Here is a 57,671-nt window from a genome sequence, read left to right as displayed (position 1 = left end):
AGCTGGGCGGCGGCGAATGAACCATTCGCTGAAGTCCAAGCTGCTGATCGCGGTGATGACGCCGCTGGCGCTGGGCTGGGCGTGCTGGCTGACCGGCCAGCACCTGCAGATGACGCGCCAGCAGAAGGGCCACGAGGACCTGTTCCTGCAGGAAGTCAGCGAACAGATCCTGGTGTCGATGCCGGCCAACCTGGACGGGCTGGACACCGGTGCGCGGCTGACCCTGCCGCAAGGCCCGACACCGAGCCGCAAACTCGACGACCTCAGCTACCAGGTCTGGGTACTGGGCCAGCGCAGCCCCATCGTGCGTTCGGCCGCGGCGCCCGAACAGCCCCTGCGCCCCGATTTCCAGGCCGGCTTCGCCCTCACCCAGGTGGCGGGCGAACCGTGGCGCGTCTACGCCGTGACCGACGCGACCGGGCGCATCCAGGTGCAGGCCGGCAGGGCGCGATCGGCGATGCGGGCGGAACTGGCGTACTGGATCAAGGTCAGCCTGAAGACCGGGGTCGGCATCCTGCTGGCCCTCGGCCTGACGATGGGCATCGCGATCCATTGGAGCCTGCGGCCGATGAACCGCCTGCGCCAGACCATCGCGGAACGCGATGCCCTGGACCTGGCGCCGCTGCCCACCGCCGGCATCCCGCGCGAAATCAAACCGCTGCTGGAATCCTTCAACGGCCTGCTCGGACGGCTGGCGCAGGCCATGCAGGGCGAACGCCAGTTCCTGGCCGACGCCGCCCACGAACTGCGCACGCCCCTGGCGGCGCTGCTGACCCAGACCCGGGTCGCACTGCGCGCCGGCACGCAGGCCGATGCGCGGCTGGCGCTGGACCAGTTGGCGCACGGCATCGAGCGTACTTCGCGGCTGGCGCAGCAGTTGCTGGACTCCGCCCGCATCGACGCCTCGCCGCTGCGTGGCGACCACCGCACCGTGGAACTGGCCGAAGTCGCCACGATGGTGGTGCGCGAGTTCGAGTCCATGGCCGCGCGCCAGCGCCAGACCATCGCCATCCGGGCCGAATCCGCCAGCGTCCACGGCGACCTGGACGACCTGGGCATCCTGGTCCGCAACCTGGTGGACAACGCCCTGCGCTACAGCGACCCGGGCGGTCGCGTCGAGATCCGCTGCCGCCAGGGCGATCGGCCGGGCACGGTGGAACTGACGGTCAGCGACGATGGTCCCGGCGTGCTGCCGGAGGAGCACGAGCGCATCTTCGAGCGCTTCTTCCGTGGCAGCAACGGCAATGGCGCGCGCGGCAGCGGGATCGGGCTGTCGCTGGTCGCGCGCATCGCGCAGGCGCATGGCGCCACGCTGCGCACGGGCGAAGGCATCGGCGGCCGCGGCTTCGGTTGCACGGTGGCATTCCCGGCGGCCGACTGAGCACGTGATCCGTAGGAGCGCCCTGGGACGCGATGCTTTTACATCTTGATCCGAACACAAAAGTATCGCGCCCAAGGGCGCTCCTACGGAATTTTCTTTATTCGTCGCGCACGGGGTTTCCTTATTCGCGCATACGCCACCAGCGCTGCACCGGCATCGGCTGGTCCAGTCGCACGGGTTGCCCGATCAGCGGCGTGGCCATGTTCACCTGCGATCGTTCGGCCAGGGCCGTGAGCGTCTCCATCGGCGCATGCCATTCGTGGAAGGCCAGGTCGAAGGTGCTGTTGTGGATCGGCAGCATCCATTCGCCGCGCAGGTCGAGGTGCGCCTGCAGCGTTTGCGCCGGCAGCATGTGCACGTCCTGCCAGCGCCGGTCGTACGCGCCGCATTCGAGCAGGGTGAGGTCGAAGGGGCCATAGCGCTCGCCGATCTCGCGGAAACCGTCGAAATAGCCGGTGTCGCCGCTGAAGAACAGCCGCAGCCCGCCGCCCTCGATCACCCACGACGACCACAGCGTGGCGTTGCGGTCGAAGGGCGTGCGCCCGGAGAAGTGCTGCGACGGCGTGGCGACGAAACGCACGCCCGCCACCGCCGTTTCGTCCCACCAGTCCAGTTGCCGGACCTTGGCCGCCGGAACGCCCCATCGGACCAAACGGTCGCCCACGCCCAGCGGCACCAGGAAAACATCGGTCTTCTCCACCAGCGCGCGGATCGCCGCCTTGTCCAGGTGATCGTAATGGTCGTGCGACAGCACCACCGCGCTCAGCCGTGGCAGGTCGGCGATGGCGATGGGCGCGGGATGGAATCGCTGCGGCCCGGCCCACTGCACCGGCGATGCGCGTTCCGAGAACACCGGATCGGTCAGCCAGTAACGGCCCTCCAGCTTGAGCAGCACCGTGGAATGGCCCAGCCGGTAGACCGTGCCATCGGCGGCCTGTTCGAGCTGCGCCGGCGTCACTTCCAGCACCGGGATGGAAGCGGCGGGCACGGTGCCCGCCGGCTTGCGGCCCAGCAGGAAATCGCGCCAGAGCTTCGCGGATTCGCGGAATCCCATCTCACGCGGCGGACGCGGATTCTGGAAGCCGCTCTCGCCGTATTGCGGCGATTCCGGATACGACAGCGTGCTGCAGCCGGACATGCCGGCATAGGCCGCGACCGCGCCGGAGACGCATGCCACCGAAGCGAGGCGGCGCAGGCCCCTGCGACCGGAGGCCTTTTCCGATGGCGGCATGCCGGCATCACCGCGCATGGGCATCGCGCTCCAGCGCCGGGAACACGTACTGCACCATCGCCACCGCGCCGGTGTCGCCTTGGCCGGGCAAGGCGATCCGCTCGGCCCGATGCCACAGCGGCACCTGCCAGCGCAACTCCACGCAGCCCATCTCGTCGGCCATGCGCCGCGCCTGCGTCAGCAGGGCCGAGGCGATGCCGGAGGGGCGCCGGGAGACGGGAACGAACAACGCTTCCAGGTTGAGGTAGTACGCGCGTTCCAGCATCGAGAAGCCGGCCGTCGCGAAGGCGTACCCCGCCGGTTCGCCGTCGTATTCGGCCAGCCATGCCCAGGCCCGCATCGGCGGCTCGAACAGCGCTTCCATCAGTTCGAGCACGGTACGACGCGAGGGCGTGGGCGGACCGCGCTCGGCGGCGTGCTGGTCGCACATCGCCATCAGGACGCTGGCATGCGCGCGCGTCACGCGGACCACGCGGATGTTGGATGCGACGGGAAGGCTGACCATTTCCATGGGATCGTCGTCGGCCCGATCCAGGATCGGCGATGCCGAGGCAACGCCGCGCAGGTTCAATGGCATGGGGATTCTCCGTGCAGGCAAGAAAGGCATGGGGCGTGGCGACATATCAGAAACCGCGCGAGATTCCGATGAACAACGAACCGCTGCCATTGGCGCCTTCCTCCACCAGCGGGCTGTCCTTGAGTTCGTCCGGCAGCGCGCGGTACTCCAGGTTGGCGATGAACGCCCAGCGCTTGGCGAAAGGACGGATCACCGCCACGCCGGCGCGCGGCACGGTGACCGCCCCGGGCCGGTACGCCACCACGCCGCGCGCGATTTCCCTGTCCAGCGTGCCGTAGTAATAGTTGGCCATGTCGTCGGAAAGCCGCACCGCGCCCACCGAGGGGACCACGGACGTGCTGCCGAACCTGATCGGATAGCTGTAGTCCAGCGACACCGCATAGCCGTCGCTGGTGCCGGTGACATCGGCGCGGACGTCGAGCTCCAGCTTGCCGGCCGCGCCCTTCCAACTGGCGGCGACGCCCGCGTCGGCACTGTCGTCGCGGTCCTCCAGCAGGTCGCGGTCGATGCCGCGCCGCGCCAGCTCGGCCCGGCCGAAATCGTCGGCGTCGATGCCGTCCAGACGCCCGGCCACGAACGCGCGCAATTCGAAGCGGTCGTCGGTGTAGGCGCGGTATCCGAACGCCGCGCCGCGCAGGTAGAAGCGTTCGCCGTCGTAGGCGACGTTGGGAAGCAGGCGCGTGCGCCCGCCCTCGCCCGCATACTCGCTGTCGCGATACACCACCGCCAGGCCGGCGCTCCAGCGGGACGGCAACTGGTCCATCGCGGTGCTGTCGGTACGCTCCACGACCTGGGCATGGGCGGCGACGGGAAGCAGCAACAAAAGGGGAATGCAAGCGCGTGACGCTCTCATGAAGACCTCGGCGGGGGATGGGGGAACCGGTAGTACGGCCCCTGCATGCTCCCGCGGCGTCTTTAAGAACTCCTTAAAACGGTCAGATCTCGATGAAACCGCGCTTAAGCGCGATGGTGACCGCATGGGTGCGGTCGTTGGCGTCCAGCTTGGCCAGGATGTTCTTCATGTGCGCCTTGACCGTCTCCTCCGAGATGGACAGCTGCACGGCGATGCGCTTGTTGCCGTTGCCCGCGGCCACCTGGCGCAGCACTTCCACCTCGCGCAGGGTCAGGGCGTCGTCGGACGCGTGCTCGGCGATCTCGGCGGCGATCTCCGGCGGGATGCGCCGGCGGCCCCCGTGCACGCTGCGGATGGTATCCACCAGTTCCTTGCGCAGCATGCTCTTGAGCAGGTACCCCGAGGCGCCCGCCTTGAATGCGCGCAACGCCTGCACGTCGCCCTGGTAGGTGGTCAGCACGACGATGCGCGCGCCGGGGAATTCCCGCTGGATCGCGCCGATCGCCTCGATGCCGCCCATTTCCGGCATCTGCAGGTCCATCAGGGTCACGTCGGGGCGGCAGTCGCGGAAGGCGTCCACGGCCTCGCGGCCGTTGGTGGCCTCGCCCGCCAGCACCATGTCGGGCTGGCCTTCGATGACCGCGGCGATGCCCTCCCGCAGCAACGGGTGGTCGTCGACGGTCAGGATGCGGATGGGCATGGAAAAACGCCAGCGTTCAACGGCCGCCGCCGGCAAGGCGACGCAACCGGTGCCACCACGATACGTTCGCCATGTCCCGGTACGCAACCTTCGCCGGCACGCGCAGGTCGATTTCGGTACCGGCGCCCTGGCGGCAGCGGATCTGCAGCAGCGCACCGATGCGCTCGGCGCGCTCGCGCATGCCCGACAGGCCCCAATGGCCCTGGCGGCCGCCCGCCTGCTGGACCTCGCGGGACATGCCGCCGCCATCGTCGCTCACGCGCAGGTGCAGTTCGTCGCAACGGTAGACCAGTTCCACTTGCACCTGTCCGGCATGGGCATGCTGGAAGGCGTTGACGATCGCCTCGCGGCCGATCCGGTAGGCTTCGTCGCGCACCAGCGGATCGAGCGGTCGCGGCCTGCCTTCCACCACGACGCGGAAATCGGTCGGGTAGTCGGGCACCAGGTCCTCGCCCACCTTCGACAGCGCGCCGGACAGTTCGCCGGCCATCCGCGCGTGGCGCAGGTCGTGCACGCGGTCGCGGCCCTCCACCAGCACGTCGTCGGCGCGGTCCAGCGCGCGGTCCAGCGCGGTGCGGACCGGTTCGTTGGCGGGTATCCGTTCGGCCACCGCCTGGAAGCGCAGGATCAGCCCCTGGATGCTCTGCAACAGCGTGTCGTGCAACTCGCGCGCGATGCGTTCGCGCTCGTGGTGGCGTTCCTCCAGCAGCAGGCGCGTGCGCCGGGCCACGGCCCGCATCCGCAGCAGGTACAGCGCGGACACCAGCAGGAACGCCGCCAGCGCGCACAGCAGCAGGAACCCGGGCGTCTGGAAGAACGTGGGCCGGATGCGGAAATCCAGGCTGGCGCCGTGCGGGCTCCACACGCCGTCCTCGTTGGCGGCGATCACCTGGAAGCGATAGTCGCCCGGGCCGAGGTTGGTGTAGAACGCCTGCCGCCGGTCGCCGCCGTCCTGCCAGTCCTCGTCCGCTCCGGCCAGCCGGTAGCGGAAGCGCACGCGTTCGGGAATCGACAGGCTGGCGGCGGTGTAGTCGATGCGCAGGCTGCGCGTGCGTTCGGGCAATGCCAGCGATGCCGACGGCGCGTACTGGCGCTCCTCGGCGACCAGCGCGCGGATCGCGACCGTCGGCGGCAACGGGTTGCTGCGCAGCGCGGCCGGATCGATCCACACGATGCCGCGGCTGGTGCCGAACCACAGCCGCCCGTCGCTGCCTTCCACCGCGCTGGGCACCTGGCCGGACTGCAGGGCGATGCCCGGCAGGCCGTCGCGGAAATCGAACAGGCGGTAGTGGATGGCGACGCCGGGGTGCGCGAACGCCCGCTCCAGTTCCGCGAAGGGCACGCGCACGATGCCCTTGCCGCCGTTGAGCCAGACCATGCCATCGGCGGTCTGCAGGATGCCCGACACGCCGCCCAGCACACCATACTGCCGGGCCGACAGGCTCTGGAAGCGTCCGTCCGCAAGACGGTGCGCGATGCCCTGCTCGCCCGATACCAACATGCGCCCGCCGCGCTGGCTGAAGCTGGTCACGTGCCCCACGCGCAGGCCATCGCCGGGTCCGAAGTGCTGCGCGCGTCCGTTCTCCCAGCGGGAGGCGCGGCTGTCGACGAAGCCCAGCCACAGGGCGTTGCCGGCGCGCATCAAGGCATTGGCCGCCGAGTCGCCGGTGGATGCGACCTCGGGTTGGCGGTGCCATCGACCGTCGCGGTAATGGTGGAAGCCCAGTTGCGCGAACGCGACGTACAGGCCCTGCGCCGCATCGGCCGCCATCGCGCGGATATCGCCGCCGGTGGCGCCGGGCGGAAGCGGAACCGGCGCGAGGCGATCGCCTTCCAGCTTCCACAGGCCGGCGTGCCCCCGCAGCCACAACGGCCCCCGCGGCCCGCGCGTGGCGCTGGTCAGCAACGGGATGGAAGCGACGACCGCGGTGATGTCGTCTTTCCCGAGGCGGTAAAGCGTGCTGCGGTCGGCGACCCACAGGCTGCCGTCGGGATCGTCCGCCAGTACCGACCCCGTGCTCGGCCATGGCATCAACTGTTCCAGCGTGCCCAGTTGCGGTGGCCGGAAACGGTTGAGCCCCAGGTTGGTGCCCACCCACAGGTTGCCTTCGCGGTCCTCCAGGATCGGTACCGCGAAGTCCGAGGTCAGGCCGTGCCTGGCGTCGAATGACTGCACCGACACGCCCGGACGCAGGTTGGCCGGGAACCGGACGTCCTCCGGCGCCATCACCCGGAAGACGCCGCCGCGGCTGCCGTCCGTGCCCCACAGGCGACCCTCGCGATCGAACAGCAGCGCCTTGGCGTAGGCGAAATCGGTGGCCGGCGTGCCGCGGGCGCGCTCCCCGTCCGCCGCGGCGCCGCGGCCCGGGTAGTCGGGCAACGGGCGCGTGCCGTGGACGCCATCGGACAACCACATGCGCCCCTGCCGGTCCTCGGCCAGGATGCCGTAAGGGCCCGTGGGTTCGCCGGTGGGCTCGAAGCGCCGTGCGCCCGGACGCAGGAACATCACCGTGCTTCCCGTCGCCACCCACAGGTTGCCGCGGCGGTCGAGATGCAAGCCGTCGGCGCGCCGGAACGGATATCCCCAGTCCTCGCCCACCACCTGCCAGCGTTCGCCGTCGAAACGGCCCAGTCCATCGTGGGTCGATGCCCACAACACGCCATCGGCATCGTGCGCGAAACGCAGCACCATGCCGCCGGGCATGCCGTCCGCCTCGGTGTAGTCGGTCAGGCGGCCTTCCTTCAACCGTGTCACGCCCCCCAGGTAGAAACCCACCCAGATCTCGCCCGAAGGCAGCGAAGTCATCGCGGTGATGTTGTCCGAACGCAGGTCGCGCCCGTCGGACGAGTCGAAGCGCTCGAAGCTCACTCCGTCGAACCGGTACAGGCCGTGGCCGGTGCCCAGCCACAGGAATCCATCCGGCGTCTGCGACAACGCCCAGATGTTGGCGGGCGCGCCGTCCTTGATGGTCCAGGCCGTGTGGTGCCACTGTCCCAGGCCGGGTTGCGCCTGTTGCGCGGCCAGCAGCGGCACGGTCTGCAGGCACAGCCACGCGCACGCCAGCCAGCGGACCAGCGCGCGCGTCGCCTCCCTTCGCCATGCCTGCCGTGACGCTTCCGGTTCCGGCCGGAACGACCGCATGCCCCATCCGCAAGACATGTCCCATGTCGCCCGCGGGAACCCGGTACCGGCATGACCCGGATGGGGGAGTCGCCACTCCCTCTGCTCGGGATGTCGGATGGTCCGGGACATGCGTCACCTCGCTGGGGTGCAGCGACTCTACGCCATGTTTTCGCGGGGAACCGCATGGGCCGGTGCCGTCGCGTGGCGATCCTGCCCAGTGCGGAGCGGTCGCCGGCACGCCACCCCCAATCGAGTGAGCGCGGGAATGCACCAATGGGGATTACCCGTCCGCACCGTCGCCGCGAACATCGTCCCTGCCTGCCGCGGCGACCGCACACCCTCCCTCCCCCATGGTCGTGGCAGGCCCCACTCCGTCGGACCCACACGAGGACACCGCCGTGGATGCTTCCCCGTTTCCAGTCTCCCACCTTCCCTCCACCGACCACGCGTCCCCTGCCCTGGCCGCCTGTCCTGGCCAGGATTGGAACACCGCACATGCGGCGCCGCCTTCCTTCGCGCGGCCCGCGCACGGGTTGAGTCCGCGCGCCCTGGCGCGCGCGCTCGACCATATCGAGCGCCACATCGGCGAGAACCTGAGCCTGGCCGAGATCGCCGGCGCCGCCTGCATCAGCCGCTTCCATTTCGCCCGCCTGTTCCGCATCAGCACCGGACAGAGCCCGATGGAATACGTGCTGCGCAAGCGCATCGCGCTGGCGAAGGAACAACTGGCGCGCGGGCCGCAGAAGATCTCCGCCACGGCCGCAGCGCTGGGCTTCTTCGACCAGAGCCACTTCACCCGCACCTTCCGGCGCATGACCGGCTATTCGCCGCGCGAATTCAGCCTCCTGCACGCGCCGGTAACCCGGCGCGCGTGAACCTTGCGGGGACATGGCACCCGCCATGTCCCCATCACTCCACCGACAGAGGAATCGCGCCATGGCCAAGGTCCTGATCCTGTACTACTCCGCCTACGGGCATATCGAAACCATGGCGCAGGCCGTGGCCGAGGGCGCACGCGCCGGCGGCGCCAGCGTCGACATCAAGCGCGTGCCCGAACTGGTGCCCGAGGACGTGGCGAAGGCATCGCACTACAAGCTGGACCAGGCCGCGCCCGTCGCCACCATCGCCGAACTGGCCGACTACGACGCGATCGTCGTCGGCACCGGCACCCGCTTCGGCCGCATATCCTCGCAGATGGCCAGCTTCCTGGACCAGGCCGGCGGCCTGTGGGCGAAAGGCGCGCTGCACGGCAAGGTCGGCGCGGCGTTCACTTCCACCGCTACCCAGCACGGCGGCCAGGAGACCACGCTGTTCTCCATCATCACCAACCTGCTGCATTTCGGCATGGTGATCGTGGGACTGGACTATGGCTTCGCCGGGCAGATGAGACTCGATGAAGTCTCCGGCGGCTCGCCCTACGGCGCCACCACCATCGCCGGCGGCGACGGCTCGCGCCAGCCCTCGCAGAACGAACTGGATGCCGCGCGCTACCAGGGGCGGCGCGTCGCCGAAACCGCGGTCAAGTTGCACGGTTGATTACGCCGGTGTGACGCGCACGCGCATGCAAGCCAGCGCGTGCTTGGCGGGCGAAAGTGCGGCCTCCTCCCTTCACGCCATCCATGGAGAACGCCATGCCCACCGCAAGCCCCGTCCCCGGCAAGACCCTGCTCACGCCCGGCGACCACACGCTGATCCTGATCGACCACCAGTCGCAGATGGCGTTCGCCACGCATTCCATCGACGTGGCGACGCTGCGCAACAACGTCGCGCTGATCGCGAAGGGCGCGGCGGGTTTCGGCGTGTCGACCATCCTGACGACAGTGGCGGAGAAGTCCTTTTCCGGCCCGCTGTTTCCCGAACTGCCGGAAGCCTTCCCCGGCGCCACGGTCTACGACCGCACCAGCATGAACGCCTGGGAAGACAAGCAGGTCACCGACCAGGTCAACGCCTTCGGCAAGGGCCGGTTGGTGATCGCCGGCCTGTGGACCAGCGTCTGCATCGTCGGCCCCACCCTGTCGGCGCTGGACCAGGGCTTCGAGGTCTACGTGATCGCCGACGCCTGCGGCGACGTCACCGCCGAGGCGCACGAGCGCGCGATGCAGCGCATGATCCAGGCCGGCGTGCGGCCGATGACCAGCGTGCAGTACCTGCTGGAACTGCAACGCGACTGGGCGCGCGGCGAGACCTACGGCCTGACCACCGGCATCGCCAGAGTCCACGCTGGCGGCTACGGCCTGGGCATCCAGTACGCGAAGACGATGTTCGGCGCATCCGAAGGCGGCCATTGAAGCGCATGGCGATGACGACCGGCGCCTCCCCCGCATCCACCTCCGCCGGCCTGCTGGTGCTGCGCATCGCGGCCGGTGGGTTCCTGCTTCCGCATGGGCTGGGCAAGCTGTTCGGCTGGTTCGGCGGCCCGGGCATCGCCGGTTTCGCGGACGAGTTGCAGCACTTCGGCCTGCCGGCCTTCGTGCCGCTGCCGCTGCTGCTGGCCATCGCGCAGACGGTCGTGGGACTGCTGGTGCTGCTGGGCGCCTGGACGCGCGTCGCGGCGCTGGCCGCCGCGCTGTTCCTGGGCACGACGGTGGTGCTGAACCTGGGCGGCGGATGGTTCTGGATGCACGGCGGCATCGAATACCCGTTGCTCTGGGCCCTGGCCTGCGTGTCGCTGTCGCTGACCGGCGCGGGCGCGCTGTCCGTCGACCATGGCCTCTCGCAGCGCGTCCGCACGGCAGGGAACCTCCGCCATGCCTCCGATCGATGACCAGCGCCGCACCCTGCTGAAAGGCGCCGCCGCGGCGGCGGCATTGGCGGCCATGGGCACGGGCCGCGCGTATCCGGGAAACGACACCATGGCCGACCTGATCCTCCGCAACGCCAAGATCGCCACGCTGGACCCGGCCAACCCGTCGGCATCGGCACTGGCCATCGCCGACGGCCGCGTGCTGGCCGTGGGCGACGAGGCCACCGTGATGGCGAAGGCGGACGCGTCCACGCGCATCGTCGATGCCGGCGGGCGCCGCTTGATTCCGGGCCTCAACGACAGCCACACCCACCTGATCCGCGGCGGGCTGAACTACAACCTGGAACTGCGCTGGGACGGCGTGCGTTCGCTGGCCGATGCGATGGCGATGCTGAAGGCGCAGGTGGACCGCACGCCCGCGCCGCAATGGGTGCGCGTGGTGGGCGGTTTCAGCGAACACCAGTTCGCCGAGAAGCGATTGCCGACGCTGGACGAACTCAACGCGCTGGCGCCGGACACGCCGGTGTTCCTGCTGCACCTGTACGACCGCGCCCTGCTCAACCGCGCCGCGCTGCGCGCCGTGGGCTACACCCGGGACACGCCCGATCCGCCCGGCGGCCAGATCCAGCGCGACGGCTCCGGCAATCCGACCGGCCTGCTGCTGGCCAAGCCCAACGCGCTGATCCTGTATGCCACGCTGGCGATGGGGCCGAAGCTGCCGCCCGAATACCAGCTCAACTCGACGCGCCACTTCATGCGCGAACTCAACCGGCTGGGCATCACCTCGGTGATCGACGCCGGCGGCGGTTTCCAGAACTACCCGGAAGATTACGAGATCATCCAGAAGCTGCACGCGGATAACCAGCTGACCGTGCGCATCGCCTACAACCTGTTCACCCAGAACAAGGGCAGCGAACTGGCCGACTTCCAGCGCTGGTCGCGGATGCTGGAACCGCGCCAGGGCGACGACCTGCTGCGCCACAACGGCGCCGGCGAGATGCTGGTGTTCTCTGCCGCCGACTTCGAGGACTTCCGCGAACCGCGCCCCGAACTTCCGGCCGGCCTGGAAGGCGAACTGGACGCCGTGGTGCGCCTGCTGGCGGAGAAGCGCTGGCCGTTCCGCATCCACGCCACCTACGACGAAAGCATCACCCGCATGCTGGACGTGTACGAACGGGTGAACCGCGAGGTGCCGTTCGATGGCCTGCACTGGATCGTCGACCACGCCGAGACCATTTCCGAACGCAACATCGAGCGCGTGAGCGCGCTGGGCGGCGGCATCGCCATCCAGCACCGGATGGCCTTCCAGGGCGAATTCTTCGCCGAGCGCTATGGCGCCGACGCGCTGAAGCACACGCCACCGGTGCGCCGCATGCTGCAGGCCGGCGTGCCGGTCGGCGCCGGCACCGACGCCACCCGCGTGGCCAGCTACAACCCGTGGGTGGCGCTGTACTGGCTGGTCAGCGGCCGCACCCTCGGCGGCCTGCGCATGTACGGCGACGACAATCGGCTGGAGCGCGAGGAAGCGCTGTCGCTGTGGACGCGGGGCAGCGCGTGGTTCTCCACCGAACAGGACCGCAAGGGACGGCTTGCCGTGGGACAACTGGCCGATGCCTCGCTGCTGTCGGCCGACTTCTTCGCCGTGCCCGAGTCGGACATCCCGGACATCACCAGCGTGTTGACCGTGGTCGGCGGCCGCATCGTGCATGGCGACGGCCCCTACGCCTCGTTGGCGCCGACACTGCCCGCGCCGATGCCCGACTGGTCGCCGGTCAACCTTTTCGGCGGCTACCAGGGCGCCACGCTGGCGCAGGCCGGCGCCGCGCTGGCACACGCGCATGGCGCGCACTGCCACGTGCACGAACACGGCCACGCCGCCCGCCACGACACGCCCACGCGCGACCTGCAGGCGTTCTGGGGCGCGCTGGGCTGCTCGTGTTTCGCCTTCTGATGGCCAGTGCGGCAGGCCTGGCGTTGATCGGCGCGGCGGCGGCCGCCCCGCCGATGGACAGTTGCGGCGACGATGCGTCGTGCCGGCAGGAAACGGACCGCGGCACGCTGGCGTTCGCCGGAGAAATCCGCGTGCGGCATCAGGACTACCGGCCGTTCCGCTTCGGCGTGGGCGCGGACGACGATGCGTTCCGGCTGGCCCGCGCGCTCGCCTCGGTGGATTGGCGCATCGGACGCTGGCAGGCATTCGCGCAATTGGGCGCCCATGCCGAACATGGCCGCGATGGCGGCCCCGGCCGCACCGACCAGAGCGCCGCCGACGTGCAGCAGGCGTATCTCGCATTGCGGGAAGGCCACTGGACCGCCTGGGCGGGACGGCAGGAAATCGGTTACGGCAGTTCGCGGCTGATCTCGCGCCGCGACGGCCCCAACATCCGGCTGGCGTTCGACGGCCTGCGGCTTTCGCGGGCGACGCCGGGGTACCGCATCGACCTGCTCGCGCTGCGGCCGGTGGACAACCGGCCCGGCGCGTTCGACGACGGCAGCGACACCGGCCAGGCGCTGTGGGGCCTGTACGCCACCGTGCCTACGGGCGCGGCGGCGCGCGGCAAGCTGGATGTCTACTGGCTGGGCTACCAGCGCGACGACGCCCGCTTCGGCGGCATGACCGGCGAGGAAACGCGGCAGTCGTTCGGCCTGCGCGCGTTCGGCCAGCAAGGCGGATGGGACTGGAACGTGGAAGCGGTCCATCAGCAGGGCCGATTCCAGCCGGCGATGGCGCCTTCCCTCGACGTCCGCGCATGGACGCTGGCCAGCGATACCGGCTTCACCTTCGACACGGCGCCGTGGACGCCGCGCGCGAGCATCAAGGTGGATGTGGCCAGCGGCGATGCCGATCCCGCCGACGGACGATTGCGGACCTTCAACGCGCTGTATCCGCGCGCCTCGTACTTCAGCGAATCCAGCCTGATCGCGCCGGCCAACCTGATCGACGTGCAACCCGCGGTCACCTGGCGGCCCAGCGAACGCATCGAGTTCACCGCGGGCTGGGATTTCGTCTGGAAGCACCGGCGCGCGGATGCGGTCTACACCACGCCCACGCCGTTGACGGCGGTGGCGGGAACCGCGGGAACGTCGCGGCGGATCGGCGACCAGATCAAATTGGAAGGCAGCTACCGCCCGCACCCGGACTGGGAGATCCAGTTGCACCTGGCGCGTTTCCGCGCCGGCCCCGGCTTGCGCGAGGCCGGCGGACGCGATGTCGATTTCGTTTCCACCACCGTGGGCTGGCAATGGTGAACACGCCACCGACCACCACCGCCGGCCCTTGGTCGCCGCTGAAACAGCCCACGTTCCGCGCACTGTGGCTGGCGATCCTGGTCGGCAACATCGGCACCTGGATCCACGACGTGGCGGCGGCGTGGGTGATGGCCGAGACCACCGGCTCGCCGTTCATGGTGGCGGCCGTGCAATCCGCGACGACGCTGCCGGTCGTGCTGCTCGCCATCGTGGCCGGCACGCTGGCCGACATCGTGGACCGGCGGCGCTACCTGATCGTCGCGCAATTGTGGATGCTGCTGGTGGCCAGCACGCTGGCGGTGCTGGCGCACCTGGACATGCTGGGGCCATGGACGCTGGTGGCCTTGACCTTCGCGCTGGGCATCGGCGCCGCGATGGCGATGCCCGCGCAGCAGGCGACCACGCCGGAACTGGTGCCGCGCCCGATGCTGGGGCCGGCGGTGGCGCTGGGTTCGCTGAGCATGAACATCGCGCGCTCCATCGGCCCGGCGCTGGGTGGCCTGATCGTGGCGCAGGCCGGCATCGCGTGGGCGTTCGCGGTCAACGCGGTGAGTTTCTTCGGCGTGGTGGTGGTGCTGTGGCGCTGGCGGCGCACGCCGACCTCTTCGGTGCTGCCGCCGGAAACCTTCGGCGTGGCGCTGCGCGCCGGCCTGCGCTACGCCACCCAGGCGACCGTGTTGCAGGCGGTATTGGTGAAGGCGGCATGCTTCTTCGTGTTCGCCAGTGCGTTGACCGCATTGCTGCCGATCGTGGTGAAGCAGGAACTGGGCGCCAGCGCCGGCACCTACGGCCTGCTGCTGGGCTGCATCGGCATCGGCGCGATCAGCGGAGCGATGCTGCTGCCGAAACTGCGCGACCGCTTCGATCCGGATGCGATGGTGCTGGCCGCCACCGTGGTCTATGCGGCCTGCATGCTGGCGCTGGCGCTGCTGCGGAACATCCCGACGCTCTACGCGGTGTCGCTGTTGAACGGCTTCGCCTGGATCACCGTGCTGTCGTCGCTGCAGATCGCCGCGCAGACCTCGGTGCCGGCCTGGGTGCGCGCGCGAGCGTTGTCGCTGTACATCGTGGTGTTCTCCGCCGGCATGGCGGTGGGCAGCCTGGGCTGGGGCGCGCTGGCGCAACAGTACGGCACGCCTACCGCGTTGCTGGCCGCCGCGGCGGGCACGGTGCTGGCGGCGCTGGCCAGCCTGCGCTTCCGGCTGGGCGAAGCGGCGCGCGTCAACGTCACGCCATCGGGCCACTGGCCGCAACCGGTGGCCACCGAAGACATCGGCGGCGACCGCGGCCCGGTGCTGGTGACGGTGGAATACCGCATGGCGATGGCGCAGCGGGAGGAATTCCTGCGACGCATGCAGCCGCTGGGCCATGCGCGCAGGCGCAACGGCGCGGTGCAGTGGGGCGTGGCCGAGGACAGCACGCGACCGGGCACCTACCTGGAGTACTTCGTCGACAGTTCCTGGCACCAGCACCTGCGCCAGCACGAACGCGTCACCGAGGACGAGCGCGCGTTGCAGGACGCCATCAAGGCATTGCTGGCCGATCCAAAAGACGAACCGCTCGTGCGGCATTTCATCGGCGGCGCGCCGGGCAAGGCCGTCGCCGCGCCCGCTAACGCGCCCGGAGGCATGGCATGAACTGGAAATTTCTGGCCGGCGTATTGTTGGGATTCGCGATCGGGTTCGGCTGCCGCTGGCTGGGCATCCCGGTGCCAGCGCCGCCGGTGCTGGTCGGCGCCCTGCTGGTGGTGGCGATGACGCTGGGTTATGTCATCGCCGACCGTTTCCCGGCCACGCGCAGTGCGCAACACGCCGGCGATTGCGGCGGCCCCACCGGACAGACGAAGGGAGGCGCGAAACCATGATGCTGGCCCTGCTCGGCCTGGTGCTGGCGCTGACGATCGGCATCGGCTGCCGCCTGCTGGACATTCCCCTGCCGGCGCCGCCCAAGCTGCAGGGCGCGCTGCTGGTGGTGGCGATGACGGTCGGCTTCCTGGTGGCCGAGCGCGTATTCACATAGGGTGCGCCCCGGCGCACCATCGGGCAACACGCATGCGAGGTATTCCATGCGTCCCGCGATGTCGGATCAATTCACGCCCAGCGCGATCCACATAAGACGAAGCGGTGCGCCGGGGCGCACCCTACGGTTCCGCTGGTCGCGCGCGACGCTGGAGGTGCGCAGGAGCGCACCCGGATATCACTGCAACTTCGGCAGATCGAACACCAGCACTTCCGCGCCGATGCCCTTGCCCACGCTGACCAGCGGCTCGCCTTCATACAGCAGCGCATCGCCGGCCGACAGCGCCTGGCCGTTGACGGTGGCTTCGCCGCGCGCGACGTGCACATAGCCCAGCCTGCCTTCGGCCAGCCGCAGTTCGGCGGTTTCATCGCCATCGAACAGGCCGGCATACATGCGCGCGTCCTGGTGGATGCGCACGGAACCATCGGCGCCGTCCGGACTGACCACCAGGCGCAGGCGGCCCTGCTTTTCCTCGGCCGCGAACTTCTTTTCCTCGTACGAGGGCGCCACGCCCTGCTTGTCGGGGATGATCCAGATCTGCAGGAAGTGGGTGGTGCCGGTCTCGCTGTAGTTGAACTCCGAGTGCTGCACGCCGGTGCCGGCGCTCATGCGCTGCACGTCGCCCGGCACGATGCTGGAACTGTTGCCCATGGAATCCTTGTGGCCCAGCGCGCCTTCCAGCACGTAGCTGATGATCTCCATGTCGCGATGGCCGTGCTGGCCGAAGCCGCGGCCGGCGGCCACGCGATCCTCGTTGATCACGCGCAGCGGGCCCCAGTGCACGTGCCGGTCGTCGGAATACTCGGCGAAGGAAAAGCTGTGCCAGGAATCCAGCCAGCCGTGGTTGGCATGGCCGCGGGCCTTGGCGGGACGCAGGGTGATCATGTCGTTGCTCCGTGGTGGATGGGACTGGCGCGCAGCATGGACCTGCACACGAATGGAATAAACCAGCCGGAAACCAATAGATTGTCCCAATAATGGAATTATTATGCGGGAACGGACAGGAACTGTCCGCCAGCGGAACGCTGCATGGACCCATCACGAAAACGCATCGCCGCCCATCGCGCCTCCACTGCTGCCCACACGCCCACAGCATCGCTGAGAACCCTTCTCACCACGCGTAACCGCGTGCTTTAAACTTGCGCGGTTTCCTCCGCAGCAAAGCGAGCCCCATGCCCTTCGTCGTCACCGAAAACTGCATCAAGTGCAAGTACACCGACTGCGTGGAGGTGTGCCCCGTGGACTGTTTCCACGAAGGCCCGAACTTCCTGGTGATCGACCCGGACGAATGCATCGACTGCACGCTGTGCGAACCGGAATGCCCCATCAACGCCATCTACCCCGAGGACGACGTGCCCGCGGGCCAGGAGGGCTTCGTGGCCCTGAACGCGGAACTGTCCAAGGCCTGGCCGGTGATCACCACGCGCAAGGAACCGCTGCCGGACGCGAAGGACTGGGAAGGCAAGACCGACAAGCTGCCGCTGCTGGAGCGTTGAAGACGGTTGTGGGTTGCCGGTTCCTGGTTGCTGGATAGCCGGTTGGCCGCATTCCGACAACCAGCAACCAGTAACCAGTAACCAGCAACAAGAAAGGGCGCCAATGGCGCCCTTTCTTCGTTCCGCGAATGCGCCGGATCAGCCGCCCAGCCTGGCCCTCAGTGCGGCGATCAGCTTGGTGGCGGCTTCGCCGGTCGCGGGCAGGCCGCGCGGATCGACCGCGGAGACGTACGCGCCGGCTTCCACGCCGACCACGCGCACCAGGAAGTTGGCGCCTTCGTAGCTCACGTCGTAGGTGCCCAGCAACTGCGCGCGGCTGGCGATGTCCACGCCGTCGATGCCGGCCAGCGCTTCGCCGACGCGGGCGAAGGCGTCGTCGCGGCTGCCCGCGATGTTGAAACCGCTGGCGCTGCTGGCGGCCGTGGCGGCGCCCGGGGCCGCGGCGGGCGCGGCGGAAGCCGTATTCGGAATCTGCATGGCGCCGGCGGTGCTGGGCAAGTTGAGGTCCGGCGGGACTTCCAGCGGGCGCGCTTCCGGCGCCAGCGCGTAATCGCCCTTGGCTCCCTTGCTGAACCACTTGCAGCCGGACAGGCCGGCCACGGAAACGGCCAGCAGTGCCAGAGCAAGCGGACGGGAAAGGGAAGACGAAAGACGCATGGTGTTCTCCTGGGTTCAGGCCGCGATGGTTTCGCGGCTGGATTGTGCTTCCAACGACGCCACCAGCGTGGCCAGCCGGTCGGCGGTGGAATGATGGGCGGCCGACAGCGGCTGCAACGGCAGGCGCAGGCCTTCGCCGATGCCCTGGCGTTGCAGCAGCGCCTTGACCGGAATGGGGTTGGGTTCCACGCTGAGGAAGCCGTAGATCTCCTGCAACCGCGCGTCGAGTTCGGCCGCAGCGGCGGACTGGCCCTGGCGGGAGATGTCGCAGAGGCGGCGGAAGCTGGCGGGCAAAGCGTTGGAGCCGACCGAGATCAGGCCGTCGGCGCCGGCCAGCATCGCGCGCGACGCGGTCGCGTCGTCGCCGCTGAAGATGGCGAAGCTGTCGCTGCGCAAGGCCAGCAACGCGGCCATGCGCTCGGGCTCGGCTCGCGCTTCCTTGATGCCGACGATGTTCGGATGGTCCACCAGTTCGGCCACCGTCTCCGGCAACAGGTCGCAACCGGTGCGGCCGGGCACGTTGTACAGCACCACCGGCAGGCCTCCCTGGTCGGCGACGGCGCGGTAGTGCGCGATCAGTCCCGCCTGGGTGGGGCGCACGTACGGCGGCGTCACCACCAGCGCGAACTCGGCGCCCACGGCGGCGGCGCGACGCGTGGCGGCGATGGTCTTGGCGGTGTTCATCTGGCCGGTGCCGGCCAATACCGGAATGATCCGCCTGGATACCGGGCCGCCGATCACCTCCACCGCGATCCCCAGCAGCGTGTCGTATTCCTCGTCCGACAGCGCCGCCGCCTCGCCGGTGGACCCGGCCACCACCACGCCCTGGGTGCCGCCGTCGAGCTGCTGTTTCAGCAGTCGGCGCCAGGCGTCCAGGTCGAGTTCGCCCGTGGCCGTGAACGGCGTGGCCAGTGCGGTGATGCTGCCGAAAAGATGCAAGGGAAAGTTCTCTGTGGGAAGGTCCGGCCGCCGGGACGCGCGGGTAAGCGCGATTATCCCACCCCGGCCGGCGATGTCGGCCGCATGTTACTTGCGGCGTCAAAGGGCGGGCAAGTATGCTGCCACCAGCACCAGGCACTCGCCCGGCTGCCATTCAGACTCGCTGCAATGCCGGAAGCCCCTTTGACCGACTCCACGCCCCGGCCTTCGCCGACCGAAAACCACCTCCTGATCACCGCCTATACGACGCATCCGGAGTCGCCGCTCCTGTCGGTGACGCGCCGCATCGCCGACAGCGGCTGCAACCTGGTGGATGCCCGGCTGTCCACGGTCGGCCGCGACGTGTCGGTCACCGCGCTGGCGACCGGTTCCTGGGACGCGGTGGCCAAGCTGGAAGCCATGCTGTCGCGGCTGGAGCGCGACGAGGGTCTGAAGCTGGTCTTCTACCGCACCGGCCCGAAGGTGGTGCAGTCCAACCTGTTGCCCTACATCGTGGAAGTGGTGGCCGCCGACAAGCCGGGCATCCTGTTCCAGCTGGCCGATTTCTTCGACCGCCAGGGCATCACCATCGAGAACCTGCAGAGCACGCGCTACCGCGCCATGCAGACCGGCGCGGAGATGTTCTCGGCGCAGGTGACCATCGGCGTGCCGGCCAACATGCACATCGCCGCGCTGCGCGACGATTTCCTCGAATTCTGCGACCATCTGAACCTGGACGCGATCATGGACCCGATGAAGTTCTGACGATGACGGCGAAAAGCGCGAAGGCTCTTCCGAAATCCGTCCTCAACCTGCCGCTGGCGCTGTCCGGCGGCGACACCGCCACCCTCGCCGACTACGCAGGCCAGTGGCTGGTGCTGTACTTCTACCCCAAGGACAGCACGCCGGGCTGCACCACCGAGGGCCTGGACTTCAACGCGCTGCTGCCGGAATTCAAGAAACTCGACGCCACCGTGCTGGGCGTGTCGCGCGATTCGGTGAAGTCGCACGACAACTTCTGCGCCAGGCAGGGTTTCAGGTTCCCGCTGGTCAGCGATGCCGACGAAGCGCTGTGCGAGGCCTTCGACGTGATCCACGAGAAGAACATGTACGGCCGCAAGGTGCTGGGCGTGGTACGCAGCACGTTCCTGATCTCGCCCGACGGCCGCATCGCGCAGGAATGGCGCGGCGTGAAGGTCCCCGGCCATGCCGACGCCGTGCTGGAAGCCCTGAAGGCCCACCAAGCCCAGTGACCGAATCCTTTTCCACCCTGTCCACCATCCCGCGCCGCGGCGGGTCATGGTGGTTCGCCGCTGTCCGCGGAAATATCGATTGTGTTCACACATCTTCCTCCATGAGGTTGCCTGAATGACCCGTAGCAAGCGTATCTATGTGTTGGACACCAACGTGCTGATGCACGACCCCACCGCCCTGTTCAAGTTCGAGGAGCACGACGTCTTCCTGCCGATGCAGGTCATCGAGGAACTGGACAACGCCAAGAAGGGCACGTCCGAAGTCAGCCGCAACGCGCGCCAGGTGAGCCGCTTCCTCAACGAACTGATCGAGGGCGCCGGCGCCGACCACATCCAGGCCGGCATCGTGCTGAACCATCCGCAGGGCCTGCAGCTCAAGGCCCGCGACAACATCGGCAGGCTGTACTTCCAGACCCGGCCGGTCGATCCCGGCCGCACCTTCGGCGCCATCGCCCCGGACAACAAGATCCTGGCCTCGGTGCTGGAGCTGCGCGAGGAACACCCGGAAGTGCCGGTGATCCTGGTGTCCAAGGACATCAACCTGCGCATCAAGGCCTCGATCAGCGGGCTGGTGGCCGAGGACTACGAGAACGACCGCGCGCTGGACGATTTCAGTCTGCTCTACACCGGCGCGCTGCAGCTGCCGGAGGATTTCTGGCACCGCCACAACGCCGACCTGCGCAGTTGGAGCGACAAGGGCCGCACCAGCTACGAAGTGACGATGGCGGACGACGAGGACTGGCATCCCAACCAGTACCTGTACCTGCCGGGCGAGGACGAGGTGGAACTGCGCGTGGTCAGGGTCGGCGCCGACGGCAAGGCCACGCTGACCATCGTCGACGACTTCCGCCATGGCCAGCACGCGGTGTGGGGCATCACCGCGCGCAATCGCGAGCAGAACTTCGCGCTCAACGCGCTGATGGACCCGGAGGTCGATTTCGTCACCCTGCTGGGCACCGCGGGCACCGGCAAGACGCTGCTGGCGCTGGCCGCCGGCCTGGCGCAGACGATGGACCAGCAGCGCTACCGCGAGATCATCATGACCCGCGCCACGGTCAGCGTCGGCGAGGACATCGGTTTCCTGCCCGGCACGGAGGAGGAAAAGATGACGCCGTGGATGGGCGCGTTGACCGACAACCTGGAAGTGCTGACGCACAACCAGGAAGGCGGCTCGTGGGGCCGCGCGGCGACCAACGACCTGCTGGCCAGCCGCATCAAGATCCGCTCGATGAACTTCATGCGCGGGCGCACGTTCCTGTCGCGCTACCTGATCCTCGATGAAGCGCAGAACCTCACGCCCAAGCAGATGAAGACGCTGATCACCCGCGCCGGCCCCGGCACCAAGATCGTCTGCCTGGGCAACGTGGAGCAGATCGACACGCCCTACCTGACCGAAACCACCTCGGGCCTGACCTACGCGGTGGACCGCTTCAAGGACTGGGCGCACAGCGCGCACATCACTCTGCGTCGCGGCGAGCGGTCGAGACTGGCGGATTACGCGTCGGAAGTCTTGTGATCCGGGCAGGTGGAAACAGCACGCTCCGCAGCATCGTCGCAACGATGCTGCTTGCGGCCCGCATGCCGCTCAATGCCCAACCGACTTGCTCCGCTCTTGAAGCATGCTGGTGAACCTTCTGCAGGGGACCGACGAAGACGTGGAAGCCATCATCACTGCAATCGACACGTGTACTGCCGGCGAATTCGATAAAAGCCGGGACGTCAGATTCAGATAGGTCCAACCAGGATATTGCGTAGCAAGGTAGAAGATCGCACGAACGAAGTCGCCATCAAGCCCGCCACCAAGTAGCGTGCGCCGCGCGCACGACGACAGACGCGCCTCGCACGCAGGCGAGCGCCATGGGCTGCGGTCCGGAAGACTTCCTTGCGGTCGCCGGTTTATCGCGGCAGGAACATCGCGTCGCGACTGACGTCGCTCCCCTAGGGGCGACTTTAGGCCGGATATGTGGGAGCGAGACGCGCCCGCCTTCCGGTCACTATCCCGCCCAAATGATGCACAAGACATCAACAGGCAACGCTGGTGATTGCATTGGCATGGCAAATAGGTCGAAAATCATGCCAAGTTCCTGCTCCGTGCATGCCCGATGATCACCGCCGCACAGATGCGCGCCGCGCGCGCCCTGCTGGGCATCGACCAGCGCCGGCTGGCCGAACTGTCCGGCGTGTCGCTGCCCACCATCCAGCGCATGGAAACCAGCCAGGGCCATGTACGCGGCGTGGTCAGCACGTTGACCAAGATCGTCGCTGCGCTGGACGTGGCCGGCGTCGAACTGATCGGCAACGAACAGCCCAGCCAGGGGCGCGGGCGTGGCGTGCGGTTGAAGGAGCCGGCGTGAACAAGATCCTGTCCTTTCCCGTTCATCGCCATACCGCGCGGAGGCCGCGCTAGCCGCGATGGGCGTGCAACTGCCGCGCTGGGTGTGGGTGGGCGCCGTCACGCTGGCGTGCATCGCCGGCATGGTCAACGTCATCGGATACCTGGGCTTCGAGCACCAGGCCGTCAGCCACCTGACCGGCACCACCAGCCTGCTGGGCGCCGCGCTGGCCGGTGGCGACTGGCGCGCGGTGAGGCACCTGTGGGCCATCCTGATCGCCTTCAGCCTGGGCGCGATGGTCAGCGGATTGATCATCCAGGACAGCACGCTGCGATTGGGCCGGCGCTATGGCGTGGCGCTGGCGGTGGAGGCGCTGCTGCTGGCGGCCTCGGTGCCCTTGTTCATGAGGCAAGAGCTCAATGGCGCCCTGCTGGCGGCGATGGCCTGCGGCCTGCAGAACGCCATGGTCACTACGTACAGCGGCGCCATCGTGCGCACCACCCACCTGAGCGGCATGTTCACCGACCTGGGCATCGGCCTTGGGCACGCCCTGCGCGGCATGCCGCTGCCGGTGCGCCGGCTGATGCTGAGCGCGCTGATCATCAGCGGCTTCCTGGCCGGCGGCATCCTGGGCGCATGGCTGTTCCGCGCCCTGCACTACCGCGCGCTGCTGATCCCGTCCGCGCTGACCGGCCTGACCGGCATCGGCTACGTGCTCTATCGCCATTGGAGGCTGTCGCCGCCGTACCGGCAGCCCGGTGGGCAGGCGGACGTGCAGGAACCGCCGGAGCCGCACTGAGACACCGCGAACCATGGGGATGCCGATGCCGACCACCACCGCACGACAGTATCTGTCGCAGTTCGTCCCCAAGCTGTACACGGTGCTGCGCGAAGGCTATGGCTGGCACGATCTCCGCAGCGACGCCATCGCCGGGCTGACCGTCGCCATCGTGGCCCTGCCGCTGGCCATGGCGCTGGCCATCGCCAGCGGCGCCGGGCCGGAGAAAGGGCTGTACACGGCCATCGTGGCCGGTTTCCTGATCTCCGCGCTGGGCGGCTCGCGGGTGCAGATCGGCGGGCCGACCGCCGCCTTCATCCCGGTCGTGTTCGTGGTGATCGAACGGTTCGGCTTCGGCGGGCTGATCCTGTGCACGCTGCTGGCGGGGCTGATGCTGATCGCCGCCGGCCTGCTGCGGCTGGGCACGCTGATGAAGTACATGCCGCAGCCGGTCATCACCGGCTTCACCGCCGGCATCGCGGTCAGCATCTTCTCCAGCCAGGTCAAGGACGCGCTGGGCCTGCGGATGGACGCACTGCCGGCCGAGTTCGTCCCGCGCTGGATTGCCTACGGCAAGCACGTGGCGACCGCGCAGCCCGCGGCGATCGTGCTGACCGTGCTCGGGTTGGCGGCGATCATCGCCCTGCGCCGCTGGCGGCCGAAGTGGCCGGGCTTCCTGGTCGCATTGCTGGTGTGCACCGCGGCCAGCCTGGCCTTCGCGTTGCCGGCCGAGACCATCGGCTCGCGTTTCGGCGAACTGCCTTCGGCACTGCCCACCTTCGATTTCCCGCACATCCCGTTCGAACGCACGCTGGAACTGCTGCCCAGTTCGTTCACCATCGCCTTCCTGGCCGGCGTGGAGTCCTTGTTGTCGGCGGTCGTCGCCGATGGCATGACCGGCGGCCGGCACCGGTCCAACGGCGAACTGGTGGCGCAGGGCGTGGCCAACATCGGCACGGCGCTGTTCGGCGGACTGCCCGCCACAGGCGCCATCGCCCGCACCGCTACCAACATCCGCGCCGGCGCGCGCTCGCCGGTCGCCGGCGTGCTGCACGCGGTGTTCCTGCTGGCCTTCATGCTGATGCTGGCACCGCTGATGCGCTACGTGCCGCTGGCGGCGCTGGCCGCGGTGCTGCTGGTCGTGGCCTGGAACATGAGCGAGGCGGAGAACTTCCGCCACACCCTCTCGGCACCCTGGGGCGACCGGGTCGTGCTGCTGCTGACCTTCCTGCTGACGGTGTTCTTCGACCTGACCCTGGCCATCGAGGTGGGACTGGTGGTGGCCGCGCTGATCTTCATGTACCGCATGGCCGAAAGCGTGGAGATCAGTTCGGGCGTGCGCGCCACCGACGACGACCTGCCCGGCTACGACCCGGCGCTGGCGGTGGACGAGCAGCAGCGCACGCGCCTGCCCAAGGGCGTGGAGGTCTACCAGATCAGCGGGCCGTTGTTCTTCGGCGCGGCGAACCGGCTGGACAGCCTGCTCGACCAGTTCTTCGAGCCGCCCAAGGTCTTCATCCTGCGCATGCGGCTGGTGCCGTACATCGATGCCAGCGGCGTGCATGCGCTGAAGAACCTGGCCACCCGCTGCGCGCGGCGCGGCATCGTGCTGGTGGTGTCGGGGCTGCAGCCGCAGCCCAACAGGGTGCTGGCCGACATGGCGCTGGGCGAACGACCGGGACAACTGCACTTCACCTCGAACTACGAGCGCGCGCTGAAGCTGGCGGCGTCGCTGGCGGAATCCCGCGATGGGCCCGCGGAACACCCGCCGCCCGGTGCACAATGAACGCATGACCGAACCCCGCCCCTTCTCCGCCCTGACCATCGCCGGTTCCGATTCCGGCGGCGGCGCGGGCATCCAGGCCGACCTGAAGACCTTCGCCGCGCACCGCATCCATGGGCTGTCCGCCATCGCCGCACTGACCGCGCAGCACACCCGCGGCGTCACCGCGGTGAACGTGCCGCCGCTGGATTTCCTGCGCTCGCAGCTCGATGCGTGCTTCGACGACTTCGACATCGCCGCGGTCAAGCTGGGCATGTTGGCGAACGCCGGCGCGATCGGCGTGGTGGCGGACGCGCTGGCGGAATTCCAACCGCGCACCGTCGTCGTGGACCCGGTGATGGTGGCCACCAGCGGCGCGAAGCTGCTGGAGGACAGCGCGTTGCATGCGCTCCGCACACGACTGCTGCCGCTGGCCGATGTGGTCACGCCCAACCTGCCGGAAGCGGAACTGCTGCTGGGCCGTGCGATCCCCGACCCGGCCGCGATGCGCGAGGCCGCGACCGACCTGCTGCGACTGGGCGCGCGCGCGGTCTTCCTGAAGGGTGGCCACCTGCCGGGCGACGGCGACGTGGTGGACCTGTACGCCGACGTGCAGGGCATCACCGCAACGGCGCACCCGCGACTGGTGTTGGAGGCCCATGGCACCGGCTGCACGCTGGCCTCCGCCATCGCCGCGCGACGCGCGCAGGGCATGGCGATGAAGGATGCATGCCTGGCCGCATCCGACTACGTGCATGCGGCATTGCGAAGCGGCTATCGCCCCGGTCGCGGCGACGTCGTGGTACTCGATCACTTTGGAGCCGCTCCCCCGCCATGAATGCACCAACCATTCCGATCGCATCGCTGGAAATTCCGCTGGCCTGCGCCGACGGCCACCGTTACATGCTGCTGGCGCGCATGCCCGCACGCGCCGACGGCGCATTGCTGTGGCTGCCCGCACTGGGCGTGGCCGCACGCCACTACCTGCCGCTGGCCGAGGCGCTGGCGGCCCGGGGCATCGCCGTTTTCGTGCACGAATGGCGCGGCAACGGCAGCAGCAGCCTGCGCGCCAGCCGCCGGCAGGACTGGGGCTACCGCGAACTGCTCGAGCAGGACCTGCCGGTGAGCCATGCCGAAGTCCGCCGGCATGCTCCGGCCGGCACGCACATGATCGGCGGCCACAGTCTGGGCGGGCAGTTGGCGGCGTGCTACCTGGGCCAGCATCCGCAGGGATTCGCCCGGCTGTGGCTGGTGGGCAGCGGAACGCCGCATTGGCGCAGTTTTCCCGCACCGCGCGGATGGGCGCTGCCGTTCTTCTACCAGTTCGCGCCATGGCTGGCCGACTGGCGCGGCGCGTTTCCCGGCCGTCGCCTGGGCTTTGGCGGCGACGAGGCGCGCGGCCTGATCCGCGACTGGGCCCGCGTGGGCCTGAGCGGGCGCTACCGTGCCGCCGGCTGGGATGTGGATCTCGAAGCCGGCATGCGCCAGGTGACCGCGACGTCCCGTGGCGTGCTGTTCGACGACGACTGGCTGGCCCCCGCAAGTTCCCTGCGCGCGCTGCTGGCGAAACTGCCCAACAGCCCGCACGACGTCACCGTGCTGCACCACGCCGCGCTCGGCACGCGCGCGGACCATTTCGCCTGGATGAAGCAGCCGCAGGCGGTGATCGACGCATTCCTGGCATAGGGAAAGCGCGGCGCCCCTGCCTCAGCAACCCACCACGATGCAGTCGCGCCCCTTCGCCTTGGCGCGGTAGAGCGCGCCGTCCGCGCTGTTGATCCAGTCCGACACGCTGGCGATGCCCGCATGCGGTTCGGACAGGCCGATGCTGATGGTGCAGTGCAGGCCTTCGCCGGTGAACGAGAACGCCGATACCTGCCGGCGCAGCCGCTCGGCGGCCACGATGGCTTCCTCCCAGCGCGTGTCGGGCATGACGATGCCGAACTCGTCGCCGCCGTAGCGCCCGCCGGTGTCGGTGTCGCGCAGGCAGGTCTTCATCAGTCGGGCGAAGTCCTCCACGACGCCGTCGCCGATGGTGTGCCCATAGCCGTCGTTGATGTCCTTGAAGCGGTCGATGTCGATCAGCACCAGCACCGCCGGCCGGCCGGTGCGCTGGTAGCGCTTCAGCTCCAGCGTGGCGGCGTACAACCACTGCTGGCGGTTCATCAGGCCGGTGGCGGCGTCGAAGCGCGCCATCTTCTCCAGCAGGTCCTTCTGCTGCCGCGCCTTGCGCGACAGCGAATGCGTGGCCACGCCGATCGCCATCGGGTAGATGGCCAGGAACGGCAGGCAGGCCAGTACCACCGGGTAACTCGTGTGCGGCTCGAAGGCGAAGCCCCATGCCGCACTGCTGGCCAGGCAGGTCGCCGCCATCGCCGCCAGCGTCCGCGCACCGAAGCGCGCGCCGCCGATGATCACCTTGTCCATGGTCAGCATCACCGCCAGCAATACGCTGGGCAAGGCGTCGAACTGCATGGCAGCGATCCAGAAGCCTCCCATCGCCGCATCGAAGGTCAGGTTCTGGAATTCCGCCTGCAGCGGTTCGTCCTTCGCCAGGCGCACCCGCAGGTAGGCCAGGTGCGGCCAGACCAGACCGTTGATGGCCAGCAGCGTCCATAGCGCCGGCGATGCGGTGTGCTCGTACAGCACGGCCGCCACGCAGATCGCGCCCAGCCCCAGGCCCAGCGCGCGCATGCGGTACATGCGCAGGCCGTAGCGGGAGCGATTGAGTTCCGCGATATCGCGCGCAGCGTCGATGAGCAAGAGGACTCGCGGGTGGCCGGTTCAGCCGATTCTCGGGCAAAGGCCGCGCAGGGTCCACCATGGCCCGTCGCAACGTAGTCGCGATTCCGCCAGCCTCATCGCGCCCCGATCCGGTCAGGCGGCGGGATAGCCCTGCGGATTCTGCGCCTGCCAGCGCCATGCGTCGCGGCACATCGCTTCCACGCCCAGTTCGGCCTGCCATCCCAGCAACCGGTTGGCCAGCGAGGGATCCGCGTAGACCGCGGCCACGTCGCCGGGCCTGCGCTCGACGATCTGGTACGGGATGTCCCGCGCGGAAGCGTCGGCGAAGGCATTGACCAGCTGCAGCACGCTGACGCCCTGCCCGGTGCCCAGGTTGACGGTGAGGTTGTGCCGTTCGTGCACCAGGTAGTCCAGCGCGTCGGCATGCGCGCGCGCCAGGTCCATCACGTGGATGTAGTCGCGCACGCCGGTGCCGTCGGGCGTGGGATAGTCGCCGCCGTAGATGCTGAGCCGCTCGCGCCGCCCCACCGCCACCTGGCAGATGTAGGGCATCAGGTTGTTGGGGATGCCCGCCGGATCCTCGCCGATCAGGCCGGAGGCATGCGCGCCGACCGGATTGAAGTAGCGCAGGTTGGCGGCGTGGAAACCGGCATCGCTGCCGCACAGGTCGCCGATCAGTTCCTCCATCACCAACTTGGTCCGACCGTACGGATTGGTGACCTGCAGGCTCGCGTCCTCGCGCACCGGCACGCTGGCGGGGTCGCCGTAGACCGTGGCCGAGGAACTGAACACCAGCCGCTTCACCCCGGCGGCCTGCATGCCGTACAGCAGGTTGAGCGTGCCGGTGATGTTGTTGTGGAAATAGTCCAGTGGGCGCTCGCAGGATTCCCCCACCGACTTCAGCGCGGCGAAATGCACCACCGCGTCGAACGGTTGACGGGCGAAGAAATCCACCACCGCCCCGCGGTCGCGCAGGTCCAGCGGATGGAACGGCACCGGCTCGCCGGTGATGCGCTGCAGGCGCGCCAGCACGCCCGGCGAGCTGTTGCTGAAATTGTCGGCAATCACCACATCTTGGCCGCGCTCGGCCAGCACCACGTAGGCATGGGCGCCTATGTAGCCGGCGCCTCCACACAACAGGATCCGCATCTGGACTCCCCAGGGTCATCGGTCCGGCTCACGGCCGGCAGTCATCCCTAGATACGTCATCGGCCGCGCGATCAGGCCAGCCCCGCCGCGCCGCCGCAACGGCAATGGCGGCGGCATCCGATAGACTTGCTCCCTGAACACGTATCCCCGGGACCCCGCACGCCGATGACCGCACCGTTGCCCACCCTGGACCAGGCCAGGATCGCCATCATCGGACTGGGCTACGTGGGGTTGCCGTTGGCGGTGGCGTTCGGGGGCACGCCATGCATCACGCATTAGCGACGCACCATCGTTGGTGATGCCCTTGGTTATTTTCCTATTTTATCGATTCAGGGCTATATAGATGCGCGTACTGGTCACCGGCGCCGCCGGCTTCATCGGCTACCACCTCAGCGAACGCCTGCTGGCGCGCGGCGACGAGGTGTTCGGCTTCGACAACCTCAATGCCTACTACGACCCGCGGTTGAAGGAAGCGCGGTTGGCCCGGCTGACCCCGCACCCTAACTTCCGCTTCGCCCGGGGCTCGCTGGAGGACCGGCCGGCCCTGGAGGCGGCGTTCGATGCGTCCCAGCCGCAGCGCGTGGTCAACCTGGCAGCTCAGCCCGGCGTGCGCTACTCGCTGGAAAACCCGCGCGCCTACATCGACAGCAACATCGTCGGTTTCCTCAACGTGCTGGAAGCCTGCCGCCATAGGAGCATGGAACACCTGGTCTACGCTTCGTCCAGTTCGGTGTACGGCGCCAACCGCAAGCTGCCGTTCGCGGTGGAGGACAGCGTGGACCACCCAACCAGCCTCTACGCGGCCAGCAAGAAGGCCAACGAACTGATGGCTCACACCTACAGCCACCTGTTCGGCCTCCCCACCACCGGCCTGCGCTTCTTCACCGTCTACGGCCCCTGGGGCCGGCCGGACATGGCACCGTTCCTGTTCACGAAGAAGATCCTGGCGGGCGAGCCCATCGACGTGTTCAACCACGGCCGGCACACGCGCGACTTCACCTACATCGACGACATCGTCGAAGGCGTCGTCCGCACGCTGGACCGCGTGCCCGGCCCCGACCCGCACTACGACCCGCGCGACCCCACCCCGGCCAGTTCGTCGGCGCCCTACCGCGTCTACAACATCGGCAACCACCAGCCGGTGGAACTGCTGCGCTACATCGAGGTGCTGGAGGACTGCCTGGGCCGCAAGGCGGAAAAGCGCCTGCTGCCGATGCAACCCGGCGACGTGCCCGACACGCATGCCGACGTGCAGGCCCTGAGCCGCGACACCGGCTACCTGCCCTCCACGCCCATCGAAATCGGCGTGCGCCGCTTCGTGGACTGGTACCGCGCGTTCTACCCGGCGTGATCCCGGCGCACGCTTCGTGCGTGCCTGAATGGCCGGATCGGCGCATTGCCTGCGTTCTTTTGGGCAATCTGCAACTACAGGGGCCATTCCATGAACCGACTCCTCGCCGGCCTTGCCGCCGTCGCCTGTGTCCTGATGCTGTCCGCTTGCGCATCGGGCTCCGGCGCCAGCAAGGTTCCGCCGCCGCCCAGTACCAGCGTCGCCGTCGACGCCTACCAGATCGGCGTGGACGACGTCGTTCAGGTCTCGGTATGGCGCAATCCGGAACTGGGCATCACCGTGCCGGTGCGCCCCGACGGGATGATCTCGGTGCCGCTGGTGGGCGACGTGTCCGCCGGTGGCCGCACGCCGGGCGAAGTCGCCGCGGACATCCAGACCAAGCTCGGCGCCTACGTGCGCGACCCCCAGGTGGCGGTGATCCTGACCGAGCTGCGCAGCCACGAATACCTGTCCCGCGTGCGCGTGACCGGTGCCGTGCGCCAGCCGGTCTCCATCCCCTACCGGCCCGGCATGACCGTGCTCGACGCGGTGCTGGCCGCCGGCGGGGTCACCGAATTCGCCGCGCCCGACCGCTCCAACCTGTACCGCAAGAACGCCGACGCCACCCAGAGCTATGAAGTGCGCCTGGACCGCATCCTCAACCGCGGCGACCTGTCCACCAACTTCACGGTGGCCCCGGGCGACGTGATCACCGTGCCGGAACGCACCCTGTGAACAAGCGCCAAGCGACCTGGCCCGGGTCGGAGGACACCGGCTCCCCGCTGCAGACCCTGATCCCCATCGGGATGAAGGAATTCCGGCGCCGCGCGGTGCTGCTGGTCGGGCTGTTCGCCGCCATCGCCGTCATCGGCCTGGTCATCGGTGCCCTGTTGCCGAAGAAGTATGCGTCGTCCACCAGCATCCTGGTGGAGGACCGCAACATCATCACGCCGCTGATGGAAGGCCGCGCGGTGGCCACCAGCGTCGTCGACCGCGCCAGCATCCTGCGCGAAGTGGCCTTCAGCCGCCGCGTGATGGAGGAGATCCTGAAGACCGGCGGCTGGCTGGACAGCAACCCCAGCCCGGTGGAGCAGGAAAAGCTGATCGAGAAGATCGTCGGCCGCACCCTGGTGACCAATGCGCGCGCCAACCTGATCCAGATCACCTACACCGACTCGGACCCCAAGCGCGCCTATGAAGTGACCAAGCGGTTCGCCGAACTGGTCATCCAGGAAAGCCTGTCCACCAAGGAACGCGAGAGCAGCGAGGCGTATGGCTTCATCGACTCGCAGGTGAAGCAGTACCACGACAAGCTGACCAAGGCCGAGCGCGAGCTGGAAACGTTCCGCCAGACCAACCCTGATGCGCGTCCCGGCACCGATGCCGACGTCAACGCCCGCATCGGCGAACTGCGCCGCGTGATCGAGGCCGGCCGCATGGAGCTGATCGACCTGCGCTCGCAGGAGTCGGCATTGGAGTCGCAGCTGTCCGGCGAGAGCGAGATCACCCTGGTGCAGACGCGCGCCGGCCAGTTCCGCGCCCGCATGGCGGAACTGCAGTCCGAACGCGACCGCCTGCTGCTGCAGTACACCGAACAGCATCCCGACGTGGTCCGCGTGCAGCACCAATTGCGCGACCTGGAGGAAGACCTGCGCCGCGAAGAGAACAAGCCCCGCGTCGCCGGCGGCGGACAGTCGCTGGACGGTCCCGCCGCGTTCAACCCGCTCTACGGCGAGTTGCGCAGCAAGCTGGCCGATGCGCGCCGGCGCAGCGCCGCCACCGCCGCGCGCATCGCCACCGCCGAATCGCTGCTGGGCGACGAGATGGGCCGCAGCAACCGCATCGCCGCCTCGGAAAGCACGCTGGCCGAACTGACCCGCGACTACGAGGTCAACCGCGACCTGTACCAGGACCTGCTGAAGCGCCGCGAGAACGCGCGCGTGTCGATGAACCTGGACGCCGAGCAGCGCGGCTTGAGCTTCCGCATCCAGGAACCCGCCGCCATGCCGCTGCGCCCCAGCGGCCTGCGCACCATGCACATCGCCGGCGCCGGCCTGTTCCTGGGCCTGATGGCGCCGCTGGCCATCCTGTTCGCGCTGATCAAGTTCGATCCGCGCGCGCGTTCGGCCAAGCAGATCGAACGCGAGACCGGCCTGCAGGTGATTGGCACCATGCCCCCCTACCGCACGCGCCAGAAGCGCATGCAGGGCGCGCGCAGAGTGATGTACGCCGCTGCGCTGTTCTCGACGGTCCCCGTGGTCTATGGCCTGGCTTACATGCTGAAATTGCTGGAGGTGTTATGAATCGTGCGCTCCGTCCCGTTCCCGGCGCACGCGAGGGTACCGGCACGTCCATCGCCCCCCGATCCGCGACCACGGCGCTGACGCCGTCGCAACTGGAAGACCGCAACACCATCTACCGCTCCGACCAGCAGCGGCGCGAGGTGGACGCGTTCCGCGAGCTGCGCACGCAGCTGCTGGCCGCCGCGCAGGGCAACTTCATCACCCTGGTGGTGCCGGTCAGCCGCGGCTCCGGCGGCAGCTTCGTGGCCCGCAACCTGGCCGCGGCGATGGCCTTCGACGAATCCAAGAACGTCATCCTGGTGGACTGCGACGTGCGCCATCCCTCGCAGGACAAGTCGATGCGGCTGGCGCCGGCCGGCAGCGGCCTGATCGACTACCTGGAACTGCGCGAGGCCGAGGCCGACAACCTGCTGTACAGCACCGGCATCGCCCGCCTGCAGTTGCTGCCCACCGGCACCGCGCGCGAAACCGGTGCGGAGCATTTCTCCTCGCACCGCATGCGCCTGCTGCTGGACACCCTGCGCAGCCGCGATCCCAGCAGCCACATCTTCATGGATGGCCCGCCGGTGCGCGGCGCGCCGGACGCCCGCATCCTGGCCGACCTGGCCGACGTGGTCGTGCTGGTGGCCGGCTACGGCCGCGACACCCCGGCCACCATCGCCGAGGCGGCCGGCAATTTCGACAAGCAGAAGTTCGCCGGCGTCGTCTTCAACGAAGGCGTGTAAGGGGAAGACCATGGGCAGCGCACGCAAGGAACGTCCACCCTCATCCCGGCGCCACAGCGCCCTGTTCCTGGCGGTGGCCATCGCCACCATGCCCACCGCGGCGCAGGCCGTCCGGATCAACTACGAAATCGGCGCGTCCGTCCTGCACAGCGACAACATCGGCCTGAGCGAGTTCGACGAAGTCAGCGATACCGTGCTCTCGCCCGAGTTGCGCTTCAACATCGAGCAGATGGGCTCGGCCCTGCAGCTGTCGATGGAGGGCGAACTGCAGTACCCGTACTACCTGGACGATACCTTCGAAAGCCAGTTGCAGGGCCGGCTGGCCGGCCGGGCCAACTGGACCCTGCTGCCCGAGCGCATCGACTTCGAGGTCACCGACACGCTGACCCGCCAGACCGTCAACGTGCTGGAGAGCTTCGTGCCCAGCAACCAGCAGCAGGTCAATGTGTTCACCGCCGGCCCCACGTTCCACGCCCGCTTCAGCGAAGCCCTGCGCGGCCAACTGGAACTGCGCTACGTCAACACGTATGCCGAGGAAAGCGCGGACTTCCAGGGCAACCATTACAGCGTGGCGGCACGGCTGGAACGCCTGCTGCGCATCACCGACCGCGTCTCGGTGAACCTGGATGCGCTGCAGACCGACTACGACGACGATGGCGGGTTCTTCAACTACCGTCGCTACGATGCCTATCTTGGCTACGGCAGCGAACTGTCGTCGCTGACGATGCAGCTGGAAGCCGGCTACAGTTGGGTAAGGCCGGACAACTACGACGGCGACTCGTCCTCGCCGCTGATCCGCGGCTCCATCGACTGGCGGGTGGCGCCGCGCAGCACGCTCAGCGCGGGCTTCAACATCGAATTCGCCGATGCCGCGCAGAACCTGATCTACCGCCGCGGCCCGACCGACGGCGGCCCGATCCTGGAGAATCCGGTCGATCCCACCCTGCCGATCGGCCCACAGACTTTCAAGCAGCGGCGCGTGCTGCTGGGCTACCGCTACGAAGCCGAGCGGCTCTCCTTCCAGCTCAACCCCTACTACGACCGCATCCGCTACGAATTGGCCAACGACGAGGACCAGGACGTGAAGGCGCTGAACGTCTACGCCGACTACCGCCTGCGTCCGGATATCACCCTCTCCGCGGCCGTGGTTCGCCAGAAACGTGAACTGACCAACCTGTTCCGCAACGACACCAACACCATCGCCAATCTCGCCGTTACCAAACAGCTCTCGCGCAACTGGTACGTGCGCGGCTACTACCAGCGGTCGGAACGCGACAGTTCCAGCTTCACCCAGAGCTACACCGAGAATTCGGTGATGCTGATGGTGGCGTACCGCCGCTGATCTCCTGCCGGGCCGTCTGCCCTCGCATGAAAGCTGGGCGCGGGATGACCCGCGCCCGGTGGCTTCTGCCCGCACTTTCCATCGTCCCTGATCCGGTTACGACCTTTTGCCCGGATTTCGCAGTTGGCCTTTGACGGGTTGGCGAAGCGGTTCCTTCCTGCCCTCCGCTGGCGCTTTGGGGTTCGTGCTGACGGGATTCGACGCAGGCGCGGTTCTGCGCTTGTCGTCGTCGTGCTGGTTCCTGGGGGGCATCGCCACGGGGTTCTCCTCCGACGAAGTGTCGGAATCCCACCCTGCGCTGCAGGACATGACAGGCGCGTGTAGCCCGGAAGACTGAAATCCCTTCGTTCATCCGGAAAAGCGCCCATCCAGCCGACGGACGGTAGATATTCCGACGACAAGTCCGTCCTGTGAGACATAAGACGCGTATGGTTGGGCAATGATGTACCAATTCCTCACCGACAACCGCGCGGAGCTGATCGCCCGATGCCGTACCAAGGTGGCCCAACGGTCGCCTTCCGGTACGCCGGGCGACGAACTCGACTATGGCGTGACGGTATTCCTCGAACAGCTCATCAAGACGCTGCAAGTGGAGACGACCTCCGAGCCGATGCGCAGCCGCAAAGTATCCGGACCGACGGGAGGAGGAAAACCGGTCCTGTCCGAGATCAGCGAATCGGCCGCATTGCACGGCCGCGAGCTGTTGCTGCACGGCTTCACCATCGACGAAGTGGTTCACGACTATGGCGATCTTTGCCAGGCGATCTCGGACCTGGCCTTCGAACGTGGCGAAATCATCGATGTGGACGAATTCAGGACGCTCAACCGGTGCCTGGACAACGCCATCGCCAACGCCGTCACCGAGTTCGGTTACCAGCACGACTCCGCGCTGGCCGAGAAGCAGGCGGTCGCATTGAACGAACGCCTGGGATTCTTTGCCCATGAGTTGAGGAACCAGCTCTGCACCGCGACGCTGGCCCTTTCCATCATCAAGCAGGGCAACGTGGGCCTGTCGGGCGCCACCGGAGGCGTACTCGACCGCGCCCTGGTCGGGCTGGGCAACCTGATAGACCGTTCCCTCGCCGAGGTGCGCATGACCGCCGGCATGCCGGTGCAGAACAAGCTTTACTCGCTCGCGGACTTCATCACCGAGATCAAGCTGTCCGCCTCGCTGGAGGCTCACGTCAAGGATTGCGTGCTCACCGTCTCCGAAGTCGATCCGCTGCTGGCCATCGACGTGGACCGGGACCTGCTCCTGTCGGCGACCGGCAACCTGCTGCAGAATGCGTTCAAGTTCTCCCCTTCGCACAGCGAGATCACGCTGAACGCGTATGCGGTCGCCGACCGCATCCTGATCGATGTGGAGGATCACTGCGGGGGACTGCCGTCGGAGGACGCCGAAAAGATGTTCCTCCCCTTCGTGCAGGAAGGGGCCGACCACAGCGGCCTGGGCCTGGGGCTGTCCATCTCGCGCCGCAGCGTCGAGGCCAATCATGGCGCACTCAGCGTCCGCAATGTGCCCGGCTCCGGCTGTGTGTTCACGATCGATCTGCCGCGCCACCTGGCCGCCGCCACGTCTTCTCTGGCGGTGGACGACGCCTAGCGCAGCGGATCGCGCATCGAGCGCTCGAGCCGCAGCACCGTCAGCTCATCCTGCGAGGCCTGCCTCTCGGAATCCAGCCAGCGCATGGCCGCGCCCTTGTTCGCAATGAGTTCGCCCAGGTCGTCCGTCAGGCATTCCGCGCAAGGCTGTCCGCCGGGACTCTTGCGCAGGCAGGTGGGGCAGCGCCCCAGGGTGGTGGTCCCCACGGGCCTGAGCTGGTACTTGATGCGCGCCATCAAGGCCGTGGCCTTGGTCGGGACTGCCATTGGCTTCTCTTCCGGATACGGTCCGCTCGATGGGCCCTTTCGGAAGACTACAGGGTAGCGATGAACGCGCCGTTTACCCTCCGGCCTGTCGTTCCGGCGGATGGGAGCGATCGCCGTTTCCGTCATCCACCGGGCGACGATCGACGATGCAGGCTGCGCGGACCGAATCTACGCCACGACAAGGCCAAGCCGAAAGCAGCTGGAATTAATTCTAAGGCGACGTCCGTCTGACCAAGCCTGGCAAACCGGACCAGAAGCGATACTTGTTGTGGAAATGATGGATGACGCGGGTGGCGCTGCGCCGGATGAAACCGGTCCTCGCGATGGAGGGCGAGGCTTCGCCGGAAGATGGCGGCATGGGCCAGCCTTCGTTCTCCGCGCTCTCCATCGCCACCATCCATTGCTGGCCGGAAACACGCTGGCCGAAATCCCCATGGACGATGGGGTGTTGGTCATTCCTTCTCATGGCAGTTTCTGCAGCGTGCGGACCGGCACATGGCGGGCGCGGGATGTAGACGGAAGAAACGCCGTATTCCGGCAGCGTCCCACAGTAGCAGTCGCGCGGCGCCGCAACGCGCGTTTCTGACCGACGGTCGCCCGTCACAGTGAAGTAACGGGCGCAAGCCTATGGTCAACGAGTTACGGCGCAATGCCGCAACGGCTCCTCAAGCCGCGCTGCACTTCCACTCATTCCTCCGCATTGAGTTCCAGTTCCCCGAATCTTCGGGGAGCCTTGGCCCAGGCCATCCTGGATTCGCCGCGAGCGGATCCCTAAGCAGGAACAATACCCATGAACATGAACCAAGAAACCAAGACCCCGGTGAAGAACCTCCTCGACACGGCCGCCGCCAACGGCTCGTTCAAGACCTTCGCCCGTGCGGTCGACAAGGCCGGCATGAAGGACACCCTGGGCGGCGCCGGTCCGTTCACCGTGTTCGCGCCGACCGATGCCGCTTTCGAGAAGCTGCCCGCCGGCAAGCTGGACGAACTGTTCAAGCCCGAGAACAAGGAGCAACTCGCCTCCATCCTGAACTACCACGTCGTCAACGGTCGCCGCAGCACGGCGGACGTGGGCAAGTGGGACAACGCCAGGACGGTGAATGGCCAGCCGGCCCCCATCAAGCTGGCAGGCGACAAGCTGAGCATCGACGGCGCCCAGATCACCGTGGCCGATCTCGCATCGAGCAACGGCATGATCCATGGCATCGACAAGGTCAATATCCCGACCGTGACGAAGCACTAAACGTCGAGCGCAAAGGACTGCATGCGGCAGGAAGAAATTCCTGCCGTTTTTCTTTTTTTGAGGCGCATGCCGCCCCGGCTCGATGGATTCGGGAATATCGAAAACCAGGCATGCGGCGCCGCTCCCGATCCATCCACTGCGCATCCACGAAGCCGCGAATGAGGCCGGCGATCCCGACCATGTGCGTTCCGGCGCGAAACGGCCGGCATCGAGCGGATGCACCGGCGCACGGGGGTCGTCGCGACGGAAAGCCTTTGCTCCCGGTCGTGGATCCGACCGGTCGATACGACACGCTGAAGACCGTCCCGGCATGGCGGAGAAGACGGCGCGCACGGGTTTCACACACTTGTTGCCGCGGGGATGCGATGATGGCCCTCACAGCGGGCGCCTTGTCCCCCAGGATTCCCGATGCCCCAGGTCTGGAGGATTTTCAGTCGTTGGTTACGCCTGCGCAGGCGCTTGTGGCGCTGGCGACGCGCGGCGACCAAGAGGACGCTGCAGGCGGAAGAACCTTTGCGTTCGCAGCTGTTCAATGCAGAACAGATGGAACTGCACGGCAGGATGCTGGCCCGCTCTCATCGCCTGCACGCACGCCCCGGTCCCGAACGGCTGCTGGACCGGCTGGCGGAGAACGAAGGCCTGCTGGATGACGTCTGTACGCTGTTGACCCGGATGGTGCAGGACGAAATACGCATCACGCCCGCCGGCGAGTGGCTGCTGGACAACTACTACCTGGTGGAAGAACAGATCCAGACCTCGCGCCGGCATCTTCCCAAGGGCTACAGCCGCCAGCTTCCCTCGTTGAGCCAGGGGCCTTCCGCCGGCCTGCCGCGCGTGTACGACCTGTCGCTGGAAGCCATCGCGCATGGCGACGGCCGCATCGATGCGGAAACCCTCGGCCGCTTCGTCGCCGCCTACCAGTCCATCGCGCCGCTGAAACTGGGCGAACTGTGGGCGATACCGATCATGCTCAGGCTGGCGCTGATCGACAACCTGCGGCGGATGGCGGTGCGGGTGATGCGCGACGGCGCAGACCATCGGCTGGCCAACGAATGGGCCGGGCTGCTGAACAAGACGGCGGCGGAAAGCCCGAAGAACGTGGTGCTGGTGATCGCCGACATGGCACGCTCCCAGCCGCCCTTGTCGGGCGCGTTCGTCTCCGAACTGACCCGCGGGCTGCAGGGCCGTGGCGGCGTGTTCTCCATGCCGATCACCTGGCTGGAACAGTGGACCGCCGACGGCGGTCACCGCATCGAGGAACTGGTGCACCTGGAAAGCCAGCAGCAGGCGGCCGACCAAGTGTCGATCAGCAACAGCATCGGCAGCCTGCGTTTCCTGGCCAACATGGATTGGCGGGAATTCGTTGAGGACATGAGCGTGGTGGAGCGCAGCCTGCGCCAGGACCCTGCCCGCACCTACGCATCGATGGATTTCAGCACCCGCGACAGCTACCGGCACGTGGTGGAGAAGATCGCGCGCCTGGGTGGCGCCAGCGAGCAGGACGTGGCGGATACCGTCCTGCGCTTGGCACGGGCGGCGGCCGATGCCAATCCCCAGGGGCACGAGGCGCACGTGGGGTTCTACCTGGTGGACGATGGCGTGACGCAGACACGGGCCGCCATGGCCGCATCCCCGCAGAGCCGGCCCGTGCGCCTGCGGCCCCATCGTATTCCCCTGCTGGCCTACCTGGTGCCGATCGCCGCGATCATCGGGCTGTTCACCTGGGGATTGCTGGCCGCCGGCATGCCGGTGCACGGCTTGCCGCTGTGGCTGCTCGCGGCGCTGGCGATACTGGCGTTCAGCGAACTGGGCATCGCCCTGGTCAACTGGGCGGCCACCTTGCTGGTGCCGCCGCGGCCGCTGCCACGCATGGATTTTTCCAGAGGGATACCGGCGGAATCGCGCACGCTGGTGGTGGTGCCCAGCATGCTGGGCAGCGCGGACGGCGTGGACAGCCTGGTCGAAGGGCTGGAAGTGCGTTTCCTGGCCAACCGCGACCGGCACCTGCACTTCGCCCTGCTCACCGATTTCCTGGATGCCGACCAGGCCTCGCTGCCGACCGATGAAGCCTTGCTGGCGCGCGCGGCGCGGCAGATAGACCGGCTCAACAGCCGCTATGCGCCCGAAAGCGGCGATCTGTTCTTCCTGTTCCACCGGCCGCGCCAATGGAACGAGCGCGAACGGCGCTGGATGGGCTACGAGCGCAAGCGCGGCAAGCTGGCGGCATTGAACCGGCTGCTGCGCGGCGGCTCCAAGGAGGATTTCCTGCAGGTGACCGGCAAGACCGGCGCACTGGCGCAGGTGCGTTACGTGATCACCCTGGATACGGACACCCGGTTGCCGCGCGATGCCGCGCGCGAATTCGTCGGCACCCTGGCGCATCCGCTGAACCATGCCCGCTTCGACGCGCGCCATCGCCGCGTCGTGCGCGGCTACGGCATCCTGCAGCCCAGCGTGGGCACCAGCCTCGGCGGACGCCAAAGCTCGCCCTATGCGCGCATGTTCGGCAGCGAGCCGGGCATCGATCCCTATACGCGCACCGTGTCCGACGTGTACCAGGACCTGTTCGGCGAAGGCTCCTTCGTCGGCAAGGGCATCTACGACGTGGACGCGTTCGAATACGCACTGGCGGACCGCTTCCCGGACAACCGCATCCTCAGCCACGACCTGCTGGAAGGCTGCTACGCACGCGCCGGACTGGTCAGCGACGTGCGCCTGTTCGAGGACTATCCCACGCGCTACGCGGCGGACGTGAAACGGCGCTACCGCTGGATACGCGGCGACTGGCAACTGCTGCCCTGGCTGCTGCCGTGGGTACCGCGCCGCGATGGCAGCCACGAACGCAATCCGCTGTCCTGGCTGTCGCGCGGCAAGCTGCTGGACAACCTGCGCCGGAGCTTGGTGCCGGCGGCCACCACCGCATTGCTGGTGCTGGGCTGGATGTTCTCGCCGCAGCCGCTGGCCTGGACGGCATGGCTGTTGAGCCTGTGGCTGTTGCCGATAGTGGTGCCGGCGCTGCGCGATGTCTTCGCCATCCCGGTGGGCATGCCGCTGGAAACGCATCTGGTGCAGGTGGGCAAGTCCACCCTGCGCCAGTTGCTGCGCGCGCTGGTCAACCTGGCCTGCCTGCCGTACGAGGCATTCATGGCGCTGGGCGCGATCGCGCGCACCCTGTGGCGATTGCTGGTCAGTCGCCGGCACCTGTTGCAATGGAACCCGTCCAGCGAAGTGGAACGCGGCCTGGGCAGCGGCATCGGCGCGGAATTGCGCAGCATGGCGCCGGCACCGTTGTTCGCCGTGGCCGTCGCGGTGTCGTTGGCGTCCATCCGGCCGCTGTCGCTGTGGGCGGCCGCTCCGTTGCTGGCGCTGTGGCTGATGTCGCCCGCCATCATGGCCTGGCTGGGCCGTCCCACCCTGCATCGCGGCGCGAACCTCTCCGCCGGCCAATTGGCTTTCCTCGGCCGCCTGGCCCGCCGTACCTGGGCGTTCTTCGAAACCTACGTGCGCGCCGAGGACCACTGGCTGCCGCCGGACAACATCCAGGAACATCCCGCGCTGGTGGTGGCGCGCCGCACCTCGCCGACCAACATCGGCCTGTCGCTGCTGGCCAACCTGTCGGCCTACGATTTCGGCTACCTGCAGGCGGGCGGCGTGATGGAACGCACGCGCCTGGCGTTCGCCACGCTGGAAACCCTGCCGCGCCACCGCGGGCATTTCTACAACTGGTACGACACCGAGACGCTGCAGCCGCTGCCCCCGCACTACATCTCCACGGTCGACAGCGGCAACCTGGCCGGCCACCTGCTGACGCTGCGCCAGGGATTGCTGGCGCTGGCCGACGCGCCGGTGCTGGCGCCCCGCACGTTCGACGGACTGGCCGACACCCTGGGCGTACTGGAGGAAGCGCGCCAGGCCGCTCGCCCCGATGGCGATGCGTTGGCCCGGGCGTTGGTCGACTTCCGCGCCGCGCTCGCGATGGCGCTGGCGCAACCGCCCGCCACCGTGCGCGATGCGGAACGCGTGCTGACGCAGTTGATGGCGCACGCCGACGAGATCGCGACCGCATGGCCCGCCACCGTGCCGGAAGACGCGGATGTTCCCCATTGGCCCACGGCGCTGGCCGAAGCGTGCCAGTCCGCGCATGCGGAGTTGGTGTTCTTCGTTCCCGACCTGCTGTCGCAGGACGCTCGCACCGGGGCCGCCGAAGGCGAACCCATACCCACCCTGCGCGAGTTGCAGGAGCGATCCGCCAGCCCGCTGGCAAGAAAGCGTGCGCGCGAACGTATCCACCAGTTGGAAAGGCTGGCGCACATCGCCGGGCAGTTCTCGCTGATGGACTACGAGTTCCTCTACGACCGTGCGCGCCGCCTGCTGGCGATCGGCTACAACCTGGACGAGCACCGCCTGGATGCCGGTTACTACGACCTGCTGGCCTCCGAGGCGCGGCTGTGCAGCTTCGTGGCCATCGCGCAGGGGCAGTTGCCGCAGGAAAGCTGGTTCGCGCTGGGCCGGCTGCTGACCGAGGTCAATGGCGATGCCACGCTGTTGTCGTGGAGCGGCTCGATGTTCGAGTACCTGATGCCGCAGCTGGTCATGCCCAGCTACCGGGACACCCTGCTCGACCAGACGTCGCGCCACGCCGTGGAAGCGCAGATCATGCATGGCGCGCACCACGACGTGCCCTGGGGCATCTCGGAGTCGGGCTACAACACGGTGGATGCGCGCATGAACTACCAGTACCGCGCGTTCGGCGTGCCCGGGCTGGGCTTGAAGCGCGGCCTGGGCCAGGACCTGGTCGTCGCGCCCTACGCCAGCATGATGGCGCTGATGGTGGCGCCGGAAGCGGCCTGCCAGAACCTCCAGCGCCTGACCGCACTCGGCTTCGATGGCCATTTCGGCCTGTACGAAGCCATCGACTACACGCCGACGCGCGTGCCGCCCGGGCAGGAATGCGTGGTGGTGCGTTCCTTCATGGCCCACCACCAGGGCATGGGCCTGCTCTCGCTCGACCATCTGCTGCGCCAGCAACCCATGCAGCAACGCTTCGTCGCCGATGCCGAGTTCCAGGCCACCTTGTTGCTGCTGCAGGAACGCATCCCGCACACCGGCGTGTTCCACCCGCACGAGGCCGAGGCCCTGGGCACGCGCGCCACCCCGGCCGAAACCGAGACGCAGCTGCGCATCTTCCGCGAACCGGACACCTCGCGGCCGGCCGTGCAGCTGCTTTCCAACGGGCGCTACCACGGCCTGCTGACCAACGCCGGCGGCGGCTACGCCCGGCAGAGGGACATGGCGATCACGCGCTGGCGCGAGGACGGCACCCGCGACCACTGGGGCAGCTTCTGCTACCTGCGCGACGTGGAGAGCGGCGAGTTCTGGTCCACCTCGCTGCAGCCGACCTGCGTGCCGGTGGAGCAGTACGAGGCGATCTTCTCCGACGCCAAGGCCGAATTCCGCGGACGCAAGCGCGGCTACGAAAGCCACCTGGAGATCGCCATCTCCGCCGAAGACGACATCGAACTGCGCCGGCTCCGGCTGAGCAACCGCGGCCGGCGCACGCGCACGATAGAGATCACCACCTACGCCGAAGTGGTGCTGGCCCCGGCCATCGCCGACGAGCTGCACCCGGCCTTCAGCAACCTGTTCGTGCAGTCGGAGATCGTACGGGAGAAACAGGCGCTGCTGTGCACGCGCCGGCCGCGCGCGCACGACGAGGTGCCGCCCTGGATGTTCCACCTGATCGCGGTGCACGACGCCGACATCGGCGCGATCTCCTACGAGACCGACCGTGCCCGCTTCCTCGGCCGCGGCAATACCCCGCGCGCGCCGCACGCGCTGTCGGCGCAGGAAGTCCTCTCGGACAGCGAGGGTTCGGTGCTGGATCCCATCGTGGCGATCCGCTGCCGGATCGAACTGGCGCCGGAACAGACCGCGATGATCGACATGGTGCAGGGCGTGGGCGTGGACCGGGACGCCTGCATGGAACTGGTGGACAAGTACCGCGACCGCCGCCTGGCCGACCGCGTGTTCGACCTGGCCTGGACCCACAGCCAGGTGGTCAGGCGCCAGATCAACGCCTCCCAGGCCGATGCGCAGCTCTACGAGCGGCTGGCCGGGCTGATCGTCTATGCGCACCCGTTGCTGCGCGCCGATCCCGAAGTCCTGCTGCAGAACCAGCGCGGCCAATCCGGGCTGTGGGGACATGCGATCTCCGGCGACCTGCCCATCGTGCTGCTGCAGATCGCCGACGCGGACAACATCGAGCTGGTGCGCAAGATGGTGCAGGCGCACGCGTACTGGCGCCTGAAGGGATTGCGCGCCGACCTGGTGATCTGGAACGAGAGCCAGGCGGGCTACCGCCAGCAGTTGCAGGACCAGATCCTGGAGATGGTCTCGACCGACCCCGAAGCCAACGTGCTGGACCGCCCCGGCGGCATCTTCGTGCGCCCCGGCCACCAGATGTCGCAGGAGGACCGCATCCTGCTGCAATCGGTCGCGCGAGTGATCATCAGCGACCAGCAGGGCACCCTGGCGGCGCAGGTCGGCCGCCACGAACCCGCGGAGCGGACCATCCCGCCCTTGCTGGCCGAAGGGCCGCTGGAAGAACAGCGCGACATGGCCGAAGCGGACGCATCCACCGGACTGCCGCCGTCCGCCGACACGGAGGAAGCCGACGACACCTGGCCGTTCGAAACGGTGGCCAGCGAATTCCTCTACGACAATGGCACCGGCGCCTTCTCCGCCGATGGCCGCGAGTACGTCATCATCACGCGCGAGGGCGTCCCGACGCCGGCGCCGTGGTCCAACGTGCTGGCGAACGAAAAGCTGGGGACGGTCGTCAGCGAGAGCATGGCGGGCTACACCTGGTTCGAGAACGCGCACGAGTTCCGGCTAACGCCCTGGCACAACGATCCGGTCGCCGACAGCGGCGGCGAGGCGTTCTACCTGCGCGACGAGGACACCGGCCATGTGTGGTCGCCCATGCCCCTTCCCTGTCGCGGGCATGGCGCCTATCGCACGCGCCACGGCTTCGGCTACAGCGTTTACGAACACATGGAGGACGGCATCGCCAGCGAGCTGTGGATCTACGTGGCGGTCGAGGATGCGGTGAAGTTCTCGGTGCTGAAGGTGCGCAACCTGTCCGGCCGCGCGCGCCGGCTCTCGGCGACCGGTTACGTGGAATGGGTGTTGGGCGACCTGCGCGTCAAATCGCAGATGCACATCGTCAGCGAGCTGGATGCCGACAGCGGCGTGCTGACCGCGCGCAATCCCTACAACACGGAGTTCAACGGGCGCGTCGCCTTCTTCGACACCGACGCCAGCGGCTGCAGCTACACCTCCGACCGCACCGAGTTCCTGGGCCGCAATGGCAGCCTGGGCGACCCCGCCGGATTGCGCCGCGAGCGCCTGTCCGGCCGGCTGGGCGTGGGCCTGGATCCCTGCGCCGCCATCCAGGTGCCGCTGGCCTTGCTGGATGGGCAGGCGTCGGAGACGGTGTTCCGCCTGGGCATGGGCAGGGACCGCAGCGAAGCGCTGCGACTGGCCGTCAAGGTACAGGGTGTCGATCGCGCGCACGATGCGCTGGATGCCCTCCGCGTGCACTGGCGCGAACTGCTGACGACCGTGCAGGTGGAGACGCCGGATCCCGGCGTCGACGCCCTGGTCAACGGCTGGTTGATGTACCAGACGCTGGCCTGCCGTTACGTGGCGCGCAGCGGGTACTACCAGTCCGGCGGCGCGTTCGGCTTCCGCGACCAGTTGCAGGACACCATGGCGACCATCCATGCGAAGCCGGCGCTGACCCGCGAACACCTGCTGCTGTGCGCGGCCCACCAGTTCCCGCAGGGCGACGTGCTGCACTGGTGGCATCCGCCGCAGGGCCGCGGCGTGCGCACGCGCTGTTCGGACGACTATCTCTGGCTGCCGTTGGCGGCCTGCCGCTACCTGCAGGTCACCGGCGACACCGGCGTGCTGGACGAGCAGGTGCGCTTCATCGATGGCCGCCCGGTCAATCCCGACGAAGAGTCCTACTACGACATGCCCGCGGCGTCCTACGTGCAGCAGTCCTTCTACCAGCACTGCGTGCTGGCGCTGCAGCGCGGTTGCAGCCTGCTGGGCGAACGCGGCCTGCCGTTGATCGGTACCGGCGACTGGAACGACGGCATGAACCGGGTCGGCGAAGCCGGCCGTGGCGAGAGCGTGTGGCTGGGCTTCTTCCTTTTCGACGTCCTGCGACGTTTCGCGGACGTGGCGCAAGCGCGTGGCGACGATGCGTTCGCCACGTATTGCACCGAGCAGGCGCAACGCCTGCGCGGGAACCTCGAAACCCATGCCTGGGACGGGCAATGGTATCGCCGCGCCTGGTTCGACGACGGCACTCCCCTGGGCTCCGCGCAGAGCGACGAATGCCGGATCGACTCCATTTCGCAGAGCTGGTCCGTGCTGTCGGGCGCCGCGGATCCCGCGCGCGCGCGGCAAGCCATGGCCTCGCTGGACCGTCACCTCGTCAGGCGCGAGGCGGGGCTGATCCAGTTGCTCGACCCGCCGTTCGACAAGACCGCCAAGGATCCCGGCTACATCCGCGGCTACGTACCCGGCGTCCGCGAGAACGGCGGCCAGTACACGCATGCCGCGGTGTGGGCGGCGATGGCGTTCGCCCACCAGGGCGATGCGGCGCGGGCGTGGGAGCTGGCGCGCATGATCAACCCCATCCATCACTCGCTGGACGCCCGGGCTGCCGCCATCTACAAGGTGGAGCCCTACGTGCTGGCGGCCGATGTGTACGGCGTGGCGCCGCACGTCGGCCGCGGCGGGTGGACCTGGTACACCGGTTCGGCGGGTTGGATGTACCGGCTGTTGACCGAATCCCTGCTGGGCCTGCAGCGCACGGGCGACCGTCTTTCGCTGAAGCCCTGCCTGCCCGCCGAGTGGCCGGACTACCGGCTGCGTTACCGCCACGGGACCAGCGTGTACACGATCCAGGTGAAGCAAAGCGATGCGGGACCCGCGCTGCTGCGGCTGGATGGCGTGGAACAGCCGGGCTTCGAATTCCCGCTGGTCGACGATGGCGCCGTGCACCACGTGGAAGCGCATTGGCCGCGTCCCGGGCATGAGCACGACGCGGGCGCAGCCTGACGGAAATGCCCGCGCCATGACCGGAGAAATCCGTCATGGCGCATGCGCGGCAGAACCCATGGGCCGCATACATCCCCTCTGCGATTGAATCCTTCACCCCGCCGGCGCGACATCCACGATGAGCTTGCCGAAGTTCCTGCCCTCGAGCAGTCCCACGAAGGCCGCCGGCGCCTGTTCCAGTCCTTCGACCCGATCCTCGCGCAGTTTCACCCGTCCCTCGGCAAGCCACTGCTCCATGTCGCGGCGGAACTTCTCGAAACGATCGGCGTAGTGGTCGAGGATGATGAAGCCCTGCATGCGAACGCGTTTCTGCAACACGGTGGCCAGCAACTGTGGTCGCAGGTCCTGGCGTGGGGACGACGGCGCCTGGTTGTAGTGCGCGATGAAGCCGCAGACGGGCACGCGCGCGCCCAGGTTGAGCAGCGGAAGCACGGCATCCAGCACGGCGCCGCCGACGTTCTCGAAATATACGTCGATGCCATTAGGACAGGCTGCCGCGAGGCGCTCATGCAGTTGCCCTTCGCGTCGGTCCAGGCATGCGTCGAAACCCAATGCTTCGACGGCATAGCGGCACTTGTCGGCGCCGCCGGCGATCCCGACCACGCGCGCGCCCTTGAGCCTGGCCAGTTGCCCGACCACGGCACCGACCGCGCCGGTCGCCGCCGCCACGACCACGGTCTCGCCGGGACGCGGCTGGCCGATGTCGAGCAGTCCGACATACGCGGTGAAGCCCGGCATCCCCAGGCCTCCCAACGCCAGGGACGGCTGCGCCATGCCGTCCAGCAGCCGCAGGTCCGATCCATCCGACAGCGCGTAGTCCTGCCATCCCGCATTGGCGAGCACCAGTTGGCCTTCATGGAAGCCCGGATTGCGCGAGGCGACGATACGGCTGACCGTGCCGCCCACCATCGGTTCGCCCAGCGCCACCGGCGGCGCATAGCCGGGGCCGATTTCGTCCATCAGGTTGCGCATGTACGGATCGAGCGAAAGATGCAGCGTGCGCAGCAGGACTTGCCCATCGGCCGGCACCGGGACCGGCTGCGTGTCGAGGCGGAAATCCTGCCGCGCCGGCAGGCCCTTGGGATGCGCCGCGAGCAGGATGCGGCGGTTGGACGTGGCATCGGCGTTCATCGGCGTTCCTTGCATTCCGTCAATCAGTCCGAGCGCTGGATGGCGTAGTGGCACTGCCCTGCATCGCCACTGCGCCCGGGCCGTACCGCAGGGTCAGCAGTGTTCCCAAGGTCATCGCGACGACGGCGAACAGCGGGCCTCCGGTCGCACCGACATGATCGACCAGCAACCCGCCGCCGATGGCGCCGGTGGCGATGGCGATCTGGAACGCGGCGACCAGCAGGCCGCCTGCGCCTTCGGCCTGATCGGGAGCGGCGCGCACGATCCAGACCTGGAAACCGACCGGGAACGCGCCGAAGGCGAAGCCCCACAGCACGACGGCAATGGCGGTGACGGTGGACGAGTGGCCCGCCAGCAGCAGGCTGGCCGCCAGCACGGCGATCAGCGTGCCGCCGAAGACGATGGCCTGGCGCTCGCTGCGTCCGGCGATGTAGCCGCCGACGAAGTTGCCGAAAAAGCCGCCGATGCCGTAGCCCAACAGGATCGCCGAGACGGCGCCCACCGAGAGTCCGGCGACGTTCTCCATCAACGGACGGATGTAGGTGAAGCCGGCGAAGTGTCCCGAGATCACCAGCAGCACGGCCAGCAGGGCCATGCGCACGCCGGGGCGCGACAGCAGTTCGCCCAGCACGCGCAGATCCGGGTTGGCTTTCGGGGGCAGCGCCGGCAGCGAGAACAACTGCGCCGCCAGGGTCACCACGCTGACCGCGCCCGCCGCGACGAATGCGCTGCGCCATCCCCACAGTTCGCCCATCCAGGCGCCTATCGGGGCGGCGCAGACGGTCGCGACGGACACCCCGGTCAGGATGATCGACATCGCCCGCGCGAAGTGGTGCTCGGGCACCAGGCGCATGGCCAGCGCCGCCGACATCGACCAGAAGCCGCCCAGTGCGACGCCCAACATCACCCGGGCGACGAGCAGGAGCGGCAGGCTGTCCGAGAGGGCCGCCAGGGCATTGGACAGCACCAGCAGCAAGGTCAGCGCGAGCATCACATGCTTGCGGTCGATGCGGCGCGTGAGCAGGGGAATCGAAGGCGCGGCGATGGCGCCGATCAGCGCGGTGGCGGTGACCGTCTGTCCGGCGGCGCCCTCGCTCACGCCCAGGTCGGCGGCCATCGCGGTCAGCAGGCTGGCGGGCAGGAACTCGGCGGTGACCAGACCGAACACCCCCAGCGCCAGCGAGGCGACGGCGGCCCAGCGTGGCGCGATGGCGGTATCGGCGGGAAGGGGAAGATCAGGGCACTCGGAACAGGCGGTGGAGGACACGTGGGGGCTACATCCTTGAAACGGTCCCGCAGCTTAGGGGTAAGATGTCGGCGTTCCCATGCCACAAATGCCGAAATGCTTGTCCATTCGTCCGAACCCCTGCCTACACCCGGCCCCGGGACGCCCGAGGCGCGCGACATGCTCACCCAGGTCCTGCTGGGGCTGCGGCTGGAAGGCGTCGAGTACGGCCGCTGCGTCATGCAGGCGCCCTGGGCGATCGCTTTTCCCGCCAGCCGCGAAGCGCACTTCCATTTCGTCGCCCAGGGAGAATGCTGGCTGCGCACGGCGTCCTCCGAATGGATGCGATTGCGACCGGGTGACGCCGTCCTGTTTCCGCATGGCAGCTTCCATGTCCTGGCGAGCGCGCCCGATGTGCCGGCCGTGGAGATCGACCGACTGGCCCGCGTGCCGGTCTCGGAGAACATCTACCTCGTGCGTGGCGACGACACCCGCGACGACGCCGCTCCTTCCAGCGTCATGTTCTGCGGCGCCATGCGCTTCAACCTGGACCCCCTGCACCCGCTGCTGGCGATGATGCCGGAGGTGATGCACGCCGGCGCGCTGGTCCAGCGCGATGCGACCGTGCCCGGCCTGCTGGAGGCGATGGAGCGCGAGGTGTCGCTGGACCGCATCGGCGCCTGCGGCATCCTCGCGCGTTTGGCCGACGTGCTGGCCGCCAGCATCATCCGCACGTGGGTGGAGTGCGGTTGCAGCGACCCGACCGGCTGGATCGCCGCCGTGCAATGCCCGCGGATCGGCAAGGTCATGGCCGCCATCCACGCCGAGCCCGAACGCGACTGGAGCGTACCGGTGCTGGCCGAGCTGATGGGCGCATCGCGCTCGACGTTCGCCGAAGCGTTCACCCGCACCGTCGGCGAGAGCCCGGCCAGGTACGTGGCCAAGGTGAAGATGTTCCAGGCCCGCCGCTGGATCGCGCAGGAAGGCATGCGCGTGGCCGTCGCCGCCCATCGGCTGGGCTACGACTCCGAAGCCTCGTTCAGCCGGGCCTTCAAGCGCGTCATCGGCCGGCCGCCCGGCGCGGTGCGGGGCGAACATGCGCGGGGCCGGGCAATGTCCCGTGCCGTGGATTGATCGGCTGGGCGGAAACCGGCCCTTCGATCGCTACATCCGCTTCATCACCGCGTTGGCGGCGTAGTTGACGAAGTACCAGCTGGCCGGCAGCACGCCAATGCCCTCGAAGTCGCGGTAGATGCGCCATTGCCAACGGGCGGCGCGCCACTTGTTGGCGGAAAGCGAACCCGGGCGCACCAGGTAGTACGCCAGCGGGTCGAGCGGATCCGTGCAGACCGCCTTGCCGGCCAGGCGGACGACGCGCAGCCAGAACACGTAGTCCTCGTGGCCGGCGCGGGGGAAGCGCACTTCGCCCAATGCGCGCGCATACAGCCCCGTCAGGTTGCCGATGCAATTGCCCTTCAGCATGCCGGCATAGTCCACGCTGGCCGGCGGATGCACGGTGGACAGCACGCGGTCGTCGCCATCGACGCGCTGGTAGGCCGTGTAACCCACCTGCGCGCCGGCGCCGCGCATCGCCTCCAGCTGGATCCTCAGCTTGTCCGGGTGCCAGCGGTCGTCGCTGTCCAGGAAGGCGACGTACTCCCCGCTGGCCGCTTCGATGCCGGTATTGCGCGCGGTGGAGACGCCGCCGTTGGCGGTCAGCGCGATGCCGGTGACGCGACGGTCGCGGCGCGAAACCTCCTCGACGATTTCCCGGCTGCGATCGCGCGAGCCGTCGTCGACCACCAGCAGTTCCACGTCGGCGTGCGACTGCCCCAGCACCGACTGCATCGACGCTTCCAGCGTTTCGGCCGCGTTGTAGGCCGGCATCACCACGCTCACCCTGCCCGGCACCCGTTTCACGCGGCGGCCTCCTGCGCGGCGCGATTGCGCGCGCCCGCCCACGACGACGGCGGCGGCGGAAGCGCGTAGTCGCGGTAATCGTGCGGGTTGCCGCCCAGGCCGGCTTCGGCGGCCTTGACGATGTTGTACATCTCGCGCGCACTGACGTAGTGCAGCACATGGTTCACGCCGTCGTTGTAGCGTTCTTCCAGGTAACGGTGCATTTTCTCGCAAGGCTCGCCGAGCAGCGTGTCCATGTCCGGTTCCTGCGTGCCGTGGGTATGGATCTTGACGAAGATCCATTCCGGCCGTCCCTCCACGTGGATGCCGGCCTTGACCCAGGCGTCCACGCGGTCGGGCGTCGGCGGCGAACTGCGGCGGATGTCGGAATTCTCGATCCGCGGCACCACGCCCATCCGACGGCTCTTCCAGTTCAGCGCCAGCGGGCCCTGGATGATCATCAGGTCGCCGCTGGCCTTTCCGCCCACGCGGACGGGGACGCCGCGGTCGTGCGACTTCGGCCGCCGCGGGTCGTCCTCGGAGTAGTAGATGCGGTTGACGGTGGAAGTCTGCGCTTCGCTGGGCGCGGCGGGCAGGGTGAAATCGGCATAGCAGCCCAGTTCGCGCAGCAGGATCAGCTCGTTGTTCAGCCCGCACCAGCGGCCGTCCTTGCGCGAGTTGTCCAGGCACCAGTTGCCGTGGATGAAGGCGAACTTCACCTGCCCGGTTTCCGGGTCCACCGGCAGCGCGCCGTGCTGTTCGTTCAGGGTCCTGGCGAAGCGCGACATGCATTCGCGGAAATTGGCTTCGGTATCGTTGTCGTGGTGCAGGTGGATCTCGATCTCGCCGAAGCCGTCCGCGCACATCGCCGCGACCTTGTCCAGGTGCTCCTTGCGGTATTCCTCTTCCGGATAGAAGAAACTGTGCTGCGGCGGGCGGCCATCGGCGTCGCGGTGGCGGCCGGCCAGCGCGCGGTAGTCGCGGCACCAGCGGTCCACGCGGGCGCGTTCGGTGTCCAGGTCGGCGCCCTTCCACATCGGCTCGAAGTGGTCGACGAAGCAGAACAGCACGTGCACCGGACCTTCGGCGCGCATCGGCTTCCGCGGCCGCAGGTAGTCCGCGATCCATATCTGCATGTTGCGCATGCGCAACAGCACGTAGATGCCGCTCGCGGCCAGCACGATCAACGCCAGCAAAGCGATCAACAACCAAGCCAGAGTACCCAACGCATTCCCCCTACGGTGCGGACCGGACATGGCCGCGTGCTATTGCTCCAGATAAACGCGAAGCACGGGGGGCTCAGGCCAGCCTGGCGGATCGTCCGGGTCAGGCACGCTGGCGGGCGCGGTCCAGCAGGAAATCCACGGCCGGAATGCGTCGCCTGCCCAGCCGGCCGTGCAGCGCCTGCATCTGCTCGATGTCCGTCTGGCTCCAGCAGTTGAACGCGAAGGTCAGCAACACGTAGACCAGGGACACCACCAGGCCGCCGGTGAGGATCGCCGCGACGGCGGGCAGGTGGTGAAGCACGGGATAGGCCACGGCGGCGGCGATGACCGCGGCCAGGGCGATGCGGAACAGCTTGCCCCACTGCGGAGACGTGCCGCAGGTGTGGATCGCCAGCCGGATGACCACCATCACGTATACCAGCGATACCACCCAGAAGGCGTAGACCGCGCCGGCCAGGCCATACAGCTTGATCAGCGCGATGCCCAGCGCGAGCTTCAGGATCACCAGCACGATCTGCAGCTTGAGGATGCTGGTCTGCCGGTCGGCGCTGACCAGCAGGCTGGAACCTCCCTGCGTCGCGGTGGTGATGGCCAATCCCATCAGGCAGGCGGCGAACACCGGCCCGGCCGGCGCATACGCCTTCCCGTACAGCACGGTGACGATGGCGCCTGAAAACAGCATGCCGAAGGCGATCAGCGGCGCCGCCAGCAGGGCCAGATAGCGGGTGGACGTGACGAAGCGTTGCGCCGCCACTTCCGTGCTCTGCTTCAGCGCATTGGCCATCATCGGCAACAGGATCGCACCGAACACGCCCGGCACCAGCTGCGTCGCGCCACTGGCCAGCTGGTAGGCCACCTTGAACTGGCCCGCCATGCTTTCGCTGGCGTACATCTTGAGGAACAGCACTTCGATCTCGCTGCCGATCAGGAAGCCCAGGCTCACGGTGACCGCGGTCAACCGCATGTGCCGGCGCACGCGCGCCAGCAGTTCCGGCGGAAGCACGATGCCCTCGGGCGAAGGCGGGATCAGCCGCGCCACGTGCCGGCGCGACATCAGGTAGAGCACCACACCGGACAGCACGAAGATGCCCAGGAACGCCTCGATCGGCGCGTCCAGCCAGGCCGCCACCGCCACCATCAGCAGGGTCAGTGGCGCGGACACCCCCGCCACCACCGCCAGCACGCGGAAGTTCTCGAAGCCCTTGGCCGCGCCGATGTTCAGCATGTACTGCGAGCGCACCACCACGGAGACCGCCAGGAATGCCGTCAGCAGTCCATGGTGCAATTCCGGCACCACATGGTCGCCCGCCAACAGCATCGCCGCCCCGCCGATGGCCAGCACCACGGCCAGGAAGACGTGTTGCGCGCGCCGGATGTAGGCCAGCGTGGGCGCGATCAGCGCGGTGTCCCCGCTGCCGCGCAGTTCGGCGACGAACTTGATGGCGGCCGTGCCGGTGCCGGAGTTGGCCAGCACCACGCCCAGCGCCACCATCCAGACGGCCACGCTGTAGGTGCCGAATCCCGCCGGCTGCAGGTGCCGGGCGATCAGGATGGACACCAGCATGCCGATCACGAACTCGGTGTAGATCGCGATCGTCGAGAACATGGTGCGGCTGAGCATGGAGGAGGACACGGTCATGCCAGCACCAGCAGGATGCGAACCACCATGTACATGCCGATGGCGGCGCATGCCGACAACACGGGCCAGGCCAACAGGTGCTGGCCGATGCGCAGCTCCGCCACCCACGGATAGCGCCTGCGCACCCAGGCGAAATGGGCGACCACCAGGGCCACGAACAGATACAGGATCGACACGTACGTGCGGCTGAGGAAGAAGGCGCACACCGAGAACGCGCACAGGGAGAGCAACAGGACGAAGGCGATGGCACGGTCCTGCATCCACTCGTGCAGGACCTCGGGGCCGAAGTTCTCCTCGTCCTCCAGCATGGCCCGTGTCGGCCGCCATTTCATGATCCTGATCATCATCCAGAAGCTGTAGCCCATGAACATCAACCACAAGGTAAAGCCGACGATGCCCATCTCGGCCAGCACCAGCACCAGCGAATTGTGCGCGGTGAGCTGGTAGATCTCGGTGTATGCGCCCGTGCCGACGCCGAATATCGGGTTTTCCCTGAACATCTGCATGCCTTCGTACCAGGAATACACGCGGTCCATCGCCGATTCCTCGCCCACTTCCAGTTCCTGCATGCGCGACGGCATCGCCATCAGGGCGACCAGCGCCATCGCGCCCAGGCTGCCGGCCAGCACCAGCCCGCGCGTCAGCCATACGTACACGCCGAACACGCACAGCAGCGCCAGCACTGTGCCGCGCGAATCGGTCAGGTAGATGCCATAGACCAGCGTGGCGGCCACCGCCCACCAGAACAGGCGCTTCAGGCCCAGCCAGCCGCCGCCCTGCCCCAGGTAGATCGCCATCGGCACGCACATCACGAACAGCATGCCCAGGTCGTTGGGATCGCTGAAGATGCCGACGTACTGGATGCGCGTGCCCTGCGACAGGGTCATGCCGGTCCAGCCGGTGCCGGTCTGCGCCTGGCCGATGCCGTGGATGGCCAGCACGGTGGCGCACAGGCTGAACACGGCCATGGTGATCTTCATGCGGCCGCGCGTGAAGATCGCGTTGCAGAGCAGGAAATACGACAGCACCACCGGCCCGAACAGGCGCAGCACCTGCACGGCCCCGCCCACCCAGCCATTGAAGGCCACCGACAGCATCATCGCCGCCATGAACGCCAGCAGCAGCACGTTCTGCGGACCGCTGTTCATGCGCCGGCCCGACATCAGCCACGCCACGCCCGCCACCAGCAGGGCGACCTGCTGCAGCGGCACCGGGATCGCATCCTGCAACGCCGGATAATCCTGGGGCCGGATAATCACCAGCACCAGGTAGATCATCATCATCGGGAACATGTGCGGATCCGGCCAAGCGCCCTTACTTGCCTTCGCGTCATCCGAACAGCTCCGGCATTTCCACCATGCCGCGGAACCAGGCGGCATCCACGTAGCGCTCCACGTGCAGGCGGCGCAACGCATACAACGTGTCCTCGCTCAGCACGCTGGTGCCCGGCACGTAGCTGCACGCCAAGCGGAAGCCCGCCGCGCGCGCGGCTTCCACCACCGTCTCGTCGTAGGCGTCGAAGCCGCCGACGGGATAGGACAGCACCTGCGCGGGCGCGGCCAGGTGGTCGTCCAGCATGCGCTTGGACTCGTTGATCTCCTCGATCATCATCTCGCGCGGCATCTTGGCCAGCATGCGGTGGTGCACGCCGTGCGAACCGATCTCCATGCCGCCGGCCTGCATCTCCCGCACCTCGGCCCACGACATCGGGCGGCAATCCGCATGTGGCGCGCGCGGCATCGCCCATTCCCGCTCCATCGTCGCGATCAGCCGTTCCTGCAGCGGCGCGGGAAAGCCCTTCAGCTCGCGCAGGAAACGATTGGCCACTTCGCGCCGGCCCGCGTTGTCGCCCGGCAAGGCCCAATCGATGCCGGCCTCCGGCAGATGCAGCCGGTCGTCCGGCGTCCGGCAGATCATGTGCACCGCCCAGTCGTACGCATAGGGCGCGCCGGAATCGATATGGCCGGTGGACACGAAGAACATCGCCGACATGTCCAGGTCGCGCAGGATCGGGAAGGCGACCCGGTAGTTGTCGTCGTAGCCGTCGTCGAAGGTGATCAGCGTGGCCCGCGGCGGCAGGCGTTCGCCCTGGTCCAGGCAATCGATCACCTGGTCGAAGCGCATCGGCACGAAATCGCGCTTGATCGCCGACATCTGTTCGCGGAAAGCCTCGGTCGAGGCGCTGATCAGCTCCAGGTCGAAATCGAACCCGGCCGGATCGCTGCAATCCAGCACCCGATGGTACGCCAGTATCCGCAGATCGCTGAGGAACAGGCCGCGCAACCTGCCCACCAGCGGCAGCACGTTCGCTCGATGGCACCAGCGCGCCAGTTGCTGGCGCCTGCCGGCGCCGGATGCATCCGCCATGGTTCGCTCCTTCAGTGGCAGGAGCGCGAGCGACGCGCACCGGCGTACCGCCGCACGGCGGCGGCCGGCCCGGATAACGATGCGATGACCCGCGGCTCCCCCATCTCGACCCCTGTTCCCTGCCGTCCGGCAATGTCTCCAACACACCATGAAACGCATGCGGGGCCGCAGTCCGGCCACCTTGCCCGCCGGGACGGCCCGCGCGCCGACGGCACGCGTCCGGGTGATGACGCTCGCAGCCCGCCCACGTATGCTGCGACGGCCAATGATCGCTGCGCGGGAGACGCCATGCTGTTTGTCGAGGACCTGAAGGCGAAGGCGCGCTGGTGCTACGGCGACGACCGCCCGCGCACGCTGGCGAAGGCGCTGCTGACCGACGGCACTTTCGCGATGGCGTGCTACCGGCTGATGCAATGGTGCCAGCGCCACCGGCTGGCGCCCCTGGCCATGGTCTTCAACAAGCTCAACGCCTTCTTCGGCCAGTGCATCATCGGCCGCCATGCCGACTTCGGCCCGTGCTTCGTGCTGATCCACAGCCAGGGCGTGGTGATCAACGGCAGCGTGCGCGGCGGCGCGCACATCTACATCGAACACCAGGTGACCATCGGCGCGGAGAAGTACGTCTCTCCCGTCCTGGGCAACCACGTCTTCGTCGGCGCCGGCGCAAAGATCATCGGCGCGGTGACGCTGGGCGACCATTGTCGCGTGGGCGCCAATGCCGTCGTATTGTCGGATGTACCCGCCGGGGCGACCGTGGGCGGCATCCCGGCGCGCGTGCTCAGGCAACGCGCGGCGGGCGAGGAGGACGCGGCTGGGGCCTGAACTCAGCGCACCGCCGGGAACTGCGCCCTGAGCCAGGAAGAGAACCGCGTGTTGAGCCGCAGGCGATCCTTGCGCAGGTAGAACGTGTGGTCGCAATCCGGCCAGTACTCCAGCCCGACCTGCGGCGCGTCCATCACCGGCCCGAAGCACTCCCTCGCCTGCCCGGCATGGTTGAAATAGCGCGAGGCGCCGCCGGTATACAGCAGCAGCACGCGCGCATCGCGTTCCACCAGCCGGCGCAGTCGCGCGATGGCTTCGTCCTGCGGGGGGAAGTCGCGGAAATCGCCTTCGTCCAGCGCGCGCGCGCCATCGTCACGCCGCAGCATGCGCCCCACGCCGCGCAGCACCTTGCCGGGATCGAGCAGGCGCGGGGCGTAGTGCTGCAGCTTGTAGCCCGTGGTTCGGTACGCCACGCCGTCCATCAGCACGATGCCGGCCACGCGCGGA

Annotated in this window: 50 protein-coding genes (2 of these 50 only partly in view); 31 read left to right on the top strand and 19 right to left on the bottom strand. The window is 68.2% G+C overall.

The window, feature by feature from the left end; all coding sequences use genetic code 11:
* Positions 1 to 20, top strand: the 3' portion of a protein-coding gene (locus AAD027_RS06580) for a response regulator transcription factor (RefSeq protein WP_341725214.1). 646 nt of this gene lie to the left of the window's left edge; 20 of the gene's 666 nt are visible here — the last part of the coding sequence; the start codon falls outside the window, past its left edge; it ends in the stop codon at positions 18 to 20.
* The gene (locus tag AAD027_RS06575; protein ID WP_341725213.1) at positions 17 to 1,381 is read left to right on the top strand and encodes an ATP-binding protein; all 1,365 of its coding nucleotides are present in this window, start codon (positions 17 to 19) and stop codon (positions 1,379 to 1,381) included. The genes AAD027_RS06580 and AAD027_RS06575 overlap by 4 nt, the downstream gene beginning before the upstream one ends.
* A 121-nt stretch (positions 1,382 to 1,502) precedes the next feature.
* Here AAD027_RS06575 and AAD027_RS06570 read toward each other — a convergent pair whose 3' ends face one another.
* The 5 genes from AAD027_RS06570 to AAD027_RS06550 form a co-directional block, all read right to left on the bottom strand.
* Positions 1,503 to 2,519, bottom strand: coding sequence for an MBL fold metallo-hydrolase (locus AAD027_RS06570; RefSeq protein ID WP_341725406.1), 1,017 nt, complete (start codon positions 2,517 to 2,519; stop codon positions 1,503 to 1,505).
* A gap of 100 nt (positions 2,520 to 2,619) precedes the next feature.
* On the bottom strand, positions 2,620 to 3,189 hold the full coding sequence (locus AAD027_RS06565; RefSeq protein WP_341725212.1) for a GNAT family N-acetyltransferase: 570 nt from the start codon (positions 3,187 to 3,189) through the stop codon (positions 2,620 to 2,622).
* A 46-nt stretch (positions 3,190 to 3,235) separates the two neighbouring features.
* Positions 3,236 to 4,009, bottom strand: a complete 774-nt coding sequence (locus tag AAD027_RS06560; protein WP_341725211.1) for a MipA/OmpV family protein — start codon at positions 4,007 to 4,009, stop codon at positions 3,236 to 3,238.
* Between the two features lie 115 nt (positions 4,010 to 4,124).
* Positions 4,125 to 4,742 carry a response regulator gene (locus AAD027_RS06555; RefSeq protein WP_341725210.1) on the bottom strand — a complete coding sequence of 206 codons (618 nt, stop codon included), beginning with the start codon at positions 4,740 to 4,742 and terminating at the stop codon, positions 4,125 to 4,127.
* Positions 4,743 to 4,758: 16 nt separating this feature from the next.
* Positions 4,759 to 7,884: a sensor histidine kinase gene (locus AAD027_RS06550; RefSeq protein ID WP_341725209.1), complete on the bottom strand. Its 3,126-nt coding sequence runs from the start codon at positions 7,882 to 7,884 to the stop codon at positions 4,759 to 4,761.
* Between the two features lie 515 nt (positions 7,885 to 8,399).
* On the opposite strand from AAD027_RS06550, the gene AAD027_RS06545 reads away from it, so the two are divergent.
* The 9 genes from AAD027_RS06545 (at position 8,400) to AAD027_RS06505 (ending at position 15,877) form a co-directional block, all read left to right on the top strand.
* Entirely contained in the window at positions 8,400 to 8,741 is a 342-nt protein-coding gene (locus AAD027_RS06545; protein ID WP_341725208.1) for a helix-turn-helix transcriptional regulator, read from the top strand.
* Between the two features lie 61 nt (positions 8,742 to 8,802).
* Positions 8,803 to 9,402 (top strand): NAD(P)H:quinone oxidoreductase, encoded by a 600-nt coding sequence (wrbA, locus tag AAD027_RS06540; protein ID WP_341725207.1) that lies wholly within the window; start codon positions 8,803 to 8,805, stop codon positions 9,400 to 9,402.
* Between the two features lie 95 nt (positions 9,403 to 9,497).
* Positions 9,498 to 10,154, top strand: coding sequence for a hydrolase (locus tag AAD027_RS06535; protein ID WP_341725206.1), 657 nt, complete (start codon positions 9,498 to 9,500; stop codon positions 10,152 to 10,154).
* A 5-nt stretch (positions 10,155 to 10,159) separates the two neighbouring features.
* Positions 10,160 to 10,630, top strand: a complete 471-nt coding sequence (locus AAD027_RS06530; protein ID WP_341725205.1) for a DoxX family protein — start codon at positions 10,160 to 10,162, stop codon at positions 10,628 to 10,630.
* Between the two features lie 88 nt (positions 10,631 to 10,718).
* On the top strand, positions 10,719 to 12,560 hold the full coding sequence (locus tag AAD027_RS06525) for an amidohydrolase (RefSeq protein WP_341725405.1): 1,842 nt from the start codon (positions 10,719 to 10,721) through the stop codon (positions 12,558 to 12,560).
* A complete protein-coding gene (locus AAD027_RS06520; RefSeq protein ID WP_341725204.1) occupies positions 12,560 to 13,858 on the top strand; it encodes an alginate export family protein in 1,299 nt (432 codons plus the stop codon). The genes AAD027_RS06525 and AAD027_RS06520 overlap by 1 nt, the downstream gene beginning before the upstream one ends.
* Positions 13,852 to 15,495 carry an MFS transporter gene (locus AAD027_RS06515; protein WP_425605404.1) on the top strand — a complete coding sequence of 548 codons (1,644 nt, stop codon included), beginning with the start codon at positions 13,852 to 13,854 and terminating at the stop codon, positions 15,493 to 15,495. Before AAD027_RS06520 ends, AAD027_RS06515 begins: the two co-directional genes overlap by 7 nt.
* Positions 15,492 to 15,722, top strand: a complete 231-nt coding sequence (locus AAD027_RS06510; protein ID WP_341725202.1) for a DUF1427 family protein — start codon at positions 15,492 to 15,494, stop codon at positions 15,720 to 15,722. Before AAD027_RS06515 ends, AAD027_RS06510 begins: the two co-directional genes overlap by 4 nt.
* The gene (locus AAD027_RS06505) at positions 15,719 to 15,877 is read left to right on the top strand and encodes a DUF1427 family protein (protein ID WP_341725201.1); all 159 of its coding nucleotides are present in this window, start codon (positions 15,719 to 15,721) and stop codon (positions 15,875 to 15,877) included. Before AAD027_RS06510 ends, AAD027_RS06505 begins: the two co-directional genes overlap by 4 nt.
* 177 nt (positions 15,878 to 16,054) lie before the next feature.
* On the opposite strand, the gene AAD027_RS06500 is transcribed toward AAD027_RS06505, so the two are convergent.
* Entirely contained in the window at positions 16,055 to 16,762 is a 708-nt protein-coding gene (locus tag AAD027_RS06500; protein WP_341725200.1) for a pirin family protein, read from the bottom strand.
* A gap of 287 nt (positions 16,763 to 17,049) precedes the next feature.
* Here AAD027_RS06500 and fdxA point away from each other — a divergent pair, with 287 nt between their 5' ends.
* Positions 17,050 to 17,373, top strand: coding sequence for a ferredoxin FdxA (fdxA, locus tag AAD027_RS06495; RefSeq protein ID WP_341725199.1), 324 nt, complete (start codon positions 17,050 to 17,052; stop codon positions 17,371 to 17,373).
* Between the two features lie 138 nt (positions 17,374 to 17,511).
* Here the strand turns inward: fdxA and AAD027_RS06490 are convergent, their stop codons facing one another.
* Together AAD027_RS06490 and dapA are read right to left on the bottom strand one after the other, a co-directional pair.
* Complete coding sequence (locus AAD027_RS06490) at positions 17,512 to 18,030, bottom strand: hypothetical protein (RefSeq protein ID WP_341725198.1); 519 nt, start codon at positions 18,028 to 18,030, stop codon at positions 17,512 to 17,514.
* A gap of 15 nt (positions 18,031 to 18,045) precedes the next feature.
* Positions 18,046 to 18,969, bottom strand: a complete 924-nt coding sequence (gene dapA / locus AAD027_RS06485; RefSeq protein ID WP_341725197.1) for a 4-hydroxy-tetrahydrodipicolinate synthase — start codon at positions 18,967 to 18,969, stop codon at positions 18,046 to 18,048.
* A gap of 168 nt (positions 18,970 to 19,137) precedes the next feature.
* On the opposite strand from dapA, the gene AAD027_RS06480 reads away from it, so the two are divergent.
* The 8 genes from AAD027_RS06480 to AAD027_RS06445 all read left to right on the top strand — a co-directional run bounded on the left by AAD027_RS06480 (position 19,138) and on the right by AAD027_RS06445 (position 26,760).
* Entirely contained in the window at positions 19,138 to 19,713 is a 576-nt protein-coding gene (locus tag AAD027_RS06480) for a glycine cleavage system transcriptional repressor (RefSeq protein ID WP_093490560.1), read from the top strand.
* A 2-nt stretch (positions 19,714 to 19,715) separates the two neighbouring features.
* Positions 19,716 to 20,201 carry a peroxiredoxin gene (locus AAD027_RS06475; RefSeq protein WP_341725196.1) on the top strand — a complete coding sequence of 162 codons (486 nt, stop codon included), beginning with the start codon at positions 19,716 to 19,718 and terminating at the stop codon, positions 20,199 to 20,201.
* A gap of 115 nt (positions 20,202 to 20,316) precedes the next feature.
* Complete coding sequence (locus AAD027_RS06470) at positions 20,317 to 21,717, top strand: PhoH family protein (protein WP_341725195.1); 1,401 nt, start codon at positions 20,317 to 20,319, stop codon at positions 21,715 to 21,717.
* Positions 21,718 to 22,303: 586 nt separating this feature from the next.
* Complete coding sequence (locus AAD027_RS06465) at positions 22,304 to 22,555, top strand: helix-turn-helix domain-containing protein (protein WP_341725194.1); 252 nt, start codon at positions 22,304 to 22,306, stop codon at positions 22,553 to 22,555.
* Between the two features lie 58 nt (positions 22,556 to 22,613).
* A complete protein-coding gene (locus AAD027_RS06460) occupies positions 22,614 to 23,333 on the top strand; it encodes a YoaK family protein (RefSeq protein ID WP_341725193.1) in 720 nt (239 codons plus the stop codon).
* Between the two features lie 25 nt (positions 23,334 to 23,358).
* Complete coding sequence (locus tag AAD027_RS06455; RefSeq protein WP_341725192.1) at positions 23,359 to 25,098, top strand: SulP family inorganic anion transporter; 1,740 nt, start codon at positions 23,359 to 23,361, stop codon at positions 25,096 to 25,098.
* A gap of 4 nt (positions 25,099 to 25,102) precedes the next feature.
* Positions 25,103 to 25,912, top strand: coding sequence for a bifunctional hydroxymethylpyrimidine kinase/phosphomethylpyrimidine kinase (gene thiD / locus AAD027_RS06450; RefSeq protein WP_341725191.1), 810 nt, complete (start codon positions 25,103 to 25,105; stop codon positions 25,910 to 25,912).
* Entirely contained in the window at positions 25,909 to 26,760 is an 852-nt protein-coding gene (locus AAD027_RS06445; RefSeq protein WP_341725190.1) for an alpha/beta hydrolase family protein, read from the top strand. The genes thiD and AAD027_RS06445 overlap by 4 nt, the downstream gene beginning before the upstream one ends.
* 21 nt (positions 26,761 to 26,781) lie before the next feature.
* Here AAD027_RS06445 and AAD027_RS06440 read toward each other — a convergent pair whose 3' ends face one another.
* Positions 26,782 to 27,837: a diguanylate cyclase gene (locus AAD027_RS06440; protein WP_341725189.1), complete on the bottom strand. Its 1,056-nt coding sequence runs from the start codon at positions 27,835 to 27,837 to the stop codon at positions 26,782 to 26,784.
* A gap of 114 nt (positions 27,838 to 27,951) precedes the next feature.
* Positions 27,952 to 28,968 carry a UDP-glucose 4-epimerase GalE gene (gene galE, locus AAD027_RS06435; RefSeq protein ID WP_341725188.1) on the bottom strand — a complete coding sequence of 339 codons (1,017 nt, stop codon included), beginning with the start codon at positions 28,966 to 28,968 and terminating at the stop codon, positions 27,952 to 27,954.
* Between the two features lie 343 nt (positions 28,969 to 29,311).
* On the opposite strand from galE, the gene AAD027_RS06430 reads away from it, so the two are divergent.
* From AAD027_RS06430 to AAD027_RS06405, 6 genes are all read left to right on the top strand, one after another.
* Positions 29,312 to 30,319: an NAD-dependent epimerase gene (locus AAD027_RS06430; protein WP_341725187.1), complete on the top strand. Its 1,008-nt coding sequence runs from the start codon at positions 29,312 to 29,314 to the stop codon at positions 30,317 to 30,319.
* Between the two features lie 90 nt (positions 30,320 to 30,409).
* The gene (locus AAD027_RS06425; RefSeq protein WP_341725186.1) at positions 30,410 to 31,033 is read left to right on the top strand and encodes an XrtA/PEP-CTERM system exopolysaccharide export protein; all 624 of its coding nucleotides are present in this window, start codon (positions 30,410 to 30,412) and stop codon (positions 31,031 to 31,033) included.
* Complete coding sequence (locus AAD027_RS06420) at positions 31,030 to 32,601, top strand: XrtA system polysaccharide chain length determinant (RefSeq protein ID WP_341725185.1); 1,572 nt, start codon at positions 31,030 to 31,032, stop codon at positions 32,599 to 32,601. The genes AAD027_RS06425 and AAD027_RS06420 overlap by 4 nt, the downstream gene beginning before the upstream one ends.
* Complete coding sequence (locus AAD027_RS06415) at positions 32,598 to 33,326, top strand: P-loop NTPase family protein (RefSeq protein ID WP_341725184.1); 729 nt, start codon at positions 32,598 to 32,600, stop codon at positions 33,324 to 33,326. The genes AAD027_RS06420 and AAD027_RS06415 overlap by 4 nt, the downstream gene beginning before the upstream one ends.
* Before the next feature lie 10 nt (positions 33,327 to 33,336).
* A complete protein-coding gene (locus AAD027_RS06410; RefSeq protein WP_341725183.1) occupies positions 33,337 to 34,668 on the top strand; it encodes an outer membrane beta-barrel protein in 1,332 nt (443 codons plus the stop codon).
* A 439-nt stretch (positions 34,669 to 35,107) separates the two neighbouring features.
* Positions 35,108 to 36,271: a sensor histidine kinase gene (locus AAD027_RS06405; RefSeq protein ID WP_341725182.1), complete on the top strand. Its 1,164-nt coding sequence runs from the start codon at positions 35,108 to 35,110 to the stop codon at positions 36,269 to 36,271.
* Here AAD027_RS06405 and AAD027_RS06400 read toward each other — a convergent pair.
* Positions 36,268 to 36,537, bottom strand: coding sequence for a hypothetical protein (locus AAD027_RS06400; protein ID WP_341725181.1), 270 nt, complete (start codon positions 36,535 to 36,537; stop codon positions 36,268 to 36,270). The two genes, AAD027_RS06405 and AAD027_RS06400, sit on opposite strands and share 4 nt — an antisense overlap.
* A gap of 281 nt (positions 36,538 to 36,818) precedes the next feature.
* Here AAD027_RS06400 and AAD027_RS06395 point away from each other — a divergent pair, with 281 nt between their 5' ends.
* The 3 genes from AAD027_RS06395 to AAD027_RS06385 all read left to right on the top strand — a co-directional run bounded on the left by AAD027_RS06395 (position 36,819) and on the right by AAD027_RS06385 (position 46,915).
* Positions 36,819 to 37,052 (top strand): hypothetical protein, encoded by a 234-nt coding sequence (locus tag AAD027_RS06395; RefSeq protein ID WP_341725180.1) that lies wholly within the window; start codon positions 36,819 to 36,821, stop codon positions 37,050 to 37,052.
* Positions 37,053 to 37,327: 275 nt separating this feature from the next.
* Entirely contained in the window at positions 37,328 to 37,780 is a 453-nt protein-coding gene (locus tag AAD027_RS06390) for a fasciclin domain-containing protein (RefSeq protein WP_341725179.1), read from the top strand.
* A 408-nt stretch (positions 37,781 to 38,188) separates the two neighbouring features.
* On the top strand, positions 38,189 to 46,915 hold the full coding sequence (locus tag AAD027_RS06385; protein WP_425605403.1) for a glycoside hydrolase family 94 protein: 8,727 nt from the start codon (positions 38,189 to 38,191) through the stop codon (positions 46,913 to 46,915).
* 93 nt (positions 46,916 to 47,008) lie between these two features.
* Here the strand turns inward: AAD027_RS06385 and AAD027_RS06380 are convergent, their stop codons facing one another.
* Complete coding sequence (locus AAD027_RS06380) at positions 47,009 to 48,046, bottom strand: NADP-dependent oxidoreductase (protein WP_341725178.1); 1,038 nt, start codon at positions 48,044 to 48,046, stop codon at positions 47,009 to 47,011.
* Positions 48,047 to 48,065: 19 nt separating this feature from the next.
* The gene (locus AAD027_RS06375; RefSeq protein ID WP_341725177.1) at positions 48,066 to 49,313 is read right to left on the bottom strand and encodes an MFS transporter; all 1,248 of its coding nucleotides are present in this window, start codon (positions 49,311 to 49,313) and stop codon (positions 48,066 to 48,068) included.
* A gap of 138 nt (positions 49,314 to 49,451) precedes the next feature.
* Here AAD027_RS06375 and AAD027_RS06370 point away from each other — a divergent pair, with 138 nt between their 5' ends.
* Positions 49,452 to 50,405: an AraC family transcriptional regulator gene (locus AAD027_RS06370; protein WP_341725176.1), complete on the top strand. Its 954-nt coding sequence runs from the start codon at positions 49,452 to 49,454 to the stop codon at positions 50,403 to 50,405.
* A gap of 30 nt (positions 50,406 to 50,435) precedes the next feature.
* On the opposite strand, the gene AAD027_RS06365 is transcribed toward AAD027_RS06370, so the two are convergent.
* From AAD027_RS06365 to AAD027_RS06345, 5 genes are all read right to left on the bottom strand, one after another.
* A complete protein-coding gene (locus AAD027_RS06365; protein WP_341725175.1) occupies positions 50,436 to 51,191 on the bottom strand; it encodes a glycosyltransferase family 2 protein in 756 nt (251 codons plus the stop codon).
* On the bottom strand, positions 51,188 to 52,375 hold the full coding sequence (locus tag AAD027_RS06360; RefSeq protein ID WP_341725174.1) for a hypothetical protein: 1,188 nt from the start codon (positions 52,373 to 52,375) through the stop codon (positions 51,188 to 51,190). The genes AAD027_RS06365 and AAD027_RS06360 overlap by 4 nt, the downstream gene beginning before the upstream one ends.
* Positions 52,376 to 52,496: 121 nt before the next feature.
* Positions 52,497 to 54,035 carry an oligosaccharide flippase family protein gene (locus tag AAD027_RS06355; protein ID WP_341725173.1) on the bottom strand — a complete coding sequence of 513 codons (1,539 nt, stop codon included), beginning with the start codon at positions 54,033 to 54,035 and terminating at the stop codon, positions 52,497 to 52,499.
* Positions 54,032 to 55,327, bottom strand: a complete 1,296-nt coding sequence (locus AAD027_RS06350) for an O-antigen ligase family protein (protein WP_341725172.1) — start codon at positions 55,325 to 55,327, stop codon at positions 54,032 to 54,034. The genes AAD027_RS06355 and AAD027_RS06350 overlap by 4 nt, the downstream gene beginning before the upstream one ends.
* Before the next feature lie 37 nt (positions 55,328 to 55,364).
* A complete protein-coding gene (locus tag AAD027_RS06345; RefSeq protein ID WP_341725171.1) occupies positions 55,365 to 56,402 on the bottom strand; it encodes a polysaccharide deacetylase family protein in 1,038 nt (345 codons plus the stop codon).
* A 288-nt stretch (positions 56,403 to 56,690) separates the two neighbouring features.
* Between AAD027_RS06345 and AAD027_RS06340 the strand changes: the two genes are divergently transcribed.
* Entirely contained in the window at positions 56,691 to 57,224 is a 534-nt protein-coding gene (locus tag AAD027_RS06340; protein ID WP_341725170.1) for a serine O-acetyltransferase, read from the top strand.
* Between the two features lie 2 nt (positions 57,225 to 57,226).
* On the opposite strand, the gene AAD027_RS06335 is transcribed toward AAD027_RS06340, so the two are convergent.
* Positions 57,227 to 57,671 carry the 3' portion of a serine aminopeptidase domain-containing protein gene (locus tag AAD027_RS06335; RefSeq protein WP_341725169.1) on the bottom strand. The gene runs 410 nt beyond the window's last position, so 445 of the gene's 855 nt are visible here — the last part of the coding sequence; its start codon lies off the right edge, out of view; it ends in the stop codon at positions 57,227 to 57,229.

Source organism: Pseudoxanthomonas putridarboris (genome assembly GCF_038321125.1).
GTDB lineage: Bacteria > Pseudomonadota > Gammaproteobacteria > Xanthomonadales > Xanthomonadaceae > Pseudoxanthomonas_A > Pseudoxanthomonas_A putridarboris.
This window is presented reverse-complemented; position numbering and strand designations above follow the sequence as displayed.

Excerpts from the sequence above, each read along its gene's own strand:
- AAD027_RS06575 (WP_341725213.1), top strand. The coding sequence starts at position 17 with ATGAACCATTCGCTGAAGTCCAAGCTGCTGATCGCGGTGATGACGCCG.
- AAD027_RS06570 (WP_341725406.1), bottom strand. The coding sequence starts at position 2,519 with ATGTCCGGCTGCAGCACGCTGTCGTATCCGGAATCGCCGCAATACGGC.
- AAD027_RS06565 (WP_341725212.1), bottom strand. The coding sequence starts at position 3,189 with ATGCCATTGAACCTGCGCGGCGTTGCCTCGGCATCGCCGATCCTGGAT.
- AAD027_RS06555 (WP_341725210.1), bottom strand. The coding sequence starts at position 4,742 with ATGCCCATCCGCATCCTGACCGTCGACGACCACCCGTTGCTGCGGGAG.
- AAD027_RS06550 (WP_341725209.1), bottom strand. The coding sequence starts at position 7,884 with ATGCGGTCGTTCCGGCCGGAACCGGAAGCGTCACGGCAGGCATGGCGA.
- wrbA (WP_341725207.1), top strand. The coding sequence starts at position 8,803 with ATGGCCAAGGTCCTGATCCTGTACTACTCCGCCTACGGGCATATCGAA.
- AAD027_RS06535 (WP_341725206.1), top strand. The coding sequence starts at position 9,498 with ATGCCCACCGCAAGCCCCGTCCCCGGCAAGACCCTGCTCACGCCCGGC.
- AAD027_RS06530 (WP_341725205.1), top strand. The coding sequence starts at position 10,160 with ATGGCGATGACGACCGGCGCCTCCCCCGCATCCACCTCCGCCGGCCTG.
- AAD027_RS06525 (WP_341725405.1), top strand. The coding sequence starts at position 10,719 with ATGGCCGACCTGATCCTCCGCAACGCCAAGATCGCCACGCTGGACCCG.
- AAD027_RS06520 (WP_341725204.1), top strand. The coding sequence starts at position 12,560 with ATGGCCAGTGCGGCAGGCCTGGCGTTGATCGGCGCGGCGGCGGCCGCC.
- AAD027_RS06515 (WP_425605404.1), top strand. The coding sequence starts at position 13,852 with ATGGTGAACACGCCACCGACCACCACCGCCGGCCCTTGGTCGCCGCTG.
- AAD027_RS06510 (WP_341725202.1), top strand. The coding sequence starts at position 15,492 with ATGAACTGGAAATTTCTGGCCGGCGTATTGTTGGGATTCGCGATCGGG.
- AAD027_RS06505 (WP_341725201.1), top strand. The coding sequence starts at position 15,719 with ATGATGCTGGCCCTGCTCGGCCTGGTGCTGGCGCTGACGATCGGCATC.
- AAD027_RS06500 (WP_341725200.1), bottom strand. The coding sequence starts at position 16,762 with ATGATCACCCTGCGTCCCGCCAAGGCCCGCGGCCATGCCAACCACGGC.
- fdxA (WP_341725199.1), top strand. The coding sequence starts at position 17,050 with ATGCCCTTCGTCGTCACCGAAAACTGCATCAAGTGCAAGTACACCGAC.
- AAD027_RS06490 (WP_341725198.1), bottom strand. The coding sequence starts at position 18,030 with ATGCGTCTTTCGTCTTCCCTTTCCCGTCCGCTTGCTCTGGCACTGCTG.
- AAD027_RS06480 (WP_093490560.1), top strand. The coding sequence starts at position 19,138 with ATGCCGGAAGCCCCTTTGACCGACTCCACGCCCCGGCCTTCGCCGACC.
- AAD027_RS06475 (WP_341725196.1), top strand. The coding sequence starts at position 19,716 with ATGACGGCGAAAAGCGCGAAGGCTCTTCCGAAATCCGTCCTCAACCTG.
- AAD027_RS06470 (WP_341725195.1), top strand. The coding sequence starts at position 20,317 with ATGACCCGTAGCAAGCGTATCTATGTGTTGGACACCAACGTGCTGATG.
- AAD027_RS06465 (WP_341725194.1), top strand. The coding sequence starts at position 22,304 with ATGATCACCGCCGCACAGATGCGCGCCGCGCGCGCCCTGCTGGGCATC.
- AAD027_RS06460 (WP_341725193.1), top strand. The coding sequence starts at position 22,614 with ATGGGCGTGCAACTGCCGCGCTGGGTGTGGGTGGGCGCCGTCACGCTG.
- AAD027_RS06455 (WP_341725192.1), top strand. The coding sequence starts at position 23,359 with ATGCCGACCACCACCGCACGACAGTATCTGTCGCAGTTCGTCCCCAAG.
- thiD (WP_341725191.1), top strand. The coding sequence starts at position 25,103 with ATGACCGAACCCCGCCCCTTCTCCGCCCTGACCATCGCCGGTTCCGAT.
- AAD027_RS06445 (WP_341725190.1), top strand. The coding sequence starts at position 25,909 with ATGAATGCACCAACCATTCCGATCGCATCGCTGGAAATTCCGCTGGCC.
- galE (WP_341725188.1), bottom strand. The coding sequence starts at position 28,968 with ATGCGGATCCTGTTGTGTGGAGGCGCCGGCTACATAGGCGCCCATGCC.
- AAD027_RS06430 (WP_341725187.1), top strand. The coding sequence starts at position 29,312 with ATGCGCGTACTGGTCACCGGCGCCGCCGGCTTCATCGGCTACCACCTC.
- AAD027_RS06425 (WP_341725186.1), top strand. The coding sequence starts at position 30,410 with ATGAACCGACTCCTCGCCGGCCTTGCCGCCGTCGCCTGTGTCCTGATG.
- AAD027_RS06415 (WP_341725184.1), top strand. The coding sequence starts at position 32,598 with ATGAATCGTGCGCTCCGTCCCGTTCCCGGCGCACGCGAGGGTACCGGC.
- AAD027_RS06410 (WP_341725183.1), top strand. The coding sequence starts at position 33,337 with ATGGGCAGCGCACGCAAGGAACGTCCACCCTCATCCCGGCGCCACAGC.
- AAD027_RS06405 (WP_341725182.1), top strand. The coding sequence starts at position 35,108 with ATGATGTACCAATTCCTCACCGACAACCGCGCGGAGCTGATCGCCCGA.
- AAD027_RS06400 (WP_341725181.1), bottom strand. The coding sequence starts at position 36,537 with ATGGCAGTCCCGACCAAGGCCACGGCCTTGATGGCGCGCATCAAGTAC.
- AAD027_RS06395 (WP_341725180.1), top strand. The coding sequence starts at position 36,819 with ATGACGCGGGTGGCGCTGCGCCGGATGAAACCGGTCCTCGCGATGGAG.
- AAD027_RS06390 (WP_341725179.1), top strand. The coding sequence starts at position 37,328 with ATGAACATGAACCAAGAAACCAAGACCCCGGTGAAGAACCTCCTCGAC.
- AAD027_RS06385 (WP_425605403.1), top strand. The coding sequence starts at position 38,189 with ATGCCCCAGGTCTGGAGGATTTTCAGTCGTTGGTTACGCCTGCGCAGG.
- AAD027_RS06380 (WP_341725178.1), bottom strand. The coding sequence starts at position 48,046 with ATGAACGCCGATGCCACGTCCAACCGCCGCATCCTGCTCGCGGCGCAT.
- AAD027_RS06370 (WP_341725176.1), top strand. The coding sequence starts at position 49,452 with ATGCTCACCCAGGTCCTGCTGGGGCTGCGGCTGGAAGGCGTCGAGTAC.
- AAD027_RS06355 (WP_341725173.1), bottom strand. The coding sequence starts at position 54,035 with ATGACCGTGTCCTCCTCCATGCTCAGCCGCACCATGTTCTCGACGATC.
- AAD027_RS06350 (WP_341725172.1), bottom strand. The coding sequence starts at position 55,327 with ATGTTCCCGATGATGATGATCTACCTGGTGCTGGTGATTATCCGGCCC.
- AAD027_RS06345 (WP_341725171.1), bottom strand. The coding sequence starts at position 56,402 with ATGGCGGATGCATCCGGCGCCGGCAGGCGCCAGCAACTGGCGCGCTGG.
- AAD027_RS06340 (WP_341725170.1), top strand. The coding sequence starts at position 56,691 with ATGCTGTTTGTCGAGGACCTGAAGGCGAAGGCGCGCTGGTGCTACGGC.